Source organism: Cryptosporangium sp. NPDC048952 (genome assembly GCF_043197895.1).
Taxonomy (GTDB): domain Bacteria; phylum Actinomycetota; class Actinomycetes; order Mycobacteriales; family Cryptosporangiaceae; genus Cryptosporangium.
In genome coordinates, this window is record NZ_JBICTY010000007.1 from 219,348 (window position 1) to 277,018 (window position 57,671).

The 57,671-nt window shown below is 70.3% G+C and carries 52 protein-coding genes (2 of these 52 cut by a window edge); 31 read left to right on the forward strand and 21 right to left on the reverse strand.

Annotated elements, in window-relative coordinates; genetic code table 11:
• The 4 genes in view from ACGFY5_RS34655 to ACGFY5_RS34670 are tightly spaced (at most 50 nt apart) and all read right to left on the reverse strand, a layout consistent with a single transcriptional unit that may run on beyond the window.
• Window positions 1-379, reverse strand: partial view of an alpha/beta fold hydrolase gene (locus ACGFY5_RS34655; protein ID WP_392726877.1) — the 5' portion only. Its footprint begins 461 nt before the window's first position; the window shows 379 of its 840 coding nt (coding positions 1-379); it begins with the start codon at window positions 377-379; its stop codon lies beyond the left edge, outside the window.
• Window positions 376-765 (reverse strand): DUF1801 domain-containing protein, encoded by a 390-nt coding sequence (locus ACGFY5_RS34660; protein ID WP_392726878.1) that lies wholly within the window; start codon window positions 763-765, stop codon window positions 376-378. The genes ACGFY5_RS34655 and ACGFY5_RS34660 overlap by 4 nt, the downstream gene beginning before the upstream one ends.
• A gap of 50 nt (window positions 766-815) precedes the next feature.
• Window positions 816-2,738, reverse strand: a complete 1,923-nt coding sequence (locus ACGFY5_RS34665) for a TIM barrel protein (protein ID WP_392726879.1) — start codon at window positions 2,736-2,738, stop codon at window positions 816-818.
• A complete protein-coding gene (locus ACGFY5_RS34670) occupies window positions 2,728-3,633 on the reverse strand; it encodes a shikimate dehydrogenase (RefSeq protein ID WP_392726880.1) in 906 nt (301 codons plus the stop codon). The genes ACGFY5_RS34665 and ACGFY5_RS34670 overlap by 11 nt, the downstream gene beginning before the upstream one ends.
• An 85-nt stretch (window positions 3,634-3,718) precedes the next feature.
• Here ACGFY5_RS34670 and ACGFY5_RS34675 point away from each other — a divergent pair, with 85 nt between their 5' ends.
• The 17 genes from ACGFY5_RS34675 to pgi all read left to right on the forward strand — a co-directional run bounded on the left by ACGFY5_RS34675 (window position 3,719) and on the right by pgi (window position 22,198).
• Complete coding sequence (locus tag ACGFY5_RS34675) at window positions 3,719-4,384, forward strand: TetR/AcrR family transcriptional regulator (RefSeq protein WP_392726883.1); 666 nt, start codon at window positions 3,719-3,721, stop codon at window positions 4,382-4,384.
• A gap of 117 nt (window positions 4,385-4,501) precedes the next feature.
• Window positions 4,502-5,830, forward strand: coding sequence for an MFS transporter (locus ACGFY5_RS34680; protein WP_392726885.1), 1,329 nt, complete (start codon window positions 4,502-4,504; stop codon window positions 5,828-5,830).
• A gap of 185 nt (window positions 5,831-6,015) precedes the next feature.
• Window positions 6,016-6,747 carry a phosphatase PAP2 family protein gene (locus tag ACGFY5_RS34685; RefSeq protein WP_392726888.1) on the forward strand — a complete coding sequence of 244 codons (732 nt, stop codon included), beginning with the start codon at window positions 6,016-6,018 and terminating at the stop codon, window positions 6,745-6,747.
• Between the two features lie 84 nt (window positions 6,748-6,831).
• Window positions 6,832-7,353 (forward strand): SigE family RNA polymerase sigma factor, encoded by a 522-nt coding sequence (locus ACGFY5_RS34690; protein ID WP_392726891.1) that lies wholly within the window; start codon window positions 6,832-6,834, stop codon window positions 7,351-7,353.
• Window positions 7,350-8,444: a hypothetical protein gene (locus ACGFY5_RS34695; RefSeq protein ID WP_392726893.1), complete on the forward strand. Its 1,095-nt coding sequence runs from the start codon at window positions 7,350-7,352 to the stop codon at window positions 8,442-8,444. Before ACGFY5_RS34690 ends, ACGFY5_RS34695 begins: the two co-directional genes overlap by 4 nt.
• A gap of 81 nt (window positions 8,445-8,525) precedes the next feature.
• Window positions 8,526-9,671, forward strand: a complete 1,146-nt coding sequence (locus ACGFY5_RS34700; RefSeq protein ID WP_392726895.1) for an MFS transporter — start codon at window positions 8,526-8,528, stop codon at window positions 9,669-9,671.
• Between the two features lie 11 nt (window positions 9,672-9,682).
• Window positions 9,683-10,837 (forward strand): DUF4185 domain-containing protein, encoded by a 1,155-nt coding sequence (locus tag ACGFY5_RS34705; protein ID WP_392726897.1) that lies wholly within the window; start codon window positions 9,683-9,685, stop codon window positions 10,835-10,837.
• Between the two features lie 56 nt (window positions 10,838-10,893).
• Window positions 10,894-11,853: a zinc-binding alcohol dehydrogenase gene (locus ACGFY5_RS34710; protein ID WP_392726899.1), complete on the forward strand. Its 960-nt coding sequence runs from the start codon at window positions 10,894-10,896 to the stop codon at window positions 11,851-11,853.
• A gap of 15 nt (window positions 11,854-11,868) precedes the next feature.
• Window positions 11,869-12,249 (forward strand): 6-pyruvoyl tetrahydropterin synthase family protein, encoded by a 381-nt coding sequence (locus ACGFY5_RS34715; protein ID WP_392726901.1) that lies wholly within the window; start codon window positions 11,869-11,871, stop codon window positions 12,247-12,249.
• A 26-nt stretch (window positions 12,250-12,275) separates the two neighbouring features.
• The gene (locus tag ACGFY5_RS34720; protein ID WP_392726903.1) at window positions 12,276-13,418 is read left to right on the forward strand and encodes a glycosyltransferase; all 1,143 of its coding nucleotides are present in this window, start codon (window positions 12,276-12,278) and stop codon (window positions 13,416-13,418) included.
• A complete protein-coding gene (locus tag ACGFY5_RS34725; RefSeq protein ID WP_392726906.1) occupies window positions 13,415-14,083 on the forward strand; it encodes an HAD family hydrolase in 669 nt (222 codons plus the stop codon). The genes ACGFY5_RS34720 and ACGFY5_RS34725 overlap by 4 nt, the downstream gene beginning before the upstream one ends.
• 85 nt (window positions 14,084-14,168) lie before the next feature.
• Window positions 14,169-14,954 (forward strand): CDP-alcohol phosphatidyltransferase family protein, encoded by a 786-nt coding sequence (locus ACGFY5_RS34730; RefSeq protein WP_392726907.1) that lies wholly within the window; start codon window positions 14,169-14,171, stop codon window positions 14,952-14,954.
• Between the two features lie 11 nt (window positions 14,955-14,965).
• Window positions 14,966-15,826 carry a methyltransferase domain-containing protein gene (locus ACGFY5_RS34735; RefSeq protein WP_392726910.1) on the forward strand — a complete coding sequence of 287 codons (861 nt, stop codon included), beginning with the start codon at window positions 14,966-14,968 and terminating at the stop codon, window positions 15,824-15,826.
• Entirely contained in the window at window positions 15,826-16,893 is a 1,068-nt protein-coding gene (locus ACGFY5_RS34740) for a YbhN family protein (RefSeq protein WP_392726912.1), read from the forward strand. The genes ACGFY5_RS34735 and ACGFY5_RS34740 overlap by 1 nt, the downstream gene beginning before the upstream one ends.
• 237 nt (window positions 16,894-17,130) lie before the next feature.
• Window positions 17,131-18,654: a diguanylate cyclase gene (locus ACGFY5_RS34745; RefSeq protein WP_392726915.1), complete on the forward strand. Its 1,524-nt coding sequence runs from the start codon at window positions 17,131-17,133 to the stop codon at window positions 18,652-18,654.
• Window positions 18,651-20,471, forward strand: a complete 1,821-nt coding sequence (locus tag ACGFY5_RS34750; RefSeq protein ID WP_392726917.1) for a putative bifunctional diguanylate cyclase/phosphodiesterase — start codon at window positions 18,651-18,653, stop codon at window positions 20,469-20,471. Before ACGFY5_RS34745 ends, ACGFY5_RS34750 begins: the two co-directional genes overlap by 4 nt.
• Before the next feature lie 89 nt (window positions 20,472-20,560).
• Window positions 20,561-22,198 carry a glucose-6-phosphate isomerase gene (gene pgi, locus ACGFY5_RS34755; protein ID WP_392726919.1) on the forward strand — a complete coding sequence of 546 codons (1,638 nt, stop codon included), beginning with the start codon at window positions 20,561-20,563 and terminating at the stop codon, window positions 22,196-22,198.
• 41 nt (window positions 22,199-22,239) lie between these two features.
• On the opposite strand, the gene ACGFY5_RS34760 is transcribed toward pgi, so the two are convergent.
• The 9 genes from ACGFY5_RS34760 to ACGFY5_RS34800 all read right to left on the reverse strand — a co-directional run bounded on the left by ACGFY5_RS34760 (window position 22,240) and on the right by ACGFY5_RS34800 (window position 32,280).
• Window positions 22,240-23,352 (reverse strand): hypothetical protein, encoded by a 1,113-nt coding sequence (locus tag ACGFY5_RS34760; protein ID WP_392726922.1) that lies wholly within the window; start codon window positions 23,350-23,352, stop codon window positions 22,240-22,242.
• Window positions 23,349-23,843 (reverse strand): SigE family RNA polymerase sigma factor, encoded by a 495-nt coding sequence (locus tag ACGFY5_RS34765; protein ID WP_392726925.1) that lies wholly within the window; start codon window positions 23,841-23,843, stop codon window positions 23,349-23,351. Before ACGFY5_RS34765 ends, ACGFY5_RS34760 begins: the two co-directional genes overlap by 4 nt.
• Before the next feature lie 66 nt (window positions 23,844-23,909).
• Entirely contained in the window at window positions 23,910-24,986 is a 1,077-nt protein-coding gene (locus ACGFY5_RS34770; protein WP_392726928.1) for a hypothetical protein, read from the reverse strand.
• Complete coding sequence (locus tag ACGFY5_RS34775) at window positions 24,983-25,477, reverse strand: SigE family RNA polymerase sigma factor (RefSeq protein WP_392726929.1); 495 nt, start codon at window positions 25,475-25,477, stop codon at window positions 24,983-24,985. The genes ACGFY5_RS34770 and ACGFY5_RS34775 overlap by 4 nt, the downstream gene beginning before the upstream one ends.
• 64 nt (window positions 25,478-25,541) lie before the next feature.
• Entirely contained in the window at window positions 25,542-26,684 is a 1,143-nt protein-coding gene (locus tag ACGFY5_RS34780) for a hypothetical protein (RefSeq protein WP_392726931.1), read from the reverse strand.
• Window positions 26,685-26,694: 10 nt separating this feature from the next.
• Window positions 26,695-27,186 carry a SigE family RNA polymerase sigma factor gene (locus ACGFY5_RS34785; protein WP_392726933.1) on the reverse strand — a complete coding sequence of 164 codons (492 nt, stop codon included), beginning with the start codon at window positions 27,184-27,186 and terminating at the stop codon, window positions 26,695-26,697.
• A 165-nt stretch (window positions 27,187-27,351) separates the two neighbouring features.
• On the reverse strand, window positions 27,352-28,773 hold the full coding sequence (locus ACGFY5_RS34790) for an OFA family MFS transporter (protein WP_392726936.1): 1,422 nt from the start codon (window positions 28,771-28,773) through the stop codon (window positions 27,352-27,354).
• 137 nt (window positions 28,774-28,910) lie between these two features.
• Window positions 28,911-30,257: an extracellular solute-binding protein gene (locus tag ACGFY5_RS34795; protein ID WP_392726939.1), complete on the reverse strand. Its 1,347-nt coding sequence runs from the start codon at window positions 30,255-30,257 to the stop codon at window positions 28,911-28,913.
• On the reverse strand, window positions 30,244-32,280 hold the full coding sequence (locus tag ACGFY5_RS34800) for a VWA domain-containing protein (RefSeq protein ID WP_392726942.1): 2,037 nt from the start codon (window positions 32,278-32,280) through the stop codon (window positions 30,244-30,246). Before ACGFY5_RS34800 ends, ACGFY5_RS34795 begins: the two co-directional genes overlap by 14 nt.
• Window positions 32,281-32,493: 213 nt before the next feature.
• Here ACGFY5_RS34800 and fdhA point away from each other — a divergent pair, with 213 nt between their 5' ends.
• A complete protein-coding gene (gene fdhA / locus ACGFY5_RS34805) occupies window positions 32,494-33,720 on the forward strand; it encodes a formaldehyde dehydrogenase, glutathione-independent (RefSeq protein WP_392726943.1) in 1,227 nt (408 codons plus the stop codon).
• A gap of 64 nt (window positions 33,721-33,784) precedes the next feature.
• Here fdhA and mftD read toward each other — a convergent pair whose 3' ends face one another.
• The 4 genes from mftD to ACGFY5_RS34825 all read right to left on the reverse strand — a co-directional run bounded on the left by mftD (window position 33,785) and on the right by ACGFY5_RS34825 (window position 37,891).
• Window positions 33,785-34,966, reverse strand: coding sequence for a pre-mycofactocin synthase MftD (gene mftD, locus ACGFY5_RS34810; protein WP_392726945.1), 1,182 nt, complete (start codon window positions 34,964-34,966; stop codon window positions 33,785-33,787).
• A gap of 107 nt (window positions 34,967-35,073) precedes the next feature.
• On the reverse strand, window positions 35,074-35,904 hold the full coding sequence (locus ACGFY5_RS34815; RefSeq protein WP_392726947.1) for an ATP-binding cassette domain-containing protein: 831 nt from the start codon (window positions 35,902-35,904) through the stop codon (window positions 35,074-35,076).
• On the reverse strand, window positions 35,901-36,932 hold the full coding sequence (locus ACGFY5_RS34820) for an ABC transporter permease (protein WP_392726949.1): 1,032 nt from the start codon (window positions 36,930-36,932) through the stop codon (window positions 35,901-35,903). Before ACGFY5_RS34820 ends, ACGFY5_RS34815 begins: the two co-directional genes overlap by 4 nt.
• Window positions 36,929-37,891, reverse strand: a complete 963-nt coding sequence (locus ACGFY5_RS34825; RefSeq protein ID WP_392726951.1) for a substrate-binding domain-containing protein — start codon at window positions 37,889-37,891, stop codon at window positions 36,929-36,931. Before ACGFY5_RS34825 ends, ACGFY5_RS34820 begins: the two co-directional genes overlap by 4 nt.
• A gap of 182 nt (window positions 37,892-38,073) precedes the next feature.
• Here ACGFY5_RS34825 and ACGFY5_RS34830 point away from each other — a divergent pair, with 182 nt between their 5' ends.
• From ACGFY5_RS34830 to ACGFY5_RS34850, 5 genes are read left to right on the forward strand one after another with little or no spacing between them, the layout of a single operon-like run.
• Window positions 38,074-38,970: a deoxyribose-phosphate aldolase gene (locus ACGFY5_RS34830; protein WP_392726952.1), complete on the forward strand. Its 897-nt coding sequence runs from the start codon at window positions 38,074-38,076 to the stop codon at window positions 38,968-38,970.
• Window positions 38,967-39,812: a 5-deoxy-glucuronate isomerase gene (gene iolB, locus ACGFY5_RS34835; protein ID WP_392726955.1), complete on the forward strand. Its 846-nt coding sequence runs from the start codon at window positions 38,967-38,969 to the stop codon at window positions 39,810-39,812. Before ACGFY5_RS34830 ends, iolB begins: the two co-directional genes overlap by 4 nt.
• Window positions 39,809-41,677, forward strand: a complete 1,869-nt coding sequence (iolD, locus tag ACGFY5_RS34840) for a 3D-(3,5/4)-trihydroxycyclohexane-1,2-dione acylhydrolase (decyclizing) (protein WP_392726957.1) — start codon at window positions 39,809-39,811, stop codon at window positions 41,675-41,677. The genes iolB and iolD overlap by 4 nt, the downstream gene beginning before the upstream one ends.
• Window positions 41,674-42,582, forward strand: coding sequence for a sugar phosphate isomerase/epimerase family protein (locus ACGFY5_RS34845; RefSeq protein WP_392726960.1), 909 nt, complete (start codon window positions 41,674-41,676; stop codon window positions 42,580-42,582). Before iolD ends, ACGFY5_RS34845 begins: the two co-directional genes overlap by 4 nt.
• Window positions 42,579-43,592 carry a Gfo/Idh/MocA family protein gene (locus ACGFY5_RS34850; RefSeq protein WP_392726963.1) on the forward strand — a complete coding sequence of 338 codons (1,014 nt, stop codon included), beginning with the start codon at window positions 42,579-42,581 and terminating at the stop codon, window positions 43,590-43,592. Before ACGFY5_RS34845 ends, ACGFY5_RS34850 begins: the two co-directional genes overlap by 4 nt.
• Here ACGFY5_RS34850 and ACGFY5_RS34855 read toward each other — a convergent pair.
• Window positions 43,589-45,058 carry a diguanylate cyclase gene (locus ACGFY5_RS34855; RefSeq protein ID WP_392726965.1) on the reverse strand — a complete coding sequence of 490 codons (1,470 nt, stop codon included), beginning with the start codon at window positions 45,056-45,058 and terminating at the stop codon, window positions 43,589-43,591. The two genes, ACGFY5_RS34850 and ACGFY5_RS34855, sit on opposite strands and share 4 nt — an antisense overlap.
• A gap of 103 nt (window positions 45,059-45,161) precedes the next feature.
• Between ACGFY5_RS34855 and ACGFY5_RS34860 the strand changes: the two genes are divergently transcribed.
• Entirely contained in the window at window positions 45,162-46,085 is a 924-nt protein-coding gene (locus ACGFY5_RS34860) for a PfkB family carbohydrate kinase (protein WP_392726968.1), read from the forward strand.
• Here the strand turns inward: ACGFY5_RS34860 and ACGFY5_RS34865 are convergent.
• Window positions 46,070-46,342: a hypothetical protein gene (locus tag ACGFY5_RS34865; RefSeq protein WP_392726970.1), complete on the reverse strand. Its 273-nt coding sequence runs from the start codon at window positions 46,340-46,342 to the stop codon at window positions 46,070-46,072. The genes ACGFY5_RS34860 and ACGFY5_RS34865 overlap by 16 nt on opposite strands.
• Window positions 46,343-46,557: 215 nt before the next feature.
• On the opposite strand from ACGFY5_RS34865, the gene ACGFY5_RS34870 reads away from it, so the two are divergent.
• From ACGFY5_RS34870 to ACGFY5_RS34880, 3 genes are read left to right on the forward strand one after another with little or no spacing between them, the layout of a single operon-like run.
• The gene (locus ACGFY5_RS34870; RefSeq protein ID WP_392726972.1) at window positions 46,558-47,979 is read left to right on the forward strand and encodes an MFS transporter; all 1,422 of its coding nucleotides are present in this window, start codon (window positions 46,558-46,560) and stop codon (window positions 47,977-47,979) included.
• Window positions 47,980-48,005: 26 nt separating this feature from the next.
• Window positions 48,006-49,175, forward strand: coding sequence for a fructose-specific PTS transporter subunit EIIC (locus ACGFY5_RS34875; protein WP_392726974.1), 1,170 nt, complete (start codon window positions 48,006-48,008; stop codon window positions 49,173-49,175).
• A gap of 38 nt (window positions 49,176-49,213) precedes the next feature.
• Window positions 49,214-50,506, forward strand: a complete 1,293-nt coding sequence (locus ACGFY5_RS34880) for a nitrate/nitrite transporter (RefSeq protein ID WP_392726976.1) — start codon at window positions 49,214-49,216, stop codon at window positions 50,504-50,506.
• Between the two features lie 36 nt (window positions 50,507-50,542).
• On the opposite strand, the gene ACGFY5_RS34885 is transcribed toward ACGFY5_RS34880, so the two are convergent.
• A complete protein-coding gene (locus ACGFY5_RS34885) occupies window positions 50,543-52,333 on the reverse strand; it encodes an ABC transporter ATP-binding protein (RefSeq protein WP_392726977.1) in 1,791 nt (596 codons plus the stop codon).
• A gap of 80 nt (window positions 52,334-52,413) precedes the next feature.
• On the opposite strand from ACGFY5_RS34885, the gene ACGFY5_RS34890 reads away from it, so the two are divergent.
• From ACGFY5_RS34890 to ACGFY5_RS34905, 4 genes are all read left to right on the forward strand, one after another.
• Window positions 52,414-52,830, forward strand: coding sequence for a MarR family winged helix-turn-helix transcriptional regulator (locus ACGFY5_RS34890; RefSeq protein WP_392726978.1), 417 nt, complete (start codon window positions 52,414-52,416; stop codon window positions 52,828-52,830).
• A complete protein-coding gene (locus ACGFY5_RS34895; protein ID WP_392726980.1) occupies window positions 52,827-54,275 on the forward strand; it encodes an amidohydrolase in 1,449 nt (482 codons plus the stop codon). Before ACGFY5_RS34890 ends, ACGFY5_RS34895 begins: the two co-directional genes overlap by 4 nt.
• A gap of 167 nt (window positions 54,276-54,442) precedes the next feature.
• Window positions 54,443-56,164 carry a cytochrome c oxidase subunit I gene (ctaD, locus tag ACGFY5_RS34900; protein WP_392726982.1) on the forward strand — a complete coding sequence of 574 codons (1,722 nt, stop codon included), beginning with the start codon at window positions 54,443-54,445 and terminating at the stop codon, window positions 56,162-56,164.
• A 56-nt stretch (window positions 56,165-56,220) separates the two neighbouring features.
• Window positions 56,221-56,568, forward strand: a complete 348-nt coding sequence (locus tag ACGFY5_RS34905; protein ID WP_392726984.1) for a DoxX family protein — start codon at window positions 56,221-56,223, stop codon at window positions 56,566-56,568.
• A gap of 80 nt (window positions 56,569-56,648) precedes the next feature.
• On the opposite strand, the gene ACGFY5_RS34910 is transcribed toward ACGFY5_RS34905, so the two are convergent.
• Window positions 56,649-57,671 carry the 3' portion of an AMP-binding protein gene (locus ACGFY5_RS34910; protein WP_392726986.1) on the reverse strand. It continues 618 nt past the right edge of the window, so only the last 1,023 of its 1,641 coding nucleotides appear in the window; its start codon lies beyond the right edge, outside the window — the gene reads right to left on this strand; the stop codon is at window positions 56,649-56,651.

Below are 57,671 nucleotides of genomic sequence, written 5' to 3' on the forward strand. Positions count from 1 at the left end.
GGTCGATTCCGACGCCGGAAACGTAGATCAGCCGGTCGACGCGATCGGGGTGATCGAGCGCGTAGAACAGGGCGAGCAGGGCGCCCCAAGAGTGCCCGAGAAGGTTGACCCGAGCCGGCCCGGGCGCATCGGTGGCGCGGCTCGCGCCCGGCCCGACGGTGGCTTGGGCGCTGATCGTGTCCAGGTCGGTGACGAACTGGGACACGGTGTAGGGACCGCGGCGCTCGGAGCGGCCGCAGCCGCGCTGGTCCCAGCGCACGACGGTGGCGATGTCCTCGAACATGGCGGCGACGTCGTCGAAGTAGTCCCAGATGCCGGGGCCGCCGTGACACAGGACGAGCGGCTGACCGACCCCGGTACGGGCGGTCCAGAACCTCACGGGGCCGCGGCGGCGGTGACGAGTTCTTCGAGGACGCGCGCGTCGACGGCTTCGAGGCGTTTGACGTAGAGGCAGCTCTTGCCGATGGTGTGCGGGCCGAGGTCGGCGAGCAGTTCGTCTTTGCGGGGGAAGTCGTCACCCAGGTAGAGGGTGGTCGCGGCTTTACGCGGCGAGAAGCCGATGCGGAACCAGTCGACGGTCGTGCCGGAGGCGTACCGCAGCTCGGTCCGCCCGAACCCGACGATGTTCGCGCCCCACATGGCGCCCTGATCGCCGGTGACGCGCGCCATCAAGTCACGGACGGTCTGCGCGTCGGCGCGGCGGGTTTCGTCGGGGACGGTGGCAAGGAAGTCGTCGACGCTGACGTCAGTGCGAGCGGTCTTCATGCACCCAGCATCCTCGCTCGCCCCTCCCCGCGACATCCCCGCCGCGGGGGTCAGGTGGGGGTTCGGGCCAGGCGGTTGCGGCGGTGGGCGGCCATGCGGACCGGGGCGTCGGCCCAGCCGTAGCCGTCGTAGCCGTCCAGGCGCTGAACGAGGAGCAGAAACAGCCTGCCACCGAGGAGTTGCGTGCTCACCTGGAGGTAGGCACCGCCGTCGGGGTGGTCGGCGGTGTGGAGGATGCCGAGGTCGCGGTACGTGGCCAGTTGTTCTGGCGCGAGGTCGAGGCGCGCGCCGAGATCGTCGTAGTAGTTGTCGGGGATGGCGAGGAGGGGTGCGCCGGCTTCGCGGGCCTTGCGGGCGGCGGTGACGACGTCCTCGGTCGTGAAGGCCACGTACTGCGGGTCGGCGACCGCGGGGGCCCAGTCGCCGCGGCGGAGCCTCGCCACGGTGAGGGCCAGGCGCACACTCCGGGCGGAGTCGGTGAGGGCGCGGCCGCGGACCAGACCGAACGGGGCGGCGAACTCGCCGGCGGTGATCGGCGTGAGGCCGAGCACTGCCCGGTAGAACAGTGCGGCTTCGTCGAAGTGGTCGAACGGTTCGGCGAGTCCGACGTGGTCGATGCCGGTGACGCCGGCTCCGGTCCGGCTGCCGTCCGGGGTAGGCACGAAATCACCACTCCACCCTCCCGGGCCACCGCCCTCCGGGTCCGCGTCCGGGCGGGCGACGGGCCCGGGATCCCCCGTCGTGCGGGCGAAGAACAGCGGGGTGCCGTCCGGGGCGGCGATCGCGGCGAGGTCTGCCTCGGCCGGGCCGCGCTCCCGGGGCAGCAGTGGCGCGAGGAGTCGCTGGGCACGCAGCGCCGCGGCCGGCGGATCCGCCGACTCGACCGCGAGCGCACCGAGCGCCGCTCCCCCGGTACCGGCCGCATTGACCAGCACCCGCGCCCGCCCCTGCTCCCACCGCTCCACAGGCTTCGTCCGGTGCCGCCCCGTCCGCTCGAATCCGAGCGCCTCCAACACGCCCCCGAGCCGAACCGCCTCCTCGGGAGCCGCCGACAACTCCACGAACGCATATCCACTCAACACGGTCGCCGGCGCCGCCACCGGATCCACCCCGGCGCCACCCGCCACGGCCGCTGCACGCGGCACCTCTTGCGCGGGCAGCGCGGCCGCTGTCGCTTCGGCCAAGGCCAGCAGCGAGCGGCGCGCGTCCACAGCGGTCGGACCCGGGTCCGCCTGGCGGAACACGTCATTGAACACCTCGAGAGACAACGGCCCCGCATACCCCGCCGTCAGCACCGGCCGCAGGAACGCGGGCAGATCGAACGCCCCCTGCCCCGGAAACAACCGATGGTGCCGACTCCACTGCAGCACATCCATCGACAGATGCGGCGCATCCGCCAACTGCAGAAAGAAGATCTTCGACCCCGGAATCCCCGCGATCCCCGCCGGATCCGACCCCTTCGACAGGATGTGGAAACTGTCCAGGCAAACCCCGAGCGCCGGATGATCAGCGCGCTGCACCACGTCCCACGAATGCTCGTACGTGTTCACGTGCGCCCCCCACGCCAGCGCCTCGTACGCGATCCGCAACCCGCGGTCCGCCGCCCGCGACGCCAGCTCCCCCAACTGGGAAGCCAGCAACGCATCGTCGGTCACCGCGTCCGCCCCCACCGACGAACACACCAGCACGGTGTCCGTACCCAGCTCCTGCATCACGTCGAATTTGCGCTCCGCGCGACGCAGATTGGCCGCGAACTGCGACGGATCAACCGAGTCGAGGTCACGAAACGGCTGGTAGAGGTCGATCGAGAGCCCGAGGTCCCGGCACAACACCCGCACGTCCCCCGGACTGCTCGGCGACGCGATCAGGTCCGGCTCGAAGATCTCCACCCCGTCGAACCCGGCGTCCGCCGCCGCGACGAGCTTGTCCTCGAGCGTCCCGGACAGACAGACCGTGGCGATGTCAGTGCGCATTCTCAGCCTCGATGAGTTCGTGGAGGTGCCGGGTCATCCGCCCGGCGTCGGGCTCGATCCCGGTGAACAGCCGCATCGCCGCGACCGCCTGGTGCACGGCCATCGCACCGCCGTCGAGCGTCCGGCAGCCGGCAGCGCGGGCGACCCGCAGCAGCTCGGTCTCCAGCGGCCGGTACACGATCTCCGCGACCCACAGCTCCGGCCGGAGCAGCCCGGCGTCCAGCGGCAATCCGGGATGCTCGGCCATACCCACCGGCGTCGCGTGCACCAACCCGTCCGCGCCGGCCAGTACTCCGGCCAATTCGTCAGTCCCGTGCCCGACGACCCGAGCGCTGGTAGCGGTGTGCGAGGGTCGGAAGCGAGCGGCCAGGGTATGGGCCCGGGTGGCGTCGACGTCCACCACGTGCACGGTTTCGGTACCGAGCGCGAGCAGCGCGTAGGCGGCCGCCGCTCCGGCGCCTCCCGCCCCCAACAGCACAACTGCTCTCAGATCGACGCCCGGCAAGCCGGCGATCACCCCGTTGCGGAACCCCGACCAGTCCGTGTTGTGCCCGGTCGTGCCACCGCGCGGCTCGAACACGACGGTGTTCACCGCCCCGATCTCCCCCGCCGCTCTGGACAGCTCGTCGAGGTGCGGGATCACCAGCTGCTTGCACGGATGGGTGATGTTCAGGCCGCGGTACCCGGCGCGCCGGGCCTCGTCGACCAGTTCGCCCACCGCCTCGGGCGAGCGGTGCAGCTCGTCGAGGTCGAGGCGTCGGTAGGAGTAGTCGAGCCCGAGCTCGGCGCCTTCCCGCTCGTGCAGAGCGGGTGACAGCGACGGGCCGATGCCCGAACCGATCAGGCCGACGACCACCTGGTCGGTTCCGCGGGATGCAAGGGATGAGAGGGACACGGCTCTCCTCCGAATAATGTACTGATTGGTTAGTTGTAGCTCACGGCAGCTCCGATGGAAAGGGGTACCCACTAGGGTCGGCACCGTGACCGCAGCATCGTCCGAGGACGTTTCGCCGGAACGCCAGCGCGACGCCGAGCGCACGCGCGCGGAAATTCTCGACGCCGCGACCGAGGAGTTCGCCAGTCGCGGGTACGCCGGCGGTCGGGTGGACGAGATCGCGGCGAAGACCCGCACCACCAAGCGGATGATCTACTACTACTTCAGCTCCAAGCAGGGGCTCTACCTCGCGGTGCTGGAGCGGGCGTACGGCGGCATCCGGCGCCTGGAGCAGGAGCTGGACGTCGACCACCTCGACCCGGCGCGGGCCATGCGCGCGCTGGCCGAGCTGACGTTCGACCACCACCAGTCGCACCCGGCGTTCATCCGGCTGGTGAGCATCGAGAACATCCACCACGCCGAGCACCTGCGCACCTCGCCGATCCTGCCGACGCTCGCGGCGCCCGCCGTCGACGTGCTCAGCGAGATCCTCGAACGCGGCCGCGACGCCGGACTGTTCCGCGACGACGTCGACGCGCTCGACGTCCATATGGTCATCAGTGCTTTTTGTGTCTTCCGCACCGCGAACCGGTACACGTTCGACGCGATCTTCGGGCGCGACATGCTCGACGCCGAGCAGAGCGCCCACCACCGCCGGATGATCGGCGACCTGCTCCTCGAGTACCTCACGGCCCACGTCGGCCGCGCGTAACCGCGCACCCCTTGACAGGACCCGTGCGACTAACTCACTCTCTGGTACCTAACCGCACGGTACATTAGCGCGGCCCTCGCTGTGTCTTGCACTGACGCAAACCTCCAGGGAGCCCTCGTGTCACAGACCCCCATCGCGCAACCGCGCAAGGCGGCGTTAGCGGCCTGGATCGGCAGCGCGCTCGAGTACTACGACTTCTTCATCTACGGCACCGCCGCCGCGCTGGTCTTCAACAAGGTGTTCTTCCCCGACTCCGATCCGGCGACCGGCACGCTGCTCGCGCTCGCGACGTTCGGCGTCGGGTACGCGGCCCGGCCGATCGGGGCGTTCATCCTCGGTCACATCGGGGACAAGTTCGGGCGCAAGCGCGTGCTGGTGTTCACGTTGATGCTGATGGGCATCTCGACTTTCCTCGTCGGCTGCCTTCCGACGTACGACCAGGTGGGGGTGCTCGCGCCGGCGTTGCTCGTCGCGCTGCGGCTCGCGCAGGGGTTCTCCGCGGCGGGTGAGCAGGCCAGCGCCAACTCGATGACGCTGGAGCACGCGCCGGAGAAGCGTCGCGGGTTCTTCACGAGCTTCACGCTGAACGGCACACAGGTGGGTCAGATCCTCGCGACCGCGGCGTTCCTGCCGGTCGCGGCGTTGCCGGAGTCGTCGCTGCTGAGCTGGGGCTGGCGGATCCCGTTCCTGCTCAGCGTCGTCGTGATGGCGGTGGGGTATCTGATCCGGCGCCGGATGGAGGAGACCCCCGCGTTCGTGGAGGAAGCCGCCAGCGACCAGGTGGCGAAGATGCCGCTGGCGATCCTGTTCCGGGACCACTGGGTGTCGGTGGTGCGGGTGATCCTGGTGGCGACGGTCGCGTCGGTGAGCACGATCTTCGGGGTGTTCGCGCTGTCGTTCGGTACGGACACCGCCGGGTTGGAGCGCTCGACGCTGTTGTGGGTGGGCGTGCTGGCGAATGTCGTCGCGCTCGGGGCGATCCCCCTCTGGGCGTCGCTGTCCGATCGGATCGGACGCAAGCCCGTGATGATCGGGGGAACGCTGGGCTCCGCCGCGTTGATGTTCGCGTACCTGTCCGCGATCGGCCACGGCAACTGGGTCCTGATCTTCGCCATCGGCATCCTGCTGTCCGGTGTCGTGTACAGCGCCCCGAACTCGACCTGGCCCGCGTTCTACGGCGAGATGTTCACGACGAAGGTGCGCCTGTCGGGGATGGCGATCGGGACGCAGATCGGGTTCGCGATCGGGGGCTTCGCGCCGACGATCGGTGCCGCAGTGGCCGGCGACGGGCGCAGCGGGTGGGTGCCGGTGGCCGTGATGCTCGCAGTGCTCTGCGTGCTCTCCGCCGCCGCGACCGCCACCGCCCGCGAAACCGCCCACGTCCCCACCGCGGACCTCGGCCGCACACCCGAACAGACCGCCACCCACCTACCCGCGACCGCCTGACCGACGACTACCCGGCCCTACGACGACTTCCCGGCCCAACCCCCGCCGCGGGTAGGGCCGGGAAGCCGTCGTAGGGCCGAAAACTCGCCGCTCGGGGGCCGCGCCCCGGGCGTGATGTCGCACGCAGTAGGTGTACTGCGTCGATTTGCGGGGGATCACGCCACCTCCGAATTAGGAGGGCGTAGGTGGCGACTCTGAGCACGACCGCGGCATCGACGGTGTCGACGGCGATATCCGCGCCGCTGCGAGTGTGGATCCGCGTGGTGACGACCGAGATCGCGATAATTCTGCTCGGCGTCGGCGCGTATCTCGCCGTGGCGGTGGGGGCCGGCGACCGCGGCGAGGTCGCGACCGCACACGCGCGGACACTGATCGGCGTCGAGAGCCTGCTCGGGCTCGACGTCGAGGTCGGGCTCGCGAGCTGGTGGGCCGAGGATCCCACCCGCGCGATGATCGCCGACGCGTACTACGTCACCGCGCACTTCGCAGTGCCGTTCGTCCTCTTCGGGCTTCTCGTGCTGTTCCGTCCGGACGCCTACCCCCGCTTCCGCACCGCGTTCGTCGCTGCGAGCATGCTCGGCGTCGCCGTCTCGTGGCTCTGGCCGACCGCGCCGCCGCGCCTGGTCGAAGGGTTCGCGGACGCCCCGATCATCTCCGGGCTGGAGAACCCGTACGCGGCGTTCCCGAGCATGCACGTGGGCTGGGCGGTGTGGGCCGCGCTCGCCGTCGGAGCGCTCACCGCGAACGTCTGGCTACGCGCGCTGGCCTGGTTGCACGCGCTCATCACCAGCGTCGATGTACTGGTGACCGGTCACCACTGGGTCCTCGACGTGGTCGGCGGAGCCCTCGCCGCGTTCGCCGCCCTGGCCATCGCCCGTGTCCTCCACCGCACCCCGCCTCCGGCGGCACTCGACTGACGTCGATCCAAAACGACGACAACCGAAAACGCACCCGTCGCCCTCTGCACAGGGAAGGCTTCTTCCGACAACGAAGGGCGACGGGTGACCGACCAACCGGACCAGGCGTACCGCGAGTACGTCACGGACCGACAACCAATGCTGCGGCGGCTGGCCTATCTGCTCTGCCAGAACTGGCACAGCGCCGACGACCTGGTGCAGAACACCCTGGTCAAGCTGTACCTCCGCTGGGAGCGGGTCGCCGCCGCCACCGACCGGGACGCCTACGCGCGTACGGTCCTCGTCCGCGTGTTCCTGTCCGAGAGACGAACCAGCTGGGCCCGCCGGGTCGTGCTGATCGACTCCGCGCAGGACTCCACCGCGGTCAACGATCCCGACCCGGCGGCGGCGGTGGCCGTCCGCACCGCGCTGGCCGGTCTGCCACCGCGCCAGCGCGCGGTGATCGTCCTGCGCTTCTACTCCGACCTCTCGGTCGACCAGACCGCCGAAGCCCTCAACTGCTCGGCCGGGACCGTCAAGAGCCAAACGTCCAGGGCGCTCGCCGCCCTCCGCCGTGCACTCCCAGACGAGGAGCCCGCTGCGCCCCACCGAGGAGCCCCCCGATGAACGAACTGCAGATCCGAGAATCGCTCAGCCGAATGGCGAGCGACCCGGCTCCTCCCTCGACCGTCGACGTCGACCGTGCCATCGCCCACGCGCAGCAGAAGCGCCGCCGCACTCAGTGGATGGTGATCGCCGCCGCGGCCGCGGTGGTGCTCGTCGTGACGCTCGGCGTGGTGACCGCGTTCACGCCGGACGACCGGGCCGAGCCGGCCCCGGTCGTGAGCGCGCCGCCGTTCGGCACCGCGCCCCAGTCCTTCGACCCGCTCAACCCCCGCCTCGAGATCGGCTGGCTTCCCAGCGGCCTGTCCGACCCGCTCGGAAACTCCGCGGTCACCGCAGAATTCATGACTTACCGGGGTAAGAACGGCACTTCCGTGTCGGTGTACGCCATTCCGCGCAAGGGTGGCTTCCCCGCCGTCGAGTTCTTCGGTCAGCCCGTCGACGGTCCCGACATCAACGGGCAGCCGAGCAAGTGGTACCAGGTGCCGGTTCCCGTGCCGGCGGCTCCGGCGGCCAAACCCGGCGCGGTGCCGCCGTCGCCCACGACGAAGCCGACCCGCGCGGTGAAGAACGCGGGCGTGCTCCGCTGGGAGTGGGCGAAGGGTGGAATGGCCCAGGTCGACCTCACCAACGTGAAGAACCCGATGGACGTCGCCGCCAAGATCGCCCGGTCGGTGCGGCTCGACCGTCCGAAGCCGTTCGCGATGCCGCTGCAGATGAGCAAGCCGAACATTCCGGTGGTCCGCACCGGCGCGACGTCGGAGAGCGCGATCGTCGAATTCGCGTCGGCGGGCTGGAAGCGACCGTCGATGCTCGTCGGGGTCGGCAAGGCACGCACCGCGACGAACCTGCCGAAGCCCAACGTCACGCTCCCGGGTGGACGGAAGATCCGCGAGGACCTGTATCCCGGCCTGTCGTCGATCATTTTCGACTTCGGGCCCGGAGCGGAGATGTGGCTGCAGTGCACGGGTCCGGACGACACCGAGGCCTCGACCGTCGCCACCAAGGCCGAGTGTCGTCGGCTGGCCGCGAGCGCCACACCGGTCGGCACGTTCACGGATCCCTCGACGTGGACGAAATCGATTTTCCGGTGAGGTCGGCCACATAGCGCCCCAGAGGTGCCCACTCCGCAGTTAGGAATCTGTTAGCAACATTCCACTGCGGAGGGGGCACGCATGGCTACCTTGCGTGATCGGGGCGACGCCCGGCTGATCACCAAGGAGTTCAGCCTCCTGCTCGTCGCAGCGCTCGGCGTCTTCCTCGCGCTGGGCATGACGCTGCCGGTGCTGCCGTACTTCGTGCGCGATCTCGGCGGCGGCGACCTGGCGATCGGCATCGTCGTCGGCTCGATGGCGGTCTCGGCGGTGCTGATCCGGCCGTTCACCGCGCCGGCGATCCAGAACTGGGGTTTCCAGCGGCTCGTCCTGGCCGGTGGCGTCGCCGGTGCGGTGGCCATCGCGGGGCACGCGTTCGCGGACAGCTTCCCGGTGCTCCTCGCGCTCCGCCTGCTCACCGGTGCCGCGCTGGCGGTGATGTTCGTCGCGTGCATCGCCCGGGTGATGGCGACCGCTCCCGCCGAGCACCGGTCGAAGGCGTCGAGCTACTTCTCGGTGGCGCCCTACCTCGGGCTCGGGCTGGGGCCGGTGATCGGCCAGCCGTGTTACGAGGCGTTCGGCTTCGGTCCGACGTTCCTGCTCGCCGGCGTGCTGCAGCTGGCCGGGACGCTCCCGATCCTGCTGGTGACGAACCACCGCGACCCGGGCGAGAAGGTGCCCCGGTTCCACACCGCGGCGCTCTGGCCGGGTGCGGTGCTCGCGCTCGGGATCATCGGCGTGGTCGCCTTCAACGCCTACATCCCGCTCTACGTCGACGAACTGCGCGGCACCAACCCGGCGTTCATGTTCCTGGCGTACTCGATCGTCGTGCTGGCCGCCCGGATCTTCGCCGGTGGGCTCCCGGACCGGATCGGTGCGGTCCGGGCAGGGACGCTGGCCACCGTCGGGGTGGTCGTCGGTCTGGTGATCATCGCGGCCGCGCAGTCGCCGCTCTGGATCTACGTCGGCATCCTGCCGCTCGGCGCCGGCATCGCGTTCCAGTACCCCGGCCTGATGGCGCTGACGATCAGCCGTGTCAGCGAGTCCGAACGCCCGGCTGCCGTCTCGACGTTCACGATGTTCTTCGACGTCGCCACCGGCCTCGGTGGGTTGATCGTCGGGCAGGCCGCCGCGCTCGGCGGCTACCGGACCGCGTTCGCGGCCGCGGCCTGCTGCTCGGTGCTGGGGTTGATCCTGCTGCGAACAGTGGTCGCTTCCAAAAGCTAAATTTTTACGTTATGCGAGTCGCCGATCGCCCGCTGGTGGCCGGAGTGGCCGCTGTCGTGCTCGGCGTCGCGCTGGTCGTCGCCGGTGTCGTTCTTCGGCAACCGGAGCGCTTGCCGGGCGGCGGGGGTCTGCCGCCGATCCCGACGGTGCGCAGCGCCGTCGAACTGGGTTCGCTGGCGCAGAACGGGCGGGTCACCGCGCGGGACAACGGGCAGAGCACCGCGTACGGGGACCGCTCGGTGTGGGTGTTCGGTGACACCGTGCTGCGCCGGCCGGAAGGGTTCCTGTCGAACAGCGAGTCGTCGACGACGGACCGGCGCGCCGCCGACGGGATCGACCTGCGCGGCACCGAACCGGCGCCGGTCGTGACGCACACCCCGGCGGAGTCGGCGTTCGAGCTGGCGCACGGCGGTGCCTGCACACCCACGACCGACCTGTACTGCGGCGCGCGATTCGCGTTCTGGCCCGGGCCGGTGATCGCCGACCCCCGGCGGGGCCGGGTGCTGGTCTTCTACGTGAAGCTCTGCCGCAACGGCGGCGAGGGAACGCCCTGCTCCGGGCAGTACGGCCGGCCGCTCGGCACCGGGATCGCCGCGGTGGACATGCGCACCAAGCAGGTGACCCGCCTGAGCGCGGCGCGCACGGACCTCGTGCTCAGCGTCGAAGGCCCCGACCCGACGATGTTCTTCCCGCCGTCGGACGCCTACAACACCGCGGCGCTGGTGATCGGCGACGAGGCGTACGTCTACGGCGCGTGCGCCGAGCGGTGTCATCTGGCGCGGGTGCCACTGGACCGGATCGGTGACCGGTCGCGGTGGCGGTTCTGGGCCGGCGGGGGGCGGTGGTCCGCGGATGCGGGGGCCGCTGTGGACACCGTCGAGGCCGGTGCCGCGGGGAATACGATTGTTCCGGTGCCGGGGTTGAAGGGCTGGTTGAACGTCTACCTGCCGTACGGCGACAACGTGATGCGGGCGCAGATCGGCGGGTCGCCGGCGGGGCCGTGGTCGGCGGAGTTCCCGCTGTTCACCACGCGCGGAGCGGGAATCAACTACGCGGGGTTTTCGCACCCCGAATACGCGGAACAGGACGGGTTGGTGCAGTACCTGACGTACTTCCAGGCCGACACGGGGGACCTGCGCCTGGTGAAACTCACACTCGTCGGGTGAACCACGGCCCCCACCAGGGCCGTTGCACACTGAGCGAGCCAACAGTCAGGAGATCGATGACCACGCATGCCCTTTGGTTCACCGCACCGCGCGAGATCGAGATCCGTCCCGTGCCCGATCCGGTACCCGGCCCGGACGACCTGCTGGTCCGCACCGTGTACTCGGGGATCAGCGCGGGCACGGAGCTGCTCGCCTACCGCGGTGAGCTGGACCCGTCCACCGAGCGGGACGAGACGCTCTCCGCGCTCGCCGACGGCGGCTTCGACTACCCGTTCCAGTACGGCTACAGCTGCGTGGGCGTGGTCGAGACCGGCTCGCTGGAAGGCCGGACCGTCTTCGCGTTCCACCCGCACCAGACCCGGTTCGTCGCGGCGCCGGACGACGTCGTGGTGATCCCGGACGGGGTCGATCCGCGGATCGCAACGCTGTTCCCCCTGGTGGAGACCGCGCTGCAGTTGACGCTCGACGCCGGGCCGGTGCTCGAGGACACGGTGGTCGTCACGGGTCTCGGCGCGATCGGGTTGCTGACGTCGTTGCTGCTCGTGCGTGCCGGGGCGTCGGTGGTCGCGGTCGAGCCGGAGTCTTCGCGCCGGGAGCGGGCGCTCGAGCTCGGGGTCCGGGCGGTGTCCCCCGACGACGCGCCCGGTGACGTCCCGCTGCTGATCGAGACGTCCGGGGCGCCGCGCGCGCTCGCGGACGGGTTGTCGCTGTTGGCCCACGAGGGCACCGCGCTCGTCGGGTCCTGGTACGGGACGAAGCCGGTGCCGCTGCCGCTCGGTGAGCACTTCCACCGGCGTCGGCTCACGATCCGCAGCAGCCAGGTGTCGACGATTCCGTACGCGGCGCAGGGCCGGTGGACGAACGCCCGTCGACGTACCACCGCACGGGGGCTGCTCTCGGAACTCCCGCTGAAGTCCCTCGCCACGACCGAGTTCGCGTTCTCCGACGCGGCGGACGCCTACGCCGCAATCGACCGCCGCGACCCCGGCATTCTGCACACAGCGCTCCACTACTGACGATAGGAATAACGCATGTACCAAGCAGGCACCGAGCGCGAAGTGACCGCATTCCATGTCATGCCCGACATGCCGCCCCCGGAGGGTGAGCGGCACTCGCACGACTACCGGTTGACGCTCGTCGTGTCCCGGGAGGAGCTCGACGACAGGGGCATGGTCGTGGACCTCGACGTGCTCGTCGGAGCGCTGGAGGACCTCACGAAGCGGCTCGACCAGGGTGACCTGGACGCGATCATCGGCACGGAGATCGGTGCCGACGCGGTCACCGTGGAGGCGTTCGCGCACTGGGTGCACGGGAAGATCGGGGCGGCGATCGGGGCGCCCGGTGCGGGCCTCGCGGTGCGGGTGTACGAGAACGCGACCGAGTTCGGTGGCTACTCGGGTGTGCTCGCCTGAGCGCGTTATCGGTAGGCCCGATAAGGGTGGCGTTGCTGACGTTGGGTGATCCGGCGACGATGACCGGTGGCTACCTCTACCACCGGCGCGTCGCCGATCGCGCCGCCGCCAACAACGCGCACCTGGAGTTCGTCTCCGTCCCCGACCGCTCCTTCCCGGCCTCCGTGGCCGCCGGCCGCGCCCTCCTCGCCGACCTCGCACGGCGCAATCCGGACGCGATCCTGCTCGACAGCATCGCCGCCGCCTACATCGGCCCGTGGCTACGCGCCGCAGCGCCGCAGCCCACGGGTCCGACCGCCGCCCCGTCGGGGGCGGCCGGGCGCACGGGCGGGCGGTGGCGCCGGCGGGCGCGGGGGGTGGCGCCGATCGTGGGGATGTTGCACCAACCGCCCGGGGGGATCGACCACTCGGGGATGCGACGGTGGGTACAGAAGGTGCTCGACGAGCGGGCCTATCGCTTTGCGTCCAGATTGCTCATCGCCAGCGAAGACCTGGCGGACACCCTGCGCGCAGCGGGAATGCCCGCGGACCTCCTGACCGTCGTGGCACCGGGCCGCAACCCGGCGGACCACCCGGTCACCCCCGCCACCGACCTGCGGCAGGGGCGAAAAGCCGCAGTCCTCTCCGTCGGCAACTGGGTCGAACGCAAGGGCCTCCTCGACCTCCTCGAGGCCGTCGCCACCCTCCCCCGGGACGCAGTGACCCTGCACCTCCTGGGCGACCCCGACATCGATCCCACCTACGCGACCCGGGTCCGCGCCCGGCTCGCCACCCCCGATCTGGCCGGCCGGGTGATCACCCACGGCCTCGTCACCCCCGCCGAAGTCGTCGGCTTCTACCGCGCCGCAGACGTGTTCGCACTGGCCAGCGTCCGCGAACCCTACGGAACCGTCTACGGCGAGGCGATGACAGAGGGCCTCCCGGTAGTCGGCTGGGACGCGGGAAACCTCCCGCACCTGGCCCGCCACGGCATCGAGGGTTTCGCCGTCCCACCCGGCGACGTCGGAGCTCTCGCCGAGGCGCTCCGCGAGCTGGCGGAGAACGAACCACGCAGACACGCCATGGCCGCCGCCGCCAAAGCCCGATCGGAATCCTTTCCGAACTGGGACGACACGGCCCGCGTGCTATTCACTGAGATCCGGGCCGTAGTGGAGGAGACGCGGACGTGAGCGAGTTCGAGGCAGTCCTGTTCGACGCCGGCGACACCCTGATCCGCCTCGCCGGCAGCGGCGAGACCCTGCTGCACGGCGCGGCGGCGAACCTGGGCGTGGCCCCGCTGGACCCCGGCGAAGTCGCCGACGTCTGGAAGCGGGTCCTCGACCGCAGCAGCACGGCAGAGGAAATGGCCAAGGGCCGCGACCTGTCGGAGGACAAGCACCACGACGTGTGGACCGCGCTCTACACCAGCGCCGGCATCGACCAGCTCGCGGACGGGCTCTCCGAGGCGCTCTACACCCTCACGGTGGCCGCCGAATCCTGGGAGGCGTTCCCCGACACCGTGCCGACGCTCCGCACGCTCTCCGAGCGCGGCACGAAGATCGGCATCGTCAGCGACACCGGCTTCGACATCCGCCCGGCGATGGAACGACTGGGCATCATGACCTACGTGGACACGGTCGTCATGTCGTTCCAGCACGGCATGTGCAAGCCCGCGACCCCGGTGTTCCTGGCCGCGTGCGATCAGCTCGAGGTCGATCCGACCAGGACGTTGTTCGTGGGCGACAACCCCCTCACGGACTCGGGCGCGATCGCCGTCGGAATGCACGCGTTCCTGCTCCCCCGGCCGAATCCGACGGGTCCGCGCGGTCTGGGGCACGTTCTGTCGCTTGTCTGACCGAATTCTCTGAACCTTCCCGGGTAATCGCCCGTGCTTCCTGCGACGCGACACGAGGTCACGTCAAGGCTGAACGGGTGGATCAGTGACGCTAGATGTTCGAGTCAGCACAGCGAGTCCCCTCTGCGGCGTCGCCGCGGGAGTGCTCCTGCAGACCGCCGTGCTCGGCGGTCTCGCAGCGGGTGTCGGGCTCGGCCCTTCGGGGTGGCTGGCCGGCGCGGCGTTCGCGGTGAGCACCTGGGCTGTGCTGTCCAGCGCGTTGATCCGATCGGGGGCGACGTCGCTGGGGCCGGCCAACGCGGTGACGCTCGCCCGGTGCACGCTCGTCGGCGGCGTCACCGCGCTGGTCGCGGACTCGCTGGCCAACGACCACCCGCCGGTGGTCGTGCTGGTGACGCTCGCGGTCGTCGCCTGGCTGATGGACGGCATCGACGGGCAGGTGGCCCGGCGCACCGGCACCACCACGAAGCTGGGCGGCCGGTTCGACGGTGAGGTCGACTCGATCCTGGCCCTGGTGCTCAGCGTCTACGTCGCGGACTCGCTCGGCCTCTGGGTCGTCGTCGCGATCGGCGCGTACCGCTACCTGTTCCTGATGGCCGGCTGGGGTCTCCCCTGGCTGCGCGCGGAGCTGCCCCGGCGGCAGTCGCGCAGCGCCATCGCAGCTGTTCAGGGCATCGTGCTGATCGTCGCCGCGGCCGGTGTCGTACCGGACTCCGTCATGACGACGATCGCCGGTGTGTCGCTCGCAGTACTGACGTTCTCGTTCGGCCGCGACATCCTGTCCCTGTACCGCAAGCACACGACTGAGACTGCTGTTGTTCGAACCGCTCCGGCATCGGAGCCGTTCGTCGGGGTAGGCCAGTCCTCATGAGCGGAGATCGGGTGACCCTGACGGACGCACCGCGCTATGCGCCGACCTGGCTGGAGCTGCGTGAACCCGCCGACGCCGACGCACGCGCGCGCGACCTGATCGACCCGCTGCGTCAGCACCTGGCCGCGACGCTCACGACCCGCGGATCGCTGCTGATCCGGGACCTCGGCTGCGGCACCGGTTCGATGCAGCGCTGGCTCGCACCGCAGCTGGACGGCCCGCAGCGCTGGATCCTGCAGGACCACGACGCCGACCTGCTCGCGTTCGCCACGGCCAACGCCGCCACGCTCGCCGCGGACGCCTCCCGCGTCACGGTGATGCCGCGCCACGCCGACCTCACCCAGCTCTCCGCCGGTGATCTGCTGTCGACGTCACTGGTCACCGCGTCGGCGCTGCTGGACCTGCTCAGCCGGGACGAGATCGAGCGGCTGGTCTCGACCTGCGTCGAGGCCGGGTGCCCGGCGCTGATCACGCTGTCGGTCACCGGCGGCATCGACTTCTCGCCGGCCGACCCGCTCGACGACGAGCTGACCGCCGGGTTCGCCGACCACCTGCGTTCCCACGTCGAGGGCCGGGAGCTGCTCGGTCCCGACGCCGGCGCGGCCGCTGCGGAGGAGTTCAGCCAGCGCGGCTGGATCGTCGAGCAGCGGTCGAGCGTCTGGCAGCTCGGAGCAGCGCACGCCGACCTGACCGCGGAATGGCTGCGCGGCTGGGTTCCGGCCGCCGCCGCGCGGCGTCCCGGCCTCGATGCCGAAAGCTATCTGACCCGGCGCCTCGACGCCCTCGCCACGGGCGAGCTCCGGGCCACCGTCCACCACACCGACCTGCTCGCCCTTCCGCACGGGGCGACGACACTTCTTGGGGCAGCATGATGAAGCAACGCATCTGGGCGTGGGTCCGAACGCTCGGCGGAGTCGCGATCATCGGCGTCCTGCTGTGGCGGCTCGGGTCGAGCGCGTTCCTCGACGGGCTGCGCGTCATCAACGTGTGGACGCTGCTCGGCGCGTTCGGGATCGGGCTGCTCGCGACAGTTGCCAGCGCCTGGCGCTGGGTTCTCGCCGCTCGGGGTCTCGGGATCCGGATGCCGCTGCACACGGCGGTCGCGGACTACTACCAGTCGCTGTTCCTGAACGCGACGCTCCCCGGTGGGCTGCTCGGTGACGTCCACCGCGCGGTGAGCAACGGACGCGAGAACGGCGACGTCGGTCGCGGGGTCCGGGCGGTCGTGCTGGAGCGGTTCGCCGGGCAGGTGGCGATGTTCGTCATCGGTGGGGCCGTGCTGCTGGCGCACCCGTGGCTGCTGCACTACGTGTGGGTTCGGGTGCCGGGGTCGTTCCTGGTGGCGTTCGCCGGGGTGGTCGTGGGTCTGACGCTGCTCGTCGTGTCGCGGCCGGGGCTACGGCGGAAGGCCGCCGCGGTGGGCCGGGACGTGCGGCACGGGCTCCTGGCGAAGCGGAACTGGATCTGGGTCGGGTTCTCGTCCGCGGTGGTCGTGATCTCGCACCTGGCGACGTTCGTGCTGGCGGCGCGTGCCGCTGGGGCGACCGCGCCGGTCGGGCAGCTGTTGCCGCTGATGGTGCTGGCGTTGCTGGTGATGGCGGTGCCGCTGAGCGTCGGTGGGTGGGGGCCCCGTGAGGGCTTCATGGCCTGGGCGTTCGGCCTGGCCGGGCTCGGCGCCCAGGAGGGCCTGACGATCGCCGTCGTCTACGGCCTTTTCGCCCTGGTCGCTGCCCTCCCGGGCATCGCCGTCCTCGGCTACCGCCTCTTCAAGCGCCGCCGGGCCGCCGCCGCCCCCGTCAGCCCGGCGGTGGCTCCGACCACCACCGCTCCCGCCGCACCGACGGCGCTCGCGCTCGACACCGCCACCCCGGCGACGGACCGCCAGCGCTTGGCGCTCGACGCCGGCTCGCGGCGCGAGCTCGCTACGGCGGCCGCCTGAGGGATGAACGTCTTGGGGGCCCATAGGCCCCCAAGACGTTCAGCGGTCGGAGGGGATCACGCGCCAGGCGATCCGCGCCTACGTCCGCGCGAGCTGGAGGGGACCCGCGAGCTCCTGAAAATCGACCCTCTACTCAAATAAGCCTAAATGCCGCAACCATTCTGCAACCGGGCTGCACCTCAACAACTCCCGTAGCTGGGCAGGCTAGGAAAGATCCGCCTGGACCACGGAGGTTGGATGGCCACCACGCTGCGGAAAGGTCCACCTGCCTGGCTCGCCTTCCTGGCTGCCGGGCTGGTCGCCGTGGTGGCGTTCCGGCTGGTTCCGTCCGGAGGAGCGCAGAGCCTGCTCTACCTGCTGCTCGTCCTCGCGGGGGCCGCAGCCGTCGGCGCCGGGGTGTGGCGACACCGGCCGAAGGCGTACGTCGCCTGGCTGCTGCTCGGCGCGGGACAGCTGTCGCTGTTCTGCGGGAGCCTCCCCGTCTACCTGGCACCGCTGTTCGGGTTCGAGAAGCCCGGCTTCCCGAGCCTCCTGACCGTCATCTACGTCGCGCAGTACCCGCTGACCGGCGTCGGCCTGCTCCTGCTCATCAAGCGGCGGGCCCCGTCGTGGGACGTCGCCAGCCTGATCGACGCGGCGATCCTCACGGTGTCGGCCTCGCTGCTGTCGTGGGTCTACCTGATCTCCCCGCTCACCGCCGACCCGACGCTCACGATGCTCGACGAGGTCGCGATCGCCGCGTTCCCGCTCGGTGACGTCCTGCTGCTCGCGGTCGGCGCGCGCCTGATGCTGGGCGCCGGTCTCCGGCCGCCCTCGCTGTGGCTGCTCGCCGGCTACCTCGTGCTGATCGCGGTCGGCGACACCGGGCAGGGCGTCGAATCGCTGAACGGCACGCTGGTGCTCGGGGGCCACTGGCCGGAGACGATGTGGGTGATCGCCGCGGTCACGCTCGGCACCGCCGGGCTGCACCCGAGCGTCCGGGCCGTGGAGGAGCTCTCCCCGACCGCCGACCCGGAAGCCGGCAGCCGCCGCCTGGCCCTGCTCGCGGTCGCGTCCCTGCTCGCCCCGACGACGCTGCTCATCCAGTACTTCCGTGGCGCCCCGCTGCACGTCCCACTGGTGTGCGCGACCTGCGCGCTGCTGTTCCTGCTCGTGCTGGGCCGGATGGCCCGGCTGGTCGCCACCCAGCGGGAGGTCGCGATCACCGACGGGCTGACCGGGCTGCACACCCGGCGCTACTTCGAGCACAGCCTCGCCGTCGAGGGCGAGCGTGCGCTCCGCGGCGCCGGGCTGGCCGTCCTGCTGCTGGACATCGACCACTTCAAGGCGATCAACGACACGTACGGCCACCACGGCGGCGACCGGGTGCTCTGCGAGGTCTCCCGCCGCCTCAAGGTCGCGATGCGCGGCGGCGACCTCGTCGCCCGCTACGGCGGTGAGGAGTTCGCGATCCTCATCCCGAACACTCTGCCGCCGATCGCACGGGAGATCGCCGAACGTGTCCGTCTCTCGATCAGCGAGGTGCCGATGGCAGTGAGCCCCACGACGTCGGTGTCGGTCGCGGTCTCGATCGGCGTCGCCACGATGCCGGAGGACGCCACGTCGGTGGACGACCTCGTGCTCCTGGCCGACCAACTGCTCTACGCGTCCAAAGAGACCGGGCGGAACCGGGTCACCTCGACAGCCAACCGGACCGCCGTACCCGAGCCGGCGAACGCCGACCGAGCAGAGGACGCCGACAGAACGGTGGTGCACCGGTGAAGCTGGAAGAGTCCGGCAGAGCCAATCAGCGCGTCCGGCGGCGGATCCGACCGTCGGTGATCGCGACCGGCCCGGCCATGGCCCGCACCGCGGGGGCGTGCTACGTCACCGGCGGTGTCATCGGCTTCCTGAGCACGTGGGTGGCCCGCTACGACTGGAGCGGCGCCGACCGCCACGGGATGGAGTGGGTGTTCGGCGTCTCGCTGGCGGCCCTGCTCGTCGGCGGCGCGCTGATCCTGGTCGGCAGCCGGCTCCCGCAATGGGGTTTCTACGCGATCAGCCACCTCTCGGTCGTGGTCCTCGCCGTGGGCGTCTGGCTCGTGAAGGGCCGGCCGGAGGCGATGGCGATCGCGTCGCTGCTGGTGGTCGTCGTCATGTACACCGCGTTCTTCTTCGACTGGACGGCCGCGGTCCTCACCGAGAGCCACGCGCTGGCCGCGATCGTCGTCGCGAAGCTCTGGTGGGACGCGGTCCCGTGGGTGTGCGTCGTCTCCCTCGTCGGCTTGACGCTGCTGGTGGCAGGCATCACCGGCGCGCTCATCCGGGCCGCCGCCGACGCGGACGTCGACGGGCTCACCGGCCTGCCCAACCGGCGCGGGTTCGACCGCCTCCTGCAGACCACACTGACCGACGCCGAACGCGGCGGCGGGCAGCTGACCGTCGCGATCCTCGACCTCGACGGCTTCACGGCGATCAACGAGCAGCAGGGTCGCGCGGAGGGCGACAAGTGGCTGCAGAACTTCGCCCGGGACTGGGTCGCGCAGGCCGGGCAGGACGCGGTCATGGCCCGGCACGGCGCCGACGAATTCGCGATCATCTGGCCCGGCGGGACGTCCGGGCAGCTCACCAAGCAGCTCGACGCGTTCCGTGGCACCCACCCGGAGTTCTCCGCCGGTGTCGCGGTCTGGCAGACCGGCGACACCCCCTCGCTGCTGGCCAGCCGCGCCGAGATCGCGCTCTACGAGGCCAAGAGCAGCGGCGGTGGCCGCACGTTCAGCAGCAACGACGCCGGCGGAGAGAGCTGGATGCTGCTCAGCTCCGCGCTGACCAACGGCGAGTTCAACGTCGTCTACCAGCCGATCGTCAACGGCGCGACCGGCTTGGTCACCGGCGCCGAGGCACTGCTGCGGTGGAACCGGCCCGGCAAGGGACCGGTGTCCCCGGCGGAGTTCATCCCGATCGCGGAGAGCAGCGGGTTCATCAGCAAGCTCGACCACTGGGTGCTCGAGACCGCGTGCCGGGAGGCGGCGGCGTGGCCGCGTGCGGTCCCGGCGAAGGTCACCGTGAACGTCTCGGGCCGCGAGCTGCACCAGCCGGACTACTACCAGCAGGTCGTCGACGTGCTGATCCGCACCGGTCTGCCGCCGCAGCGCCTGGTGCTGGAGGTCACCGAGAGCACGATGGAGGCCGACTCGCCGGTCGCGCTGGACGCCCTGCGCCGGCTGCGCGCGGACGGCGTCCGGATCGCGATCGACGACTTCGGCACCGGGTATTCGTCGCTGAGCCGGCTGCACCACCTGCCCGCCGACATCCTCAAGATCGACCGCTCGTTCGTCTCGACGATCAAGCCGCAGGACAACGGCGCTCCGCTGATCGCGGCGATCACCGGGCTGGCCCACGCGCTCGGGCTCACCACCGTCGCGGAAGGCGTCGAACAGCAGTACCAGGCCGACGTCCTGCGCCACCACGCGTGCGACGAGAACCAGGGCTGGCTGCACGGGCGTCCCGACGAACCCGAGCTCATCCACGCGGCCCTGGCCCAGCAGGCGCTGAGCCAGCCGTCGGTCGGCGTCGAGCAACGCGCTCCCGTGACGTGAACGGTTCATCCTCCTCGGATACGTTCGAACCTGCGGGGTAGGGACCGCGTAGTCGGAGATGACGCTGAGCCACAGGAAGGGCAGAACCCATGTCCCCGAAGACGGTCGAGATCGATGCGACACCCGAGTGGGCCGCGGCGGGCGAACACGCCGCCCGTCTGCGCGGCACCCACCTGCGAGACCTCTTCGCGGCCGACGCCGAGCGCGCCGACCGGCTGACCGTCGAGGCCGCCGGCCTCGTGGCCGACTTCTCCAAGCACCGGGTCGACGCCGACGCGCTGGGCGCGTTGTTCGCGCTGGCCCGTGCCGCGGACGTGGAAGGCCACCGGGACGCCATGCTGCGCGGCGAGAAGATCAACACGACCGAGAACCGGGCCGTGCTGCACACCGCGCTACGGGCGCCCCGGGACGCGGAGATCGTCGTCGACGGCGAGAACGTCGTCCCGCTCGTGCACGAGGTGCTCGACCGGATGGCGGCGTTCTCCGACCGCGTCCGCAGCGGCGAGTGGACCGGCTCGACCGGCCGCCGCATCCGCACCGTCGTCAACATCGGAATCGGCGGGTCCGACCTCGGCCCGCGGATGGCCTATCAGGCGCTCGAGCCTTACGCCGACGAGAACATCGCCTGCCGCTTCGTCTCGAACGTGGACGGCGACGACCTGGCCTCCAACCTCAAGGGCCTCGACGCCGAGCAGACGCTGTTCATCGTCGCCTCGAAGACGTTCACGACGCTCGAGACGATGACCAACGCGCGCGCCGCCCGCGACTGGCTGGTCGCTCAGCTCGGCGACAAAGCCGAGGTCGCGAAGCACTTCGTCGCGGTCTCCACGAACCTGTCCGAGGTCGAGAAGTTCGGCATCGACCCCGCGAACACGTTCGGGTTCTGGGACTGGGTCGGCGGCCGGTACTCCTTCGACTCCGCGATCGGCCTCTCGCTGATGGTCGCGATCGGACCGGACGGGTTCCGCGAGCTGCTGGCGGGCATGCACGCGGTCGACGAGCACTTCGCGACCGCACCGCTGGAGCAGAACCTGCCGGTCATCATGGGCGTCCTCGGCCTCTGGTACCGCGAGTTCTTCGACGCGCAGAGCCACGCCGTGCTGCCCTACGCGCACTACCTCTCCCGGTTCACCGACTACCTGCAGCAGCTGGACATGGAGTCCAACGGCAAGCGGGTGCGCCGCGACGGCACGCCGGTCGACTACCAGACCGGGCCGATCGTCTGGGGCACGCCGGGCACCAACGGTCAGCACGCGTACTACCAGCTGATCCACCAGGGCACGACGCTCATCCCGGTCGACTTCCTGGCGTTCCTGCACCCGGCGGAGGAGGTCGGAAACCAGCACGACCTGCTCACCGCGAACGTGCTGGCGCAGGCCGAGGCGCTGGCGTTCGGCAAGACCGCCGAGCAGGTCGCCGCGGAGGGCGTCGCGTCCGAACTGGTGCCGCACCGCACGTTCCCCGGCAACCACCCGTCGACGACGTTCGTCGTCGACAAGCTCACACCGCGGACGCTCGGCGCGCTGGTGGCGCTGTACGAGCACAAGGTGTTCGTGCAGGGTGCGATCTGGCAGATCAACTCGTTCGACCAGTGGGGCGTGGAGCTGGGCAAGGCGCTGGCCCAGCGGATCGTGCCCGAGCTCGAGTCCTCCAGCGAGCCCGAGCTCGCCCACGACTCCTCGACCAACGCCCTCATCCGGCGGTACCGCGCCGCTCGCCGCAGCTGATCCGTGCTGGATCGGGGCCATCGGCCCCGATCCAGCCGGCATCAGGGCCCCAGTCGGGCGTCCGGGCCGGGCCGGACGGTCTCCGCGATCGCCCGCAGCCTCTCGGTGGACGCCAGCGGGTCACTCGCGTCGACCCGGAGCGCGATCAGCCAGCCGGCGTGGCCGCTGAGCTGATGGAGATACCACAGGGTGGAGCCGCTCCGGTAGGTCAGACCCTCCGGGGGGACGGCCACCGGACCGATCAACTCCTCGTACGAGCGTTTACCGGGCCTCGTCTCCGCGGTGTTTCGCAGCTCCGTCAGGTTCGGGTCGTCGGCCCTGGTGATGTCGACAGTCAACCGGACTCCGGCCGGCGCGGACTCGGTGTTGTACGTGCCCGGCCACTCGGCCAGGCTCACCGGCTCGCTCGGTGCCCCGGCGGGCACCAGCATGAGCATGGCGGGGCCGCTCACCGCCCGTCCCACCTCGGTTCCGGGTGGGAGCGTCATCCGGATGACGTCGACGACGGGCTGCTGCTCGTCGGTGAGGTTCTCCGCTACCTTGACGAGGTCGTCCCCGGTGACGCCCAGCGGACCGTTCGTGTCGACCGTGGCAGCCACCTTGACCCACTGGCCCGGCTTCCGTTGATAGGTCAGCTCCCCGAACGGGCCGAACGGGTTGCCGAGTTCGGGCCCGGCGCTCGCGGCCTCGCCCTCCGGTGACCAGTAGAGGGTCGCGTCCGTGCCGTTCACGTCGACGGTCCGCACCTCGCCGGTGCCCTTGCGGATCTCCGGCTCGCGGCTCATCACCTGCACCGACAGCCACGCCGCCACCGGCTCACCCCGACGAGCGCCGATGCCCCACACCCCCGGCCGCAGATACAGCACCTTCTCCTCGCCGAAGCCGCTCGGCAGCCAGCCGACGCCGATCGGCGCCGGGCCCGGCCAGTCAGTTCGTCCGTCCGTGATCTGAAGGGTCTGGTCCTCCTGGGGACGGAAGACGAACGCGGCGCCGGCACCGGCGAGCAGGACGAGCGACAGCACACCGGCGATCACCTGGCGACGCCGCTGCCGACGACGACGCCGCAGAACCGCGTCCATCAGCCCGTCGGCGCTGGGTGCGAACGAGGCCCGGTGAGCCATCGTGGCGCGCACGTCGCGATCCAGATTCGTCATGACTCTCCCCTCACCGATCCGACGACAGCTGACGACTCGCGTAAGCGGGCCAGGCCGCGGCTCGCATAGCTCCGCACCGCGTGCGGCGAGCAGCCGATCAGCGCGGCGATCGCGGTGTCGTCCAGGTCCTCGTAGAAGCGCAGCGTGAGCACGGCGCGCTGCTGACGCGGAAGCGTGGCGAGCGCGCTCCACAGCGCGTCCCGGTCCGCCACGCGGTCGGCGTGATCGACGTCTGCCCCCGCGTGTCCGGCGGCGTCCTGCGCGGGGATCTCCCCCGACGACCGGCGACGCCGCCAGGACAGGAACTGCCGGAGCACCGCCTTGCGGACGTACGCGCCGGGTTCGTCGATCCGCGACCAGCGTTTGTGCACCTGCACCAGGGCCTCCTGGACGAGGTCCTCGGCGAGGTGGTGATCGCCGGTCAGGACGTACGCGAACCGCAGCAGCGCGGCGCCGTCGGCCTCCAGATAGGAGCCGAAGTTCGAACTCATCGGCACGCCTCTCCTCCCGTGTCAGATGTAGGACGCGGGAGGAGGGGCGATCCGCAGCGCGGAATCTCAGCGAATCTTCGCGTCGACGCCCAGGCGCACGCTCTCCGCGAGCGTGCGCATCGTGCCGCCGTCCGCCAGCGGTTCGCTCGCGTCGACCTTGATGATCACGGCCGCCCGATCGCTCCCGGCCACGAGGTGCACGAACATCAGCTGGGAACCGATCGCGATCACGATGCCCTCCGGTGGGATCTCCGACGACTTCAACCTGCGGTCCTGACCCGCGAACCGTGGGAGGAGCGCCACGTCTTCACTGTCCTTGTCGAGGACCTCGACGATCAGCCGGCTCCGCTGCTCGGTCCGGTGGCTGTTCGGCAGATCGTTGAGGCCCACCGCGGCGGGCCGCGTCCCGGCGTCGTCGAGCGTGACACGCGAGTGCGGGCCGTTGCCGAGCACCCGACCCCAGGTCGTCCCGGCCGGCAGCGTCATCCGGATCGTGTCGACGACCGGTGACTTTTCGTCGGTGATGCCCGACGCGATCAGCACCAGCATCACCGCTGCCTGGGACATCGTCCGAACCGTGTCCACCGCCACGATCCGGATCCACTGACCGGGCTTGCGCTGGTACGTCAGCTCGGCGAACGGGCCGGTGGGATCCGGGGACGCCGGGTCCGCGGCCGCGGACGGCGGCAGCCAGTAGAGCGTTCCCTCCGCGTCGCCCACCCGGATGGTCTCCCGCCGGCCCGAGCCCGGGCGGACCGCCGGTTGGTAGCTCATCACCTGCACGGAAAGCGCCGAGGAGGCGCGGTGGGATTCGATGTCCCACACCGCCTGACCGAGGTACTGCACGTCCGGCTCGACGAAGCCCTCGGGCAGCGAGCCGACGCTGATCGGCGCCGGGGGCGGTGCCATCGACTTGCCGTCGGTGATCTGCAGCGTGCGGTCCTCCCGGGGGCGAAATGCGATCGCGGTGCCGAGACCGCCGAGCAGCACCACGGCGACGACGGCCGCGATCCCAGCGAGCATCCGCTTGCGCCGGTCCCGGCGGGCCCGGTCGTGCACGGCGTCCAGCAGGTCGGAGCCGGACGGCGCCCGGTCGGCGCGTCCGGTGTAGAGGTCCCGGAGTGCGGTGTCCAGGTCGGTCACGATGTCCTCCCGTTGCGAGCGAAGGAGTCCGGAGCGGATTCGCGTAACCGGGCCAGGCCGCGACTGGCGTAACCGCGCACGGTGACGGCCGAGCAGCCGAGCAGCTCGCCGATCGCGGCGTCGTCGAGGTCCTCGTAGAAGCGCAGGAACAGTACGGCGCGCTGCTGGCGCGGCAGCGTGGCCAGCAGCGCCGCGAGCGCGTCCTGGTCGGCGAGCACGTCGGCGTGGTCGGCGCTCACCGGCTCCTCCAGCGCGACGTCGGTGGGCCGCTCGCCGGACGAGCGGCGACGCCGCCACGACAGGTACTGCCGGAGCACCGCCTTGCGCACGTAGGCGCCCGGCTGGTCGATCCGGTGCCAGCGCCGGTGCGTTCTGACCAGCGCTTCCTGCACAAGATCCTCAGCGAGGTGGTGATCGCCGGTCAGCGCGTGCGCGAACCGCAGCAGCGCGGCGCCGTCGGCGATCACGTAGGAGTCGAACGACTCTGTCATCGGCACGCGATCTCCTCCCGTGTCACAACGTAAGACGCGGGAGGAGTCGCGTGGCGTGGTTCGGTTACCGGGCCGGTTTCACAGCGGCGTCCGGGCCGGGCTCGGTGGTCTCCGCCATCGCCGTCAGATCGGCGTCGGAGATGCCGAGGTCGTCGTTCGCACTGACCACGACGGCCAGCTTCGGATTGCTCCGCAGCGTGGTGATCGCGCTGGTCCGCCCGTCCAGCTTCGTGACCGTCGTGCCGCCGGGGATCGTCACGTTCCCCGGATCCTGGTTCGGCAGGTAGAGCGTGATTTCCAGGGCGTCGGCCGGGAAGATCGAGACGCTGAGCGACGTCGCGACGCTCCCGTTGTGCCCGTTGGGCTGCTCCTCCTGGCTCACCGCCTGCGGCCGGACGTCCGCGTCGACGAAGCCGGCGCCGGTGCGGTAGTCGTCGTTGGTGAGCGTCCCCCAGGTCAGTCCCGCCGGCACCGCGCCGATCCGGATCGCGTCCGGCACCGGCCGCTCCTTCTCGACCAGGCTCGTCGCGATCTTCACCAGGTCGTCCCTGGTGATCCCGGTGTCCACGTCTCCGGCGGAGTTCTGCAGGATGAGCCGGATCCACTGGCCCGGCTGTCGCTGGAAGCTGAGCTCCGCGTACGGGCCTTCGGCCTCCGGAGGGGTGTGTCCCCACTTCGGGTCGCCGGCCGCGTGCACCGGCACCCAGTACAACTTTCCGTCACTACCCTTCAGATCGACGTCAGTGAGCTCGCCGGGCGAGGTGCGCACCTTCGGTTCGGCCGCCATGATCTGCAGCTGCAGTGCGGCCAGCCCCTCGTCGCGCCGGGTGTCCAGGCCCCAGGCACCGGGGCCGAGCAGGCGGACGGTCGGCTCGGGGAAGCCGTCGGGCAACCAGCCGAAATCGACCTGCGGGGACGGTGCTTTCCCGAGGTCGGTCGCCGGGCGTGGCGAGGCCGATCCGCTGACCGCCGAGGGGCCCGGCGTGGCGACCTTCAGCCGCTCCACCGCTTCGTCCCGGCCACCCAGCGTGAGCAGCGAACTTCCGACGAGCACCACAGCGACGACAGCGACGACGCCGAGCACGACCCGGCGACGCTGCACCGTCCTGCCGCGCCGGTGCACGGCGTCCAGCAGGCCTTCCGCCGAGGGGGCGTCGTCGGCCAGGTCGTCCATCGCTCCGCGGAGCTGGATCTCCATATCGGTCATGGTGTTCTCCTCACTCCGCGACGACGGTCTGGGCGGACTGGCGTAACCGGCTCAGGCCTTTGCTGGCATGAGCGCGGACAGTGGTGGTCGAGCAGCCGATGAGGTCGGCGATCGTGGCGTCGTCCAGATCTTCGAAGAAGCGGAGGACGAGCACGGCGCGCTGCTGGCGCGGCAGGGTGGCGAGCAACGCGCGGAGCGCGTGCCGGTCGGTGACCTGCTCGGCGACGTCGGCCTGGGTGGATTTGCCCTCGAGGGAGACGTCGGTGGGTCGTTCGCCGGACGAGCGGCAGCGGCGCCACGAGAGGTATTGCCGGAGCACGGCTTTCTTGACGTAGGCGCCCGGCCGGTCGACCCGGTTCCAGCGCCGATGAGCCTTGACCAACGCTTCCTGGACGAGATCCTCGGCCAGGTGGTGGTCACCGGTCAGCACGTGGGCGAACCGCAGCAGGGCAGCGCCCTCCGCGGCAACGTAGGAGTCGAAGGACTCCCCGTCAGATGTCATCAGTACGCCTCTCCTCCGATGTCCTCTGTAGGACGCCGGAGGAGAGGCGTTCCGTTTACTCGAACAGCTTTGCGGCAGTGATCAGTGTCTGGATGATGCCGTAGCCCAGCAGGACGGTGACCAACAGCCAGGAGAGCACCAACCGGATTCGCTGTGTCTGCTCGCTCATGCCTTTGCCTCCTTTGACTGGGGCACAGCCTCGGCGGTGGGCTCGGCCGGGGCCGACTTCTCGTGGAACTTCTCCGCGACCGGCCGGATCAGCAGGTTCGCGACGAAGCCGACGGCCAGCACGCCCACCATCGTGAACAACGCCGGCCGGTACGCCGACGAGGTGAGCGAACCGGGCTCGCCCTGGGCGTCGAGGAAGCCGTTGATGATCAGCGGACCGGCGACACCGGCCGCCGACCACGCGGTCAGCAACCGCCCGTGGATCGCCCCGACCTGGAACGTGCCGAACAGGTCACGCAGGTACGCCGGCGCGGTCGCGAAACCACCGCCGTAGAACGAGATGATGAACCCGGCGAGCAGCACGAACAGCCAGGTCGCGGAGTCCCCGACCGAGGCCAGCAGCACGTAGAGGACGATGCCGACGCCCAGGTAGAGCATGTAGATGCGCTTGCGGCCGACAATGTCCGACGTGGAGGACCAGGCGAACCGGCCGCCCATGTTGAACAGCGAGAGCAGGCCGACGAACCCGGCCGCCGCGGACACGCCGACCGTCGACGCGTCGCCGTCGCGGAAGAAGTCCTGGATCATCGGGCTGGCCTGCTCGAGGATGCCGATACCGGCCGTGACGTTGCAGAACAGCACGACCCACAAGAGCCAGAACGACGGCGTCTTGATCGCGTTGGCCGCCGACACGCTCGCGGTGGTGACCAGCGGCTTCGCCGCTACCTCGGCCGGGTCGAACCCGTCCGGCCGCCAGCCGTCCCTCGGCACCCTGATGTTGAAGACACCGAACATCATGATGACGAAGTACACGAGGCCGAGCGTCACGAAGAGCAGGACGAGCGCATGACCGTCGGCAATCGATTTCGCATTGGAGGGGTCGTAGCCGGAGTCGTAGTACGACATCAGCTGACGCGACGCCGGGCCGGCGACCAGCGCGCCACCGCCGAAGCCCATGATCGCGAGGCCGGTGGCCAGGCCGGGACGGTCGGGGAACCACTTGATCAGCGTCGACACCGGCGAGATGTAGCCGATACCGAGACCGATGCCCCCGAGCACGCCGTACCCGAGGTAGACCAGCCAGAGCTGCTTGGTGCCGATACCGAGCGCACCGACCAGGAAGCCGGTGGCCCAGAAGCAGGCCGACACGAACATCGCCTTGCGCGGGCCGTTCGTCTCCACCCACGTACCGGCGACCGCGGCGGAGAGACCGAGCATGACGATCGCGATGCTGAAGATGATGCCGATCGCGGTCTGGCTGACGTCGAAGTGGGCGACCAGCGAGTTCTTGTAGACGCTGGTCGCGTACGCCTGCCCGATACAGAGGTGGACGGCCAGGGCCGCCGGCGGGATGAGCCAGCGGTTGAAGCCCTCCGACGCCACGGTGTGACGTCGATCAAGTGCGGATAAAAAAGACAAGGCGCCCTCCGCAGCGAGGTGGAGCTGCTAATTGGGTCAAACCGGTGTCACCGGTTTGTTTCAGTGTGCAACCCTGCCCTATCTACGCAGCGTTAATCAGGTTGAGCGTTGAACGGCGCGATCCGCGCGCCGAACGGCTACCGTCGTTGTCCGCGCAGCGCGGCCCGCAGATCGTCGGCCAGGTGCGGCGGTGGCCATGCGCCGGTCACCAGGCCCTCGTGCACGGCCTCCCGCAGCACCTCGCTGAACAGCGCGTAGTGCGGCGAGCGCGGCCGCAGTCTCGCTCCCTCGACGGCCTTGTACAGCTCGTCGGCGTAGGGGTAGCGGCGTTTCACCTCGGCGTCGGTGTAGACGACCTTGCGCGTCGCGGCGAAACCACCGCGCTCGAAGAGAATCTGCTGGCTGCGCGAGTCGGTGAGGAACTCGATCAGCGCACGAGCCGCGCGGGGGTGCTCGGAGCGCTTCGCGATCGCGAGGTTCTGCCCGCCGAGAACGCTGGGCCACGGCAGCGGCGACACCGCGAACTTCACGCCCGTGGTTCCGGACTCCCCCGGGTCGGTCAGCGTCCGGTATGCCACCGGCCACATGCGCAGGAACAATGCACGGCCGTTGCGGAATGCGGTCGTGCTCGGCTGTTCGCTCAGGACCAGCGACTCGCGCAGGATCATCGGCCACGCGTCACCGTCCGGGCGCACACCGTTCACGAGCCGCAGCAGCCCCTCCGACGCGGCTGCGGAGTCGACGCGGACCTCACCCTCGTCGTCCACGATCTCGCCGCCGGTGCTCCACACCGCCTCCAGCGCGTTGACCGTGAGCCCCTCGTAGTCGTCCAGCTGGGTCACGAAACCGGCGTCGGGCACCGTGCCCTTCGGCGGATCGCCGCCCAGTACACCGGCGGTCTCCGCGCGCATGTCCTCCCACGTCGTCGGGGCCCGCTTGACCAGGTCCGAGCGCTGGTAGAGCAGCCCGGCGTCGGTGTTGAACGGCAACGCCCACAGCGTTCCGTCGTACTCGCAGCTCGTCAGCGGCTGCCGTAGGAATGCATCCCGGTCGACGCGGTCGTCGGGGAACTTCCGCAGGAGCCCGGCCTCCGCGAACTCGGGCAGCCAGGCGACGTCGAGGTTGAGCACGTCGACGTCACTGCCGTCACCGTCCGCGCGGGCGAGCATCTCGCTGCGCTCGGCGTCGGCGATGCTGTTGACCTCCTCGATCCGCGCCCGGTGGTCGGGGTGCAGCTGGTTCCACTCCTCGATCAGCGCCTGCCGCTGGTCGCCCGCGCTGTCGTCCTGACCGCTGAGCAGGACGATCTCGCCGTCCTCCCACTCGTCGCCGGTCAGGCTCGGGTAGGCGTAGAGCACGAGGCCGACGAGGAGCACGCCGACGAGGAAGCCCGCCATGGCGCCGGTACGGCCGGGGTGCCTTCTCGCGGACCGCCCGGCGCGGCGGATCCAGGCACCCAGGGCTCGCCTCCTAGTTCCCGCCACGGCCGCCTCCCACCGCGTCGAACAGTCCGAGCAGCGCGTTCGACAGCCCGCCGGTGCCGGCGTCGACACAGTCCCCGCCGGTGTGATCGCTCAGCGTCCGCAGCGCGGGGCCGGTGCAGGTGGCCTCGCCCAGCGCCACGATCGAGACCCGGATCCCCTGCCGGGTGGCCAGCGCGGCGAGCTGGTCCGGAGTGGGACGTCCGGAGCCGGTGTCCTCGCCGTCGGTGATCACGATCAGCGTCCGCACCGTCCGGTCGTCTTCGGGGCCGAGGCCCGTGAGTGCGGTGTCGACGGCCCGGTAGAGCGGCGTGCCGTCCTTCGGGGTGACGCCGGCGAGCGCCCGGTCGAACGCGGCTGCACCCGCGTCGGGTGGCCGGGATCCGAGCGGCACCAGCACGCGCGTCGGCGCGCTGCCCGCCGGGAACGACCAGAGCGCGACCTGGTCACCTTGCGCGACCTGATCGGCTGCGGCGTGCAGTGCCTTGCGTGCCGCGTCCAGCCGGGTCAGCCGCTGGGTGGTGACCCGCGTGTTCATCGATCCGGACGTGTCGAGCAGGACGAGGGTCCGCGCCGGCCGGCTCGCCACCGCGTAGTTCTTCAACGCGGTGTCGACAGTGTTGACCGACGGGCTGACCCGGACGAACAGCGCGTCCGGTCGGGCGCCCCACTTCGCGGTCAGCGGCTCGACGACCGGCAGCGACGTGGACGTGCCGCCGGACGGACGCAACCCGACGTCGTTGAGCGCACGGCGCCCGTCGTCGCTGCTCAGCCACCGGCTCCACTCCCGTCCGGCGTCGAGTTGCCGTTCGGTGCGGTTCGGCCAGTCGAGATCGACGAGGGGGTGGTCGAGCGCGACGGTGTCGCGGGGGTAGACCGCGACCAGCTTCTTCGCGGCCGGCGGGTCCTGTGCGGCCGGACAGCTGTCCCCCAGCGCCCCGCCCAGGTTGTACTGGACCAGTTGCTGCTCGGTGGTCATCACCGCCCCGACGGGTGCGGTGTCCGCCCGGTAGCGGCACAGCACGGCCTGCGCGTCGCCCAGCGGATAGGTTCCGCTGTCCAGCGCCCGGCCGATCGCCCGCTCCAGACCCCGGTTGATGTCCGCGGCCTCTTCCCGGGTGACCGGCACGGTCCGGGTGCCCGCGACGCTGGGATAGACCACCTCGGTGGCGATGGCCCCGGTCATCGACCGCGTCGGGTCGGGCCGCACGACCGGCAGCTTGTCCGTCCCGACCTCCTCGAGCAGCTCACCCCAGGTTCGGCGGGTCGCCCATCGCTCCGGGTCCTTCTCCACGAGCGCGGCCGGGATCCCGAGCACGACCGGGGAGACCGCGATCGAACGCTTGGACACGACCGGCGACTTCGCGCCGGTCTGCTCGGCACCCGCCTCGACCCGCCCGACGTCGACCGTCGAGTCGGGCATCCAGACGTCCGGGCGCGGACCGATCAGCCGCAGACTATCGATGCTCCAGCCCGCGAGCAGGGCCTCCCGGACCGTCACCGGGTCCGCCGCGTAGACGTACAGGTCCGCGGCCGCGCAGCCGTCGCGCGCGTCGGCGGTGGTCTGCTCGTAGACGGTCGCCAGCGCGGAGACGGCGGAGAGGCTTTCCGGGGTGGTCAGCACGCGCAGCGTCGGCGGGGGGCGGCAGCCGTGGTACCAGAACTCGATGTCCGCCCGGATCGGCGGAACCAGGAAACCCACCACGATCGTCAGGACCAGCACGATCGCCATCGGCACGACGAGCCGCACGAGCGCCGGTACTCCCGTCCAGAGTTCGCGCAGGCGACGCAGGAGGTCACCGAGGCCGGGGATCTTCTGCCACCAGTCCGAGAAACGACCATAGACCGCCTCGACCGCGCCCGCGGATCCGGCGACCGAGGCGAGGATCAGCAGCGTCCACGACCAGACCTCGTGCGGAGGATCGGTGGCCATCGCCGGCCCCGCGAGCGCCACGACGCCCAGCAGGAAGGCCACCAGGACGCGGCGCGGCGGCCGCTCGTTCCCGTTCGGTTTCTCCCCCGTCACGGCATCCTCCCTGATCACCGTGGGTGGTCAGGGTAGGACGTGCGGTCAACGCGCGGAGGATCTTTTGTAGATCCGGAGGCTAGTTCTCGCCATCCGGAACCAATGCCCGTTCGGGCACGACGCCTGTGGGTTCGTGTGGGAACGGCCACCTTCGTACCGATGGAGGCGCAAGGTGAAAGGGCCGTTGGGAGAAAGCCGAAGGGAGACAGCATCGTGGCTGGCAACCAGGCAGTGTCCTACGTGGGTCCGGGGAAGGTGACCGTCGAGTCCATCGACTATCCCGAGCTGGTGCTGAAGGACGGCCCCGGGGTTCACCCCGGAAATGTGGGCCGGACAGTCCCGCACGGGGTGATCCTCAAGGTCGTGGCGACGAACATCTGTGGCTCCGACCAGCACATGGTTCGCGGGCGCACGACCGCTCCGGCCGGGCTCGTGCTGGGGCACGAAATCACCGGCGAGGTCGTGGAGGCCGGGCCCGGTGTCGAGTTCATCAAGGTCGGCGACCTGTGCTCGGTCCCGTTCAACATCGCCTGCGGCCGGTGCCGGATGTGCAAGGAAGGGCACACCGGCGTCTGCCTGAACGTCAACCCGGACCGACCCGGGTCCGCGTACGGATACGTCGACATGGGCGGCTGGGTCGGCGGGCAGGCGGAGTACGTGATGGTGCCGTACGCCGACTGGAACCTGCTGAAGTTCCCCGACAAGGACCGGGCGATGGAGAAGATCCTCGATCTGACGATGCTGTCGGACATCTTCCCGACCGGGTACCACGGTGCGGTGACCGCGGGCGTGACGACCGGGTCGACGGTCTACGTGGCCGGTGCGGGTCCGGTCGGGTTGGCAGCGGCCTACTCGGCGCAGCTGCTCGGCGCCGCCGTGGTCGTCGTCGGTGATCTGAACAAGGACCGCCTGGAACAGGCGCGGAGCTTCGGCTGCGAGACCGTCGACCTGACGGCGGGCGGGACGCTCCCCGAGCAGCTCGAACAGATTCTCGGGGAGCCCGAGGTCGACGCCGCTGTCGACGCGGTCGGCTTCGAAGCGCGCGGGCACGGCGCGGATGCGGAGGAAGCGCCGGCGACGGTGCTGAATTCGATCATGGAGATCACCCGGGCGGCGGGGCGGCTCGGTATCCCCGGGCTCTACGTCACCGGTGACCCCGGCGCGATCGACGACGCGGCGAAGGTGGGGTCGCTCTCGATCCGGATCGGGCTCGGCTGGGCGAAGTCGCATTCGTTCACGACCGGCCAGTGTCCGGTGATGCGCTACCACCGATTGCTGATGCAGTCGATCCTGGCGGATCGGGCCCACATCGCGGACGCGGTCAACGCGACAGTCATCCCGCTGGCCGACGCGCCCCGCGGCTACGCCGAGTTCGACAGCGGCGTAGCCCAGAAGTTCGTGCTGGACCCCCACGGCCTGGTCGCCGCTTCGCGCAACTGACGCGCGAGGGGGTGTGGGGCACCGCCCCCACACCCCCGCCGGCGCGCGCCGGTGGAGCCGGCGGTCAGTGCTTCTTGCCGCTGCGGGTGAAGTCGGTGGGAATCACCAGGTCATCTGGGGTGAGCTGGTGGATCGACGACTTGCCGAGCCCGTAGAGCGTCTCGCTGATCCCGTCACGAATGATCACCAGGACGTTGTTCACACCCTTCTCCCCGTTGGCGCCCATACCCCACAGGTACGCGCGCCCGATCAGCACCGCGCGCGCCCCGAGCGCGAGCGCCTTCACGACGTCGCTGCCGCGCCGGATACCACCGTCGAGGAGCACCTCGATCTGGTCGCCGACCGCGTCCACGACCGCCGGGAGCAGGCGGATCGTCGCCGGCGTCGAGTCGAGGTTGTTGCCGCCGTGGTTGGAGACCGAGATCGCGGTGGCGCCGATGTCGACAGCGCGCCGGGCGTCGTCGGGGTGGGTGATGCCCTTGATCATGAACTCCCCACCCCACTGCTCACGCAGCCACTGCAGGTCGTCCCAGCTCGGGGCGGGGGTCTGGATCCACTGGCCGTAGGCACCGAAGAACGTCGGTATCTCCTCGCCCGGCAGCACCAGGTTCGGAACGCCCAGGTCGGGCAGCGCGCCGCTGCGAATCCAGCGGTAGAGGTAGCCGGGCTTCGCGGCGACCGGGAACGCGTACTTGCGGACCGCCTCGGCGTTGATCCGCTCGGGGATGAACGGGCTGCCCCAGTCGCGGCGGGAGTCGAAGACCCAGTCGAGCGTGACGATCAGGCCCTTCGCGCCGGCCGAACGGGCGCGCTCGGCACGGGCGAGCATCGCGTCGCGGCTGCCGACCCAGTACGACTGGAAGAAGAGCTTCTCGTTCTCCTTGATGACGTCCTCGATCGGCTTGGACGCGAAGGAGGAGAGGCCCATCGCGGTGCCGAGCTGCGACGCCGCCTTGGCGACGGCGACCTCGCCGTCGGGGTCGACGGCCTGGACGCCGGTCGGCGAGATCAGGACCGGGAAGGCGATTTCCTGCCCCATGACGGTGGTGGACAGCTCGCGGCTGGCCGGCAGGTCGGCGATGCGCGGACGGAACCCGAGCTCGCGGAAGGCGCTGACGTTGTCGTCCATCGTCGCGCCGGCTTCGGCGCCGCCCAGCAGCGCGAGGTAGACGGGCTTCGGCAGCCGCTTCTTCGCCCGCCGCTGCGCTTCCGCGACGGTCTCGAACCAATCCCTGGTGCTCGCCATGTGTCTTCGGCTCTCGACTCGGTGACGCGGCCTCGCTGCCCGCGCCGGGGGTGTTGCCCCCACAGTACGGCCATTACGTCACCGAGTGCCATAAGTTCCGGCAGAAATCACTGGGACTTGAGCTCGGACACCTCCGACGAGAGCGTCTGCGCGACCGAGGAGTCCTCGCCGAGTTCCGCGGCGAGCTCGTGGCTGAGGGCCTCGAGCTCGGTCCCACCCGCCATCAACGCCGTGAGCTCCTGCAACGTGATCTCCGACTTCGGGTGGTCCCCCATCGAACGCCCGCGGCGCAGCAGCATGAACCGGTCCCCCACCGGATACGCGTGGTGCGGGTTGTGCGTGATGAACACGACCCCGAGCCCCTTGTCCCGGGCCCGCGCGATGTACCGCAGCACGACCCCCGACTGCTTCACGCCCAACGCCGCCGTCGGCTCGTCCAGAATCAGCACCCGCGCCCCGAAGTACACCGCCCGGGCGATCGCGACGCACTGCCGCTCACCACCCGACAGTGTCCCGATCGGCTGATCGACGTCACGCAGGTCGATCCCCATCGCGGCCAACTCGGACTTCGTCGTCGTGCGCATGAACTTCGTATCGAGACGCCCGAAGCCACGCGTCGGCTCCGACCCGAGAAAGAAGTTCCGCCACACCGGCATCAACGGCACGACCGCCAGGTCCTGGTACACCGTCGCGATCCCCAGCGACAGCGCCTCCCGCGGCGACGCGAAGTGCCGCTCCTCCCCGTCGACGAGCAATCGACCGTCCGAGTGCGCGTGCGCCCCGGACAGGATCTTGATGAACGTCGACTTGCCGGCCCCGTTGTCACCGAGCACGCAGGTGACCTCACCGGGATGCACGGACGTCGACACGTCCGCCAGCGCGATGATGTTCCCGTACCGCTTACCGATCTCGGAAACCTCGATCAGAGGAGTGCTCATCGCGACCGCTCCGCTCGCCGACGTACTGCTTCGTTCAACAACACCGCGCCCAGCAGCATCACACCGAGGAACGCCTTGAGCCAGTTGTTGTCCCACCCGGCATAGACGATGCCCTGGTTGGTCATGCCGTAGATCAGCGCACCGAGCGCCGCCCCCACCGCCGAGCCGTAGCCCCCGGTGAGCAGGCACCCGCCGACCACCGCGCAGATGATGTAGATGAACTCCTGCCCGACACCGGTGTTCGACTGCACCGTCGACGTCGTGAACAGCAGCAGCATGCCCACCAGCCATCCGGCTCCGGCGCTGGTCATGAACAGCGCGATCTTCGTACGGGCCACCGGCACGCCCACCTGGCGCGCCGAGGTCTGCGCACCACCCACCGCGAAGATCCAGTTGCCCACCCGGGTCTTGAGCAGTACCCAGGTGGCCGCAGCGGTGACCAGGATCCACCAGAACACCGACGCGTACACCCGGCCGCCCGCGACGGTCACGGCCGAGCCGAACACCGCGTGCGGCTGCGAGTAGAACGGCACGTTCGCCATCCCCTGGATCGCGACCTGCCCGATGACCGCCTTCACCGCCGCCAGGTCGATCCCCTGCAGCACGAAGAACGTCCCGAGCGTGACGATGAAGCTCGGCAGCCCGGTGCGCATGACCAGCAGCCCGTTCAGGAAGCCGACGGCCAGCGCCAGCACCAGCGACACCAGCATCGCCGCCCAGATGTTCAGACCCCACTGGGTGGTCATCACACCGACCGCGAGCCCGGTGAAGCCGGTCATCGCCCCGGCGGAGAGGTCGAACTCCCCGCCGATCATCAGCAGCGCGACCGCCACCGCCATGATGCCGATCGTCGACGCCGACCGCAGCCACGTCGACGCACCCGACGCCGTCGCGAACGTGTCGGTCACGACGGCGAAGAACACGAACACCGCGATCGCGGCGACGAGCGCGCCGACTTCCGGCCTCGTGAGGACGCGCCCGAAGAGGCCCTTGGAAGCCAGCCGCTCGTCCAGTGCGACTGAGGTCACCGCGTGCCCTTTTCCGCGAACTTGCCGACCGCTTCCGCGTTCTCCTTGGTGATGAACGCCGGTCCCGAGTACACCGGCTGGCCACCGCCGAAGTCGTTGCCGTTGATGCTCTTGAGGTACAGCGCGGTCACGGCCGCGTAGCCCTGCACGAACGGCTGCTGGTCGACCGCGAACTCGATCTTGCCGTCCTGGATGTTCTTGATGACGTCCGCGGAGAGGTCGAACGTGGCGACCTTCGCCGACGACCCTGATTCCTGAACCGCGCTCACCGCGTCGATCGCGTACTGGCCGCCGAGCGTCAGCACGCCGTCGACCGCCTTGTCGGCCTGGAGCTTGGACGTGATCGTGGCCTGCACGGCGTTGTCGTCGGTGCCGTCGACCTGCAGGTTGGTGACCTTGCCGCCCATCGTCGAGGTCACGGCCTTGCACCGCTCCTCGAGCCCGACGTTGCCGGCCTCCTGGATCACGCAGAGCACGTTCTTCCAACCCGCGGTCTTGAGCCGGGTGCCGACCGCCTGACCGGCGATCTCCTCGCTCTGACCGATGTGGGTCATCGCGCCGAACTCTTTCCACTTTTCGATGCCGGAGTTGATCGTGATCACCGGGATACCGGCGGCGACCGCGTTCTTCACCGACTGCTCGAGCCCGTCGGGGTTGGCCATCGAGACGATGACGCCATCCACCTTGTCGGCCACCGCACCGTCGATGAGCTGCGACTGCTTGGCCGGGTCGGCGTCCGAGGAGTACTCCACCTTGACGCCGTAGTCCTTGCCGGCGCGCTCGGCACCGGATTTGACCCGGTCCCAGAACGCGTCACCGGGAGCGCCGTGCGTGACGATCGCGTACGTGAGGTCCAAATCGTTCGCGTCGTCGGCACCCTTGTCCTGGCCGGTGCCACTGCATCCGGCCACGGCGAGGAACAGCCCGACGACCACTCCGGCTACGGCGAACTTCTTCATTGAGTTCTCCTGGGGGCGACGCAGAAGGGTCGATCGTTCGGTGAGTGTGGTAGACCCCACAGCCCGTGTCAACAGGATCTGATGTCCTAACAAAGTCTTGACGCCATTCCGGCTGGCGTCCTAGCGTTTTCAGCGGCACCGACGCCGCGTTCCCGCGGCACGCCCACCGCGACGGAGGCAGCATGGTCCACAGCGCTTTCGCCGACAGCCTCTCCGAAGTCACCGAGATCAGGGCACGTGAGCCCGGCCGGATCGCCACACTGCTGGCAGCTCGTCGCACCCGCCCTACGCTTCCCGCCGATGGTCGGCTCATGCTCATCGCCTGTGATCATCCCGCCCGCGGCGCGCTGGGGGTCCGGGGACACGCGAACGCGATGGCCGACCGCGGCGACATGCTGGCCCGCGTCCGCACGGCGCTCGACCGGCCGGGCGTCGACGGGCTGCTCGCCACCGCGGACGTCCTCGAGGACCTGCTGCTTCTCGGCGCGCTGGAGGACAAGGTCGTCGTCGCGTCGATGAACCGCGGCGGGCTGGCCGGCAGCGCGTTCGAGATCGACGACCGGATGACCGCCTACGACGTCCGGACGGTGCTCGAGTCCGGGTTCAACGGCGCGAAGATGCTGCTCCGCGTCGATCTGGAGGACCCGGCCTCCGCCGCCACGCTGGAGACCTGCGCGCGGACGATCACGGAGTTGAGCCGGGCCGGGCTGATCGCGATGGTCGAGCCGTTCCTGTCCAACCGGGTCGACGGCAAGGTCGTCAACGACCTCTCCCCCGAGGCCGTGATCCGGGCGGTCCACATCGCCCAGGGGCTCGGCGCGTCCAGCGCGTACACGTGGATGAAGTTGCCGGTCGTGCGGGACATGGCGCGGGTCATGGCGTCGACCACGCTGCCCACGCTGCTGCTCGGCGGCGACCCCACCGCGCACCCCGACGAGACGTACGCCGAGTGGGCCAAGGCGCTCGCGCTCCCGTCGGTGCGTGGCCTGGTCGTGGGGCGCGCGCTGCTCTATCCCCCCGACGACGACGTCGTCAGCGCGGTGGACACCGCCGTGTCGCTGGTGAGGACCGCCGCATGACCAACTGGTTCCGCCCCGCGGGCACGGCCGCCGCCGACGGCTACGACGTGCAGGTCACCCCGGAGAACGCGGGGTGGGCCTACTCGTCCCTCCGCGTACTCAGCACGTCCCGGACGATCGAGACCGGGCCGGAAGAGTTCCTCGTGGTCCCGCTCGAGGGCGGTGCGACCGTCACCGTCGGCGAGGAATCGTTCCGGCTCGAAGGCCGTGAGAACGTCTTTGCCGGGCCGACCGACTTCGCCTACGTTCCGGTCGGTGCCACCGTGCGGCTCGAGGTGGATGGCCGGGTGGCGTTGTGCGGGGCTCGCACGGACACGGTACTGCCGTTCCGGTACGGCCCGGCAAACGGCGTTCCCGTCGAGTTGCGCGGTGCGGGCTCCTCCAGCCGGCTCGTCCGCAACTTCGGCACTGTCGACGCGTTCGAGACCGGCGCGCTGATCGCGTGCGAGGTCGTCACCCCGGCCGGCAACTGGTCGAGCTATCCCGCCCACAAACACGACGAGGCCACCGACTCCGAGTCCGAACTCGAAGAGATCTACTACTTCGAGATCGCGGCGGGCCCGGCCGGCGAACCGGGCTTCGGCTACCACCGCACGAGTTCCTCGGACGCCGGCGAGATCGACGTTCTCGCCGAGGTCCGCGACCGGGACACCGCCCTGGTCCCCTACGGCTGGCACGGCCCGTGCATCGCCGCCCCCGGCTTCGACATGTACTACCTCAACGTGATGGCCGGCCCGGGCGACGAGCGCGCCTGGCTGATCTCCGACCACCCGGACCACACCTGGGTGCGCGGCACCTGGGCCGACCAGAGGATCGATCCCCGTCTGGAGGGCAGGCGATGAGGCTCACCGTGGCGCAGGCCACCGTCCGGTTCCTCGCTGCGCAGTACACCGAACGTGACGGTGTGCAGCAGCGACTGATCGCCGGCTGTTTCGGCATCTTCGGCCACGGCAACGTCGCCGGCCTCGGCCAGGCGCTGCTCCAGGCGGAGCTCGACGACCCCGAGCAAATGCCGTACGTCCTCGGCCGCAACGAGCAGGCGATGGTGCACTCCGCTGTCGCCTACGCCCGCATGAAGGACCGCCTGCAGACCTACGCGGTCACCACCAGCATCGGCCCGGGCGCCACCAACATGGTCACCGGCGCCGCGCTCGCGACCGTCAACCGCCTGCCGGTGCTCCTGCTGCCCGCCGACACGTTCGCCGACCGCAGCGCTGCTCCCCTGCTGCAGGAACTCGAAGTGCCCTGGTCCGGCGACGTCACTGTCAACGACGCGTTCCGGCCGGTGTCGAAGTACTTCGACCGGGTCCACCGGCCCGAGCAGCTCCCCAGCGCATTGCTCTCGGCGATGCGTGTGCTCACCGACCCGGCCGAGACCGGCGCGGTGACCGTCTGCTTCCCGCAGGACGTCCAGGCGCAGGCTCACGACTGGCCGGACGAGCTCTTCGCGCACCGCGTCTGGCGGGTCGCCCGGCCCGTACCGGAGCCCGCCGACCTCGCGCACGCAGCGGCGCTGATCCGGAACGCGCGACGTCCCCTGATCGTCGCGGGCGGCGGCGTCGGCTACTCCGGCGCGAACGACGCACTGGCCGCGTTCTGCGAGGCCACCGGCATCCCGGTCGGTCTCACCCAGGCCGGCAAGGGCGCCCTGCCGTTCGATCACGAGCAGTGCCTCGGCGCGATCGGCTCCACCGGCACGACCGCCGCGAACACGATCGCCGCCGAGGCCGACCTCGTGATCGGCATCGGCACGCGGTACTCCGACTTCACGACGGCCAGCCGCACGGCGTTCGCCGCGCCCGACGTCGATTTCGTGAACGTGAACGTGGCACCGATCGACGCGGTGAAGCACGCGGGGTGGGCAGTTCGCGCGGACGCGCGGACGTTCCTGGAGGCGCTGACTGTCGACTACGCGGTGGATCCCGCGTACCGGGCGGAGTACACGCGCCTCGACGCGGAGTGGAACGCGACGGTACGTGCCGCCTACGACGCGGACGAACTCACCCAGAGCGCGGTCATCGGCGCGGTCAACGACCTCTCCGACCCCCGGGACGTCGTCGTCTGCGCCGCCGGTTCCATGCCGGGTGACCTGCACAAACTCTGGCAGACGCGCGACCCGAAGGGCTACCACGTCGAGTACGGGTACTCCTGCATGGGTTACGAGATCGCCGGCGGCCTCGGCGTGGCCCTCGCCTGCCCCGACCGGGACGTGTTCGTGCTCGTCGGCGACGGCTCGTACCTGATGATGGCGACCGAACTGGTCACCGCACTCCAGGAGGGCCTCAAGGTCGTCGTGGTGCTGGTGCAGAACCACGGGTTCGCGTCGATCGGCGCACTGTCGGAATCGCTGGGCTCCCAGCGGTTCGGCACCCGCTACCGCTACCGGACGAAGACCGGTCGCCTCGACGGCGACCTGCTGCCCGTGGACCTTGCCGCCAACGCCGCGAGCCTCGGGATGCCGGTCGTGCGGGTCGCTTCCCGGGAGGAATTGGAGGCCGCGATCACCGCCGCGAAGGCCTCTCCCGCCAGCACGTTGATCCACGTCGAGACCGATCCGTTCGCCAACGGCGCGCCCGACACCGGGGCCTGGTGGGACGTGCCGGTCAGCGAGGTGTCGACGCTCGACTCGACGCGCTCGGCATATGAGACGTACGCCGAGCACAAGGCCGCCCAGCGCCCCTTCCTACGCCCTACGGAGGCCTCATGATCACCATTGGATCCGCGCCCGACTCGTGGGGCGTCTGGTTCGCCGACGACCCCGCCCAGACCCCGGCCGACCGCTTCCTCGGCGAGGTGAAGGCCGCCGGCTACGACTGGATCGAACTGGGTCCCTACGGCTATCTCCCGAAGGACCCGGTCGCGCTGCAGGAGGCGCTGTCGGCGCACGGTTTGCGGGTTTCGGCCGGCACGGTGTTCTCCGCGCTGCACCGTCCGGACTCCTGGGACGCGGTGTGGCAGCAGGTCACCGATGTGGCGTCGCTGACGCGCGCGGTCGGCGGGCAGCACATCGTCGTCATTCCGGACCTGTACCGGCACCACAAGACCGGCGAGAACCTCGAAAGCCCGACGCTGACGTCCGCGCAGTGGTCTCGGCTGACCGAGGGGACCACGGAACTCGGTCGGCGGATCATGGACGAGTACGGGCTCAAGCTGCAGTTCCACTCGCACGCCGACAGCCACATCGGGCACCAGCGCGACATCGAGCGGTTCCTCGCCGACACCGACCCGGCCTACGTCAACCTGTGCCTGGACACCGGGCACGTGGCCTACTACGGCGGCGACAGCCTGGATCTCATCCGACGCTACCCGGAGCGGATCGGCTACCTGCACCTCAAGCAGGTGGACCCGGAGATCGCCAAGCAGGTCGAGGCCGAGGACCTGGTGTTCCCCGAGGCGGTGCGGCGCGGCGTGATGTGCGAGCCGCCGAACGGCGTGCCCGACCTGGGCGCGGTGCTCGACGCGGTCGGGACGCTCGACCGCGACCTGTACGCGATCGTCGAGCAGGACATGTACCCCTGCGAGCCGGAGCGTCCGCTGCCGATCGCGCGGCGCACCCACACGTACCTGTCCGGCTGCAGCGGCGCGCCGATCTCCCTGGGAGCTCCATCGTGAGTGCTTTGCGAGTCGCCGTGCTCGGCGTCGGGGTGATGGGCGGGTACCACGCACTGGCGCTCGCGGAGCGCGTCGCGCACGCCCGGGTGACCGTGGTGTCCGACGCGGACAGCGAACGCGCCGAGGGCGTGGCCGACGCGGTGGGTGCCCGGGTGGAGGCGGATCCGCTCGCGGCGATCAACGCCGACGACGTGGATGCCGTCGTGATCGCGTCGCCGGGGTTCGCGCACGAGCAGCAGGTGCTGGCGTGTCTCGACCGGCGGATCCCGGTGCTCTGCGAGAAGCCGCTGACTCTCGCCGCTGACACCGCGTACCGGATCGTCGAGCGGGAGTCGCTGCTGCCGGCACCGCTGGTGCAGCTCGGGTTCATGCGCCGGTTCGACGCCGAGTACGCGGCGCTGCGTTCGCTGGTGGCGTCGGGCGAGCTGGGAGCCCCGCTGCTGCTGCACTGCGTGCACCGCAATCCCGCGCAGTCGGACGCGTTCAACTCCGAGATGATGATGCGTGACTCGGTGGTGCACGAGGCCGACGTGGCGCGATTCCTGCTCGACGAGGAGATCGTCGCGGTCACGGTGAAGCGGCCCCGGGCCACCCGGGAGGCGCCGGCGGGGGTGAGCGATCCGATGCTGGTGTTGTTCGAGACCGAGTCGGGGCGGCTGGTCGACGTGGAGATCTCGGGGCGTAGCCGGGTGGCGTACGAGGTGCGTACGGAGCTGGTCGCCGAGCGCGGGAACGTGATGATCGGGCTCGATCAGGGTCCGCTGGTGGCGCGGGCGGACGGGGTGCGGGGGCGGCTGCAGACCGGCGGCTTCATCGAACGGTTCGCGACGGCGTACGACACCGAGTTGCACCGGTGGGTGCGGGCGGCACGGCGGGGCACGGTCGACGGCCCGGGTACCTGGGACGGCTACGCCGCGGTTGCCGTCTGCGCAGCAGGCGTGGAAGCCGTCCGCACGGGCGAACGGGTTCCGGTACACCTCGACGCGCGCCCGGTCCGCGCGGCGGCTTAACGGTTGATCGGGAGTTCACCCGCTACGACCACGCGGTTGCGTCCGGCGTTCTTGGCGCGGTACAGGCACTGGTCCGCACGGACCGTGAGCTCGTCGGGCGTCGCCGCGTGGTCAGGTAGCAGGGCGACGCCGATCGAGGCGGTGACCAGCAACTCGGTCCGATCGTCGAGCGTGAACGACTCCCCACCGACCGCGTCGCGCAGACGCTCCCCGAGCCGCGCCGCGCCGGCCCGATCGGTCGGCGCCACGAGCAGCGCGAACTCCTCGCCCCCGTACCGCGCGACGACGTCACCCGCGCGAGCGCAGTTCCGCAGACGGCGCGCGACTTCCCGCAGCACGGTGTCCCCCGCCTTGTGCCCGTACCGGTCGTTCACGGTCTTGAAGTGATCGATGTCGACCAGCAACACCCCCATCGCACTACCGAACCGCGACGAGCGCTCGAACTCCAACGCGAGGTGCTCCTCGAAAAAGCGCCGCGTCCGCAGGTCGGTCAAGGTGTCGGTGATAGCGATCCGCCGCTGCTCACCGAGCAGCAGACTCATCCGCAGCATCACCAGTACGAACAGGATCGCGCACGTGGCGGTGACGATCGGCACGTGCAACTCGTCGTTCCGCAGGTACTGCACCAACTGCGCCGCCGGCGCCAGCAGCGACACTCCCCCGAGCAGCACCAGCCGCTTACCGGTGCCGAACCGGTGCCCGTCCGCCGACGGCCGGCCGACCGTCGTCATCGACGGATGCAACGCAGCAGCGGACACCATGACCGCGGCCGCGATCCAGACCAGCTCGGTGAACCCGAGCGTCCGGAAGGTCCCGTTCGCAAGACTGAACAAATACCAGGTGTCCGCACACAGCCAGAACGCGGCGAACGCACCGAGCAGCCCGAGCGCCGGGCTCCGCTGCCCACCCCCGAACCAGATCCGCATGCCGACCGCCAGCAGGATCAGGTCACCGACCGGGTACGCCGCGTTGAGAGCGAGCATCGTCATGTCGGGCGCGCCGGCCGTGAGCGGCGTGATCACGAAGATCCAGGACAGCAACGCGGCCGCGACCACGATGATCGCGACATCGATGAGCGTCACGTCGATCCGCGGTCGCGAGCCGGCCCGGCGGTTGGACCGGTGCGCCCAGATCAGGGCCGCGGCGAACCACAGCGGATACCGCGCGAGGAAGAACAGATCCGGCGGGCCGGGAAAGCTCCACGCCCGGTCGAACAGGAAGCCACCGTAGAACAGGCTGTCGGCGATCACCGCGAACGACTGCGCACCGGCCAGCAGCAACCACGGCAACGGTCCGGCCGGGTGGTGACGTACCGCGCCGATCAGCACCAGCACAGCGGCTCCGCCGTCGGCGACGAGCACCACCGAGGCGCGCGCCCACTCGTCGCCGGCCAGGTAAACGCCGAAGAGGACTCCGACCACCGCGAGCACCACAGCGGCGACCCGTCGGAAGTCCCCCACACTCACCTCCCGCAACTCCTCTAACCGCAGACGGGAGCCTCGGAAATCACATCGGGCGCGAACGCACCGATCTGAGCGTTGCCGCCCGGCGATCAGTACGGTTGGGCTGGTGGAACCGACCGTGTACTCGCTGGAGAGCGCCCTGGTCGACGTCGCCATCGACGTCCCCGCGCTGCCCGAGCGGGGCGGCGACGTCGTCGCCACCGGAACCCGGATTCACGCGGGTGGTGGCTTCAACCTCGCGTCGGCGGTGGCGCGGCAGGGCGTCCGCTGCGTGCACGCGGCGCCGATCGGCGTCGGCCAGTACGGCGACGTGATCCGGGCCGCGCTGGCGGCGGAAGGCATCCCGATCACCGCGTTACCGCGCACGCACGGAGACTCCGGATTCGCGGTGGCGCTGGTGGAGCCGGACGGCGAGCGGACGTTCGTGACGAACGCAGGGGTGGAGTCCGCGCTGACGCCGGAGGATCTGACGGCGATCAAGCCGGTTGCCGGGGACGCGGTTGTCGTCTCCGGGTACGACCTGGCGTATCCCGGCAGTGGGCCGGTGCTGGCGGATTGGCTGACGTCGCTGGAGTCCGGGGTGCTGGTGGCGCTGGACCCGGGGCCGCTCGTGCTCGAGGTGCCTGCCTACCGGTGGGACCGGGTGGCGGCGCGGCTGGACCTGCTGACCGTGAACCAGCGCGAGGCCCGGCTGCTGAGTGGCTCGTCGGCGTCGGGCGCTGCGTTGCTGGGCGCGGTCCCGGCAGCGCCGGGGGTCCTGGTCGTCGTCCGCGAGGGCGCGGACGGGTGCGTGGCGACCGGTGGTCCGCTCGGGTCGCGGGTGGTGACGGTGCCGGCTCCGGTCGTTCCGGCCGTCGACACGACCGGCGCCGGCGACATCCACACCGGCGTCCTGCTGGCCCGCCTGGTCTCCGGCTCGTCCATGGACGACGCCCTGACCGCCGCCGTCCACGCAGCCGCCATCGCCGTCCAGTACCCCGGCTCCGCCACCGCCCCCAGGCGCGACGAGATGGGTCAGCCGGAGGGGTAGCGGCTCACTATCCAGTCGGCGACGTCGGGAGCGGCCACGACCTCCTGCGATTCGTGCACGAGGTGGAACGTGGGATCGCCCGCGTCCGCCTCGTCCCGGACGTCGCACACCGTGACGTCGAGGCGGGCGGTGTAGTGCTGCATCACCAGCACGTCGTGCCGCGGCGGCCCGGCGAGCGCGGCGCCGTCGATCTGCCTGGTGATGATGTTCGTCGGAGAACTGATCCCGATGATCATCGGCTTCGTCGCATGCCCCATGCACTCGAGCGAACACGGTTCAGGGTGCAACGAGCCCCGACACGCCGTGACTCAGTACACAGCGCAAGAATTTGACCCCACCGGGTGACCACGAGCATTCTTAATCGAGTCAGAAGAGCTTGGACGTCGGAGTCCGGCTGATCCCGCCCCGCCGAGTCGCAGACTGCGCTCGCACCGCCGGCCGGGGCCGCTGCACTTCGAAGGGTCTCCTCATCGTGACCGCTGCCTCGTCGGCAGTGCGTTCGCGTGCGTCCGCGCGCCCGAACCGCACGCCGTCTCCCCGGCGGCAGTACCTCGCTGTCGCCACCCTCTTCGCGCTGGACGGCGCGATCTTCGGCACCTGGGCCGCCCGCGTCCCTGACGTGGCGGACCGGGTCGGCGCGACCCACGCCGCACTGGGCACCGCCCTCTTCTGCGTCTCGCTGGGAGCGCTCGTCAGCATGCGCCTCACCGGCACCTGGTGCGCACGCTTCGGCGCCGGCCGGGTGGGCGGGATCGCTGGTGCGCTCGTCGCGCTGTCGCTCGTACCGCCCGGGTTCTGCACGAGCTTCGGCGCGCTGTGCGTGGCGCTCACCGTGTTCGGTGCGGCCACCGGAGCCGCGAACGTCGCCGCGAACAGCCTCGGCGTGGGGCTGGGCAGGCAGCAGCACCGCCCGGTGATGTCGGCCCTGCACGCCCTGTTCAGCTTCGGCGGCCTGACCGGAGCCCTCCTGGGAGGCCTGGCCTCCACCTTCCTCCCCGTCCCCACCCACTTCGCCCTGATCGCCACAGCAGCCGCGGCGCTAGCCCTCGCGATCCGCCCCACCCTGCGAGCCCTCGACTTCATCCCCGACGCCCCTCGACCCAGTCCCGAGGTACATGAGGGGCGGGGGCCGGTGGTTTTGGTGGTGCTGCTGGGGGCGGTTGCGGGAAGTACCGCGTTCGCCGAGGGGGCGCTGTCCGACTGGGGCGCGCTCCACCTGCGCGAAACGCTCCACGCCACCCCGGGCGTCGCAGCCGCCGGCTACGCGGCCTTCTGCCTCGCCATGGGTTGCGGGCGACTCGCCGGAGCCCGCTGGGTGATCCGGTTCGGCGACACGCGCGTCCTCGTCGCCGGGTCGGTCGCCGCCGCGATCGGCGCGACCGGCGCGGCCCATGCCGCGAACCAACTCGTCGCCATCGGCGGTTTCGTACTCGTCGGCGTCGGGCTCGCGAACGTGTTCCCGCTCGTCATCGGACGAGCCGGGCTCGTCGGGGGCCCACGCGCCGTCGGGCTGGCCTCCACGGTCGGCTACAGCGGCCTGCTCGGCGGCCCGCCCGTCGTCGGGTTCCTAGCCGCCCACGCCGGCCTACCGGCCGCGCTCTCCACGATCACCGCCCTGGCGCTGGTCGCCGCGGTTCTCTCCGTCGTGGTGGCGGTGGAACTTCCGGACGCCACGACGGTCGCCACCGCCCTACGCTCCCGCGCCCGAGCCGGCGCCACCCTCACCGCCGACCGCCTCGGCGCCGCAGTGGGCGACCTCTCCCTCCTACTGGACGCCTCCGACCGCGCCCTGACCACCGACCAATCCCGCCCACGCCCCGTACGCCCGGCGGGCGCGGCGGGTGGCGCGCCGGAGGTTCGGGCCTATCCCGGGCTGGAGTTTCTCGTTCGATGACCCTTCGCACCGTTCGGAGCGAATTCGTGACCACACCGTTCCGGGAGCACGCGCTCCCGATCCGCCGGGCACTGCTCGTCGGCGTCAGTTATGCCATCCCGTTCGTCGCGGCCGGCGGAATCCTCCAGGCACTGGGGCTCCTGCTCGCCGGTGACACCGTCACCGGCGCCCCCTTCAGCCCCCTGCAGCGCACCGGCACACTCGCCTTCTCCGTGGGCACGCTCGCGTTCGGCCTGCTCGCGCCGGTGCTGGCGGCCGCCGTCGCCTATGCGCTGGCCGGGCGTCCCGGGCTGGTGCCCGGTCTGACGTCGGGCGTCGCCGCCTCGGCGGTGGGCGCAGGGTTCCTCGGCGGACTCGTCGGGGGCCTCGTGGCCGGGCTCGTCGCGGCCGCGCTCAGTCGCCTCCGCACCCCGCAGTGGACGCACGGACCGGTCGCGATCGTCGCGCTGCCGGTCGTCGCCACGCTCGTCACCGGCGGACTCATGCTCGGCATCCTCGGCCCGCCCCTCGCCGCAGCGACCCGCACACTCACCGGCTGGCTCGGCGGCCTGGACGGCTCCTCCGCGATCCTCCTCGGCACCGTCCTCGGCGCGATGACAGCCATCGACCTCGGCGGCCCCGTCAACAAGGTCGCCTACACCTTCGCCGCCACCGGCCTGACCACCCCCCTCGCCAACACCGTGCTCACCCCGGCAGCCGCCCCGATCGCCATCACCCCGACCGGCGCCACCCCGGCCGTCGCGCAGTCGGGCGCCGCGATGGCGGCGGTCATGGCCGCGGGCATGTGCGCCCCACTCGCCCTGGCGCTCGCCACCCGCATCCGACCCCGCCTCTTCAGCGATGAGGAACGCTCCCACGCCCCCACCGCCTCCGCGCTCGGCGCGCTCTTCATCACCGAGGGTGCGATCCCCTACGCGGTCGCCGACCCGGCGCGCGTCGTCCCGGCCGCGGTGCTCGGTTCCGCGACCGCCGGTGCCGTCGCGCTCGGCACGCACGCCACGGTGAGCGCCCCGCACGGCGGTGTCCTCGCGCTTTTCAGCGTCGGGCACGTCGTCGCATTCCTCACAGCGATCGCTGTCGGCACCGCGCTGACCTGCGCCGCGGTGATCGTCACCAAAAGTGTGACGCGGGCCAAACGCACCCCGGGAACGACCGGGGGGCGCTCCGAGCTGATCGATTCAGAGAGCGCATCGTGAGATGCGCCCACCCCTCCGCACCCAGAAAGGAACGTTCTGTGTCGAATCAGGCTCGAGGTGCCTGGATCGTCTGGCTGGTCGGCCTCTCCACCTACTTCGTCGCCGTCTTCCACCGCTCCTCCCTCGCCGTAGCCGGCCTCGTCGCCACCGAACGTTTCGACATCACCGCGGCGCAGCTCGCCACGTTCACGATGCTGCAGCTGCTGGTGTACGCCGCGATGCAGATCCCGGTCGGGCTGCTCGTCGACCGGTTCGGCTCCCGGACGGTGCTGCTCACCGGTGCGGCGGTGCTGACCGTCGGTCAGGCCGGGTTCGCGCTGGCCGACTCGTACGGCGCCGCGCTGCTCGCCCGCACGTTCGTCGGCATCGGTGACGCGATGACGTTCATCTGCGTGCTGCGCCTGGTGAACGTGTGGTTCGCGCCCCGGCGCGTGCCGCTGGTCACACAGCTCACCGGCGTCACCGGGCAGCTCGGCGCGATTCTCGCCGCGGTGCCGATGACCTGGGCGCTGGGCAACCTCGGGTGGACCTGGGCGTACGGGATCGCCGCGTCGCTGGGGCTGGCGACCGCGATCGCCGGGTTGCTGTTCCTGCACGACGAGCCGGGTACGCGCACGCTGCGCGGTCCGTCGCTGTCGTTCGGCGCGATCCGCACCAGCCTCGCGACGTCCTGGCAGCAGCCGGGTACCCGGCTGGGATTCTGGGTGCACTTCACGACGCAGTTCAGCCAGACGATGTTCGCGCTGCTGTGGGGGTTCCCGTTCCTGGTGAAGGGGGAGGGGCTCTCGCCGAACGTCGCGTCGGTGTTGATCACGTTGATGGTGTTGTCGCTGATCGCGGCCGGTCCGGTGATGGGGTGGCTCACTGCGCGCTACCCGTGGCAGCGGTCGACGATCGCGTTGGTGGTGGTCGGGGCGATCGTGTCGGCGTGGACGCTCGTGCTGGGGTGGCCGGGGCGGGCGCCGCTTGCGGTGCTGGTGTTGCTGGTCGTCGTCATCGGGCTCGGTGGGCCGGGGTCGATGATCGGGTTCGATCTGGGTCGGACGTCGAATCCGGTGGAGCGGCTGGCGAGCGCGACCGGGATCATTAACCAGGCCGGATTCGTCGCGAGCCTCACGGTGGTCGTCGCGGTCGGTGCGATTCTCGACTGGCGTAGCGGGGGCGGTACCGCGGATTACACGCCTGACGCGTTCCGGTGGGCGATGTCGTTCCAGTACGTGCTGTGGGGGCTCGGTGCCGTGCAGATCGTGCGCTATCGCCTCAAGGGCCGCGCCCACGCGCTCCGTCTCGATCCCCTGGCTCACACCCGCACCGCGTTTCAGCCCAGCTGAACAGCACGAAGCGCGCGGTGCTCGTGCCGTGAGCGCTCATGCGGCGAGCGCCAGGGTGGCGTAGCGGCCTTCTCGGGCCAGCAGCTCCGCGTGGGTGCCCGTCTCGACGATGCGGCCGTGGTCGAGCACGGCGATCTGGTCGGCGTTCCGCACGGTCGAGAGCCGGTGGGCAATGGTGACCGTCGTGCGACCGGCCGACAAAGCGTCGAACGCCATCTGCACGGCCCGCTCGGTCGTGTTGTCGAGCGCACTCGTCGCCTCGTCCAGCACCAGCACCCGCGGGTCACGCAGCAGCGTCCGCGCGATCGCGATGCGCTGCTTCTCCCCGCCGGAGAACCGGTACCCGCGCGACCCGACCATCGTGTCGTACCCGTCCGGCAGCGCGACGATCAGATCGTGGATCTGCGCGGCCCGCGCCGCGTCCTCGATCTCGGCATCGGTGGCGTCGGGCTTCGCGTACCGCAGGTTCTCCCGCACGGTCGTGTGCAGCAGGTACGTCTCCTGCGAGACCACGCCGACGATCGACGACAGGTCACTCAGCCGCAGATCTCGCAGGTCGACCCCGTCGAGCGTCACGCGCCCACCGGTCGGGTCGTAGAGCCGGGCGATCAGCGCGGCCATCGTGCTCTTGCCGGACCCGGTGGCCCCGACCAGCGCCAGCGTCGTCCCAGCCGGCACGTCCAGCGACACACCGGCCACCGCGGCCACGTCGTTCCCCGGGTACGTGAACGTCACGTCCTCGAACCGCACATGCCCGTCGGCCTGCGGCAGAGCCCGGGGCGACACCGGATCGGCGACCTCCACCGGCAGATCCAGATACTCGAAGATGCGCGCGAACAGCGCCAACGACGCCGCCACCGACACCCCGGTGTTCAACAACCCGGTCAGCGGACGGAACAGCGCACCCTGCAAGCCGGTGAAAGCGACCAACGTACCGATGCTCAACGTCCCGGCCGTACCGGGCAGACCGGCGCTCAGATAGATCACCGCGGGAATCGCCGCGAAGATGATGCTCATCGTCGCCATCCGCCAGCGACCGGCCAGCTCGGAGCGCAACTCCAGGTCGATCAGGCGCGACGACGACGCGCTGAACCGCTCGACGAGCATCCCACCGGCACCCATCGTCTTCGCGAGCTGGGCACCGCTGACCGAGAGACCTTCCTCGATCGTCACGTTCAGGTCGGCGAGCTCACGCTGGCGCTGGGCGGTGATCGCCTGGCGCATCCGTGCGACCCGCCGGGTCAGGTAGATCGCCGGCGGCAGCACCACGAGCGAGACCAGCGACAGTCGCCACGACAGCGCCAGCATCGCGACCATCGTCGCGATCACCGTCGTCAGGTTCGAGGCGATCGACGTCGCGGTCGACGTCACGACGGTCTGCATGCCGCCGATGTCGTTGGTGATCCGCGACTGCACCTCACCGGTGCGCGTGCGGGTGAAGAACCCGATCGACTGGCGCTGGAGGTGCGAGAACACCTCGGTCCGCAGCCGGTGCATGACCTGCTGCCCGACGGTCGTCGAGATCCAGGTCTGGACGACGCCGAACGCGGACGTCACGGCCGCGACGGCGACCATGCCGATCACGAGCCAGACCAGCAGGTTCACGTTCTGGGAGGGCAGCGCGACGTCGATGACCTCGCGCAGCAGGAAAGGTGAGGCCAGCGACACGATCGACGACGCGACGATGATCGCGGTGACGACGGCGAGTTGCCAGCGGTGGGTGGAGAACAATCGGGCGATGCGGCGCAGCGACACGTTGCGCGCCTGGGCCTTCTCGGCCTCGGACAGTTTCGAAGGGCCGCCACGGCGGCCAGTAGGCGTATCCAAGTAGATCTCCTCGAGCTCGACTAATGCTGAGGTTACCTCAACATGAGGAAACAACAAGACCTCCTGGTACGGTATTCCGCGTGATCGAGCACGACACCGAGAGCCTGTCCGAGGCGTTCTGGTCGGTTGCCCGCCAGTTGCGGCACCTCACCAAAGAGGCGCTCGACCCGTGGGACATCACGCCCGGACAGTTCCGGGCGCTCGGCGTGCTCATGCGCCACGGCGCGATCCGGCTCTCCGCCCTCTCCGAGCACCTGCGCATCGCGCCCCGATCCACCACCGAGGTCGTCGACGGGCTCGAGGACCGCGGACTCGTCGAACGGCAGGCCGATCCGAGCGACCGCCGCGCGACGCTCGTCACGGTCACCGAGCAGGGCCGCACGGTCGGCGCCGCGATCATGGACGCCCGGCGCACCGAGGGCGACAAGATGTTCGGCGCGCTCTCCGCCGACGACCAGGCCGAACTCGCCCGCATCCTCGGACTGCTGCGCACATGAGCGTGCTGCTCAGGAACGTGCGCCTCGTCCCGGTCACCGCTGCGACGTCCGGTGACCTGACTGACGTCCGGATGGAAGACGGGAAGGTCACTGAGCTCGGGGAGCCGGCGGAGCAGGTCATCGAGGCCGACGGTCGCTGGCTGATCCCGGGCCTGTGGGACCAGCACGTGCACTTCCGGCAGTGGGCGCAGGCGCGGTTGCGCCTGGATGTGGGCGGTACTACCGGTCCGGCGGAGGCGGTCGCGCGCGTTCGGGAACACGTCGACGGCCGGTCCGCCGTCGTGGTCGGGGCCGGGTTCCGGCCCGCCACCTGGTCAGAGCAACCGACAACTGCTCATCTCGACGCTGTGAGCAGCACTGTTCCGATCGTGCTGATCAGTGGGGACGTGCACTCGGGGTGGCTCAATTCGGCGGCGCAGCGGTGGCTCGGAGTGACCGCGCGAGAGGGAGTACTGGACGAGAACGACTGGTTCGACCTGGTGCCCCACCTGGAGGAACTACTCGCCGCGGACCTCGACGACGCCTACCGTCTCGCGGTGGCCGACGCTTCCGCGCGAGGTGTGGTGGGCGTCGTGGACATGGAATTCGAGTCGGGGTTCCGGGCGTGGCCGGCGCGGTTCGCCGCGGGGTTCGACGGGTTGCGCGTGCGTACCGCCACGTACGCCGAGGGGCTCGAGGACGTGATCGCGGCAGGGTTGCGGACCGGGTCCGCGCTCGGTGGGCTGGCGACGATGGGGCCGCTGAAGATCATCTCGGACGGGTCGCTCAATTCGCGCACGGCGCGGTGCTGTGAGCCGTACGGGGACGGTCGGTTCGGCGTGCAGAACTATCCGCTCGACGAGTTGGTGCGGTTGCTGGGGCGGGCACAGTCGTCGGGGCTGGCGGTGGCGTTGCACGCGATCGGCGACGCCGCGCTCACGACGGCGCTGGACGCGTTCGAGGCGACGGGTGCGCGTGGGGGCGTCGAGCACGTGCAGCTCGCGCGGTTCGCGGACTTCGACCGGATGGCGCTTCTGGGGCTGCGGGCGAGCATTCAGCCGGCGCATCTGCTCGACGACCGGGACGTGGCCGCGGAGATCTGGCCGGATCGGGTCGATCGGTGTTACGCGTTCGGGTCGATGCTGGCGGCGGGAATCGAATTGGCGCTCGGGTCGGATGCGCCGGTGTCGCCGTTGGATCCGTGGCTGGCGATGGCGGCAGCGGTGCACCGCTCGGCGGATGCGCGGGAGCCGTGGAACCCGGCCGAGTCCCTGACGCCGGCCCAGGCCTTGCGCGCCAGCGTGGACGGCCAGGCCACGGTGGCCGTGGGCTCCCCCGCCGACCTGGTGCTCGTGGAAGCCGATCCCCTAGCCATCGGCGATCCGTCCGAGGTCGCCGCGCACTTGCGCGACATGCGCGTAGCGGCAACCTTCGTCGCCGGCCGCGCCACGCACCTCACCATCTGACGGCGCGGCGCGGGAGGGTTGCACGGGTTGGGGGGTCATAGGCCACCGAAGTGTGCACGGCTCGGGCGCGGGAAATCTGGTGATTGTGGAGCGTGGCCGGGGCGAATCTGGTGAGCTGAATCCTGCGGTAAAAGTGTGTGGCTGAGCCAACCACAGGAGCGTCAACGATGACCACCGAGGCGGAGCGCACCAAAGAGCAGCTACCGGCGCCGGAGCCGATCGTCGTCCGGCCCTGGCCCGTGCGCGCCTCGGTCAAGGGCAGCGCCCTGGGCCGCATCATCCGCACCACCGACGCCAAACAAATCGGCATCCTGTACCTGGTCACGTCGTTCTTCTATTTCGCCGCGGCCGGCATCATGGCGCTGCTCATGCGCGCCGAACTCGCCCGCCCGGGCCTGCAGTTCCTCTCCAACGAGCAGTACAACCAGCTGTTCACCATGCACGGCTCGATCATGCTGCTGCTCTTCGGCACCCCGTTGGGCTTCGCGTTCGCGAACTTCCTCGTGCCGCTGCAGATCGGCGCGCCCGACGTGTCGTTCCCCCGCCTGAACGCGTTCGCCTACTGGGCGTTCGCGCTCGGCGGTCTGATGGTGCTCGCGGGCTTCCTCACCCCGGGCGGCGCCGCCGACTTCGGCTGGTTCGCCTATGCCCCGCTCAACGACTCGATCAACTCGCCGGGCGCCGGCGTCGACCTGTGGATCATGGGCTTCGTTCTGTCGGGCCTCGGGACCATCCTGGGCGCCGTGAACATCGTGACGACGATCCTGACCATGCGCGCACCGGGCATGACCATGTTCCGGATGCCGATCTTCACCTGGAACATGCTGGTCACCAGCCTCCTCGTGCTGATGGTGTTCCCGATCCTGGCCGCTGCGTTCCTGGCCCTCATGGCCGACCGGCACCTGGGCGGCCACGTCTACGACGCGGCGACGGGCGGCCCGATCCTCTGGCAGCACCTGTTCTGGTTCTTCGGCCATCCCGAGGTCTATATCCTCGCCCTACCGTTCTTCGGCATCATCACCGAGGTCATCCCGACGTTCAGCCGCAAACCGTTGTTCGGCTACAAGGGAATGGTGGGCGCGACGCTCGGCATCGCGGCGCTGTCGATGACCGTGTGGGCGCACCACATGTTCGTCACCGGCGCGGTATTGCTGCCCTTCTTCAGCTTCCTGTCCTATTTGATCGCGGTGCCCACCGGTATCAAGTTCTTCAACTGGATCGGCACGATGTGGCGCGGCCAGTTGACGTTCGAGACACCGATGCTGTTCTCGGTGGGATTCCTCGTCACGTTCCTGTTCGGTGGCCTCACCGGCGTGCTGCTCGCGAGTCCGCCCGTCGATTTCCACGTCTCCGACACGTACTTCGTGGTCGCGCATTTCCACTACGTGCTGTTCGGCACGATCGTGTTCGCCGCGTTCGCCGGCATCTACTACTGGTTCCCGAAGATGACCGGGCGGATGCTCGACGAACGTCTCGGCAAGCTGCACTTCTGGTTGACGTTCATCGGGTTCCACACCACGTTCCTCGTGCAGCACTGGCTCGGTAACGAGGGCATGCCCCGCCGGTATGCCGACTACCTGGCCAGCGACGGGTTCACCACGCTGAACACGATCTCCACGATCGGCGCGTTCGTGCTCGGGATCTCGTCGCTGCCGATCCTGTGGAACCTGTGGAAGTCGTACAAGCTCGGCCGGGTCGTGAACGTCGACGACCCGTGGGGGTTCGGCGGCTCGCTGGAGTGGGCCACGTCGTGCCCGCCGCCGCGGCACAACTTCGTCAAGCTGCCGCGGATCCGCTCGGAGCGCCCGGCGTTCGACGCCGCATACCCCCACCTCGCCCCCTGGGGCGACGAGATCACCAAAGAACAGCAGCCGACGATCAACGCGTAGCCGTCACGTCTGGAAGGGCTCGCTCGTCCTTGTGGAGCCACCACAGGGGAGGGCCCATGTTCGCTGCCTACGTCACGGTCACGATCGTCGCCGCGTTTCTCGACGGGTCCGCGGCGGTCACGTACCTGATCGGCCATGACTATCCGAAGGCCATGGTCCGGATGAAGCGCCTTCCGCTCTGGTGGATGCCGCTCCTGGGCTCCCTGCTGGCTGCGGGCTCGATCGGCCTGCTCGTCGGGTTCGCGGTGCCGTGGCTCGGCACGCTGGCCGCCGTCGGCCTGGTTCTGTACTTCGCCGGCGCGCTCGTCGCCCACCTGCGGGTGGGCTCCCGCAAGCTGGCCGGCTGGGCCGTCTTCACCAGCGTGGCCGTAGCCACGCTGGTCCTCGACCTCGCCGCGACCTAGGCGCGCCCGGTGCACCAGCCGCCCGGCGCACCAGCCGCCCGGCGCACCAGCCGCCCGGCGCACCAGCCGCTCGGCGCGCGCTACGCGTTTCGGGCGGCGGCCTCGGCTTCGAGGCCCAGCTCGGTCACGGCCGTCTCCCGCATCTCCACCTTCCGAATCTTCCCGGTGACCGTCATCGGAAAGCCGTCCACGATCTTCACGTACCGCGGAATCTTGAAGTGCGCGAGCTTGCCCGTGCAGAACGCACGGAGCGACTCGGCGGTCAACGGCGCAGCACCGGGCCGCAGCCGCACCCACGCCATCAACTCCTCGCCGTACCGGGCGTCCGGCACCCCGATCACCTGGGCGTCCACGACGTCGGGATGCGTGTAGAGGAACTCCTCCACCTCCCGCGGATACACGTTCTCCCCGCCGCGGATCACCATGTCCTTGATCCGCCCGACGATGTTCACGTACCCCTCGTCGTCCATCGTCGCCAGGTCGCCGGTGTGCATCCAGCCGGCGGCGTCGAGCACCTCGGCGGTCTTCTCCGGCTCGTTCCAGTACCCGCGCATCACCGAGTAGCCGCGGGTGCAGAACTCGCCGGTCTCGCCCCGGGCCACCGTCCGCCCGGTGGCGGGGTCGACGACCTTGATCTCCAGGTGCGGATGGACCCGCCCTACCGTCGACGTGCGCCGGTCGAGGCTGTCGTCCGCACCGGTCTGGGTGGAGACCGGGGACGTCTCGGTCATGCCGTAGCAGATCGTGACCTCGGTCATCCCCATCTCGGCGACGACCCGCTTCATCACCTCGACCGGGCACGGCGACCCGGCCATGATCCCGGTGCGCAGGCTGGACAGGTCGTACGTCGCGAAGTCGGGCAGGCTCAGCTCCGCGATGAACATCGTCGGCACCCCGTAGAGCGACGTGCAGCGCTCCTCCTGCACGGCGCGCAGCGTGGCGGCGGGGTCGAACCCGGGCGCCGGAATCACCATCGTCGCGCCGTGCGACGTCGCCCCGAGGTTGCCCATGCCCATGCCGAAGCAGTGGTAGTACGGCACCGGGATGCAGACCCGGTCGTCCTCGGTGTAACCGCAGCCCTCCCCCACGAAGAACCCGTTGTT

Coding starts and splice junctions, on each gene's coding strand:
- ACGFY5_RS34660 (WP_392726878.1), bottom strand. CDS start 765: ATGAAGACCGCTCGCACTGACGTCAGCGTCGACGACTTCCTTGCCACC.
- ACGFY5_RS34665 (WP_392726879.1), bottom strand. CDS start 2,738: ATGCGCACTGACATCGCCACGGTCTGTCTGTCCGGGACGCTCGAGGAC.
- ACGFY5_RS34695 (WP_392726893.1), top strand. CDS start 7,350: ATGAACGAACTGCAGATCCGAGAATCGCTCAGCCGAATGGCGAGCGAC.
- ACGFY5_RS34700 (WP_392726895.1), top strand. CDS start 8,526: ATGGCTACCTTGCGTGATCGGGGCGACGCCCGGCTGATCACCAAGGAG.
- ACGFY5_RS34705 (WP_392726897.1), top strand. CDS start 9,683: ATGCGAGTCGCCGATCGCCCGCTGGTGGCCGGAGTGGCCGCTGTCGTG.
- ACGFY5_RS34710 (WP_392726899.1), top strand. CDS start 10,894: ATGACCACGCATGCCCTTTGGTTCACCGCACCGCGCGAGATCGAGATC.
- ACGFY5_RS34715 (WP_392726901.1), top strand. CDS start 11,869: ATGTACCAAGCAGGCACCGAGCGCGAAGTGACCGCATTCCATGTCATG.
- ACGFY5_RS34740 (WP_392726912.1), top strand. CDS start 15,826: ATGAAGCAACGCATCTGGGCGTGGGTCCGAACGCTCGGCGGAGTCGCG.
- ACGFY5_RS34745 (WP_392726915.1), top strand. CDS start 17,131: ATGGCCACCACGCTGCGGAAAGGTCCACCTGCCTGGCTCGCCTTCCTG.
- pgi (WP_392726919.1), top strand. CDS start 20,561: ATGTCCCCGAAGACGGTCGAGATCGATGCGACACCCGAGTGGGCCGCG.
- ACGFY5_RS34760 (WP_392726922.1), bottom strand. CDS start 23,352: ATGACGAATCTGGATCGCGACGTGCGCGCCACGATGGCTCACCGGGCC.
- ACGFY5_RS34765 (WP_392726925.1), bottom strand. CDS start 23,843: ATGAGTTCGAACTTCGGCTCCTATCTGGAGGCCGACGGCGCCGCGCTG.
- ACGFY5_RS34775 (WP_392726929.1), bottom strand. CDS start 25,477: ATGACAGAGTCGTTCGACTCCTACGTGATCGCCGACGGCGCCGCGCTG.
- ACGFY5_RS34780 (WP_392726931.1), bottom strand. CDS start 26,684: ATGACCGATATGGAGATCCAGCTCCGCGGAGCGATGGACGACCTGGCC.
- ACGFY5_RS34785 (WP_392726933.1), bottom strand. CDS start 27,186: ATGACATCTGACGGGGAGTCCTTCGACTCCTACGTTGCCGCGGAGGGC.
- mftD (WP_392726945.1), bottom strand. CDS start 34,966: ATGGCGAGCACCAGGGATTGGTTCGAGACCGTCGCGGAAGCGCAGCGG.
- ACGFY5_RS34815 (WP_392726947.1), bottom strand. CDS start 35,904: ATGAGCACTCCTCTGATCGAGGTTTCCGAGATCGGTAAGCGGTACGGG.
- ACGFY5_RS34825 (WP_392726951.1), bottom strand. CDS start 37,891: ATGAAGAAGTTCGCCGTAGCCGGAGTGGTCGTCGGGCTGTTCCTCGCC.
- ACGFY5_RS34830 (WP_392726952.1), top strand. CDS start 38,074: ATGGTCCACAGCGCTTTCGCCGACAGCCTCTCCGAAGTCACCGAGATC.
- iolB (WP_392726955.1), top strand. CDS start 38,967: ATGACCAACTGGTTCCGCCCCGCGGGCACGGCCGCCGCCGACGGCTAC.
- iolD (WP_392726957.1), top strand. CDS start 39,809: ATGAGGCTCACCGTGGCGCAGGCCACCGTCCGGTTCCTCGCTGCGCAG.
- ACGFY5_RS34845 (WP_392726960.1), top strand. CDS start 41,674: ATGATCACCATTGGATCCGCGCCCGACTCGTGGGGCGTCTGGTTCGCC.
- ACGFY5_RS34865 (WP_392726970.1), bottom strand. CDS start 46,342: ATGGGGCATGCGACGAAGCCGATGATCATCGGGATCAGTTCTCCGACG.
- ACGFY5_RS34895 (WP_392726980.1), top strand. CDS start 52,827: ATGAGCGTGCTGCTCAGGAACGTGCGCCTCGTCCCGGTCACCGCTGCG.
- ctaD (WP_392726982.1), top strand. CDS start 54,443: ATGACCACCGAGGCGGAGCGCACCAAAGAGCAGCTACCGGCGCCGGAG.
- ACGFY5_RS34905 (WP_392726984.1), top strand. CDS start 56,221: ATGTTCGCTGCCTACGTCACGGTCACGATCGTCGCCGCGTTTCTCGAC.